61 protein-coding genes, 1 tRNA gene and 2 pseudogenes (1 of these 64 cut by a window edge) are annotated in these 52,938 nt (G+C 61.1%); 33 read left to right on the forward strand and 31 right to left on the reverse strand.

What is annotated here, in order from left to right; all coding sequences use genetic code 11:
* The 13 genes and pseudogenes from QZ571_RS05560 to QZ571_RS05620 all read left to right on the forward strand — a co-directional run.
* Positions 1–205, forward strand: partial view of an ABC transporter substrate-binding protein gene (locus QZ571_RS05560; protein WP_295532720.1) — the final stretch only. Its footprint begins 767 nt before the window's first position; the window shows 205 of its 972 coding nt (coding positions 768–972); its start codon lies beyond the left edge, outside the window; its stop codon occupies positions 203–205.
* Entirely contained in the window at positions 202–1,908 is a 1,707-nt protein-coding gene (locus tag QZ571_RS05565; RefSeq protein ID WP_295532721.1) for an iron ABC transporter permease, read from the forward strand. Before QZ571_RS05560 ends, QZ571_RS05565 begins: the two co-directional genes overlap by 4 nt.
* Positions 1,896–2,972 (forward strand): ABC transporter ATP-binding protein, encoded by a 1,077-nt coding sequence (locus tag QZ571_RS05570; RefSeq protein WP_295532722.1) that lies wholly within the window; start codon positions 1,896–1,898, stop codon positions 2,970–2,972. Before QZ571_RS05565 ends, QZ571_RS05570 begins: the two co-directional genes overlap by 13 nt.
* The gene (locus QZ571_RS05575; protein ID WP_295532723.1) at positions 2,965–4,050 is read left to right on the forward strand and encodes an MBL fold metallo-hydrolase; all 1,086 of its coding nucleotides are present in this window, start codon (positions 2,965–2,967) and stop codon (positions 4,048–4,050) included. Before QZ571_RS05570 ends, QZ571_RS05575 begins: the two co-directional genes overlap by 8 nt.
* Positions 4,047–4,631: a histidine phosphatase family protein gene (locus QZ571_RS05580; protein ID WP_295532724.1), complete on the forward strand. Its 585-nt coding sequence runs from the start codon at positions 4,047–4,049 to the stop codon at positions 4,629–4,631. The genes QZ571_RS05575 and QZ571_RS05580 overlap by 4 nt, the downstream gene beginning before the upstream one ends.
* A 260-nt stretch (positions 4,632–4,891) precedes the next feature.
* The gene (locus QZ571_RS05585; protein ID WP_295532725.1) at positions 4,892–6,514 is read left to right on the forward strand and encodes an alkaline phosphatase family protein; all 1,623 of its coding nucleotides are present in this window, start codon (positions 4,892–4,894) and stop codon (positions 6,512–6,514) included.
* A gap of 16 nt (positions 6,515–6,530) precedes the next feature.
* Positions 6,531–7,925, forward strand: a complete 1,395-nt coding sequence (locus QZ571_RS05590; protein ID WP_295532726.1) for a cytochrome c peroxidase — start codon at positions 6,531–6,533, stop codon at positions 7,923–7,925.
* A 157-nt stretch (positions 7,926–8,082) separates the two neighbouring features.
* A complete protein-coding gene (phnC, locus tag QZ571_RS05595; protein WP_295532727.1) occupies positions 8,083–8,904 on the forward strand; it encodes a phosphonate ABC transporter ATP-binding protein in 822 nt (273 codons plus the stop codon).
* Positions 8,905–8,952: 48 nt separating this feature from the next.
* Positions 8,953–9,864, forward strand: a complete 912-nt coding sequence (gene phnD, locus QZ571_RS05600; RefSeq protein ID WP_295532728.1) for a phosphonate ABC transporter substrate-binding protein — start codon at positions 8,953–8,955, stop codon at positions 9,862–9,864.
* Between the two features lie 59 nt (positions 9,865–9,923).
* Positions 9,924–10,796, forward strand: coding sequence for a phosphonate ABC transporter, permease protein PhnE (phnE, locus tag QZ571_RS05605; protein WP_295532729.1), 873 nt, complete (start codon positions 9,924–9,926; stop codon positions 10,794–10,796).
* Positions 10,793–12,130 carry a phosphonate ABC transporter, permease protein PhnE gene (gene phnE / locus QZ571_RS05610; protein WP_295532730.1) on the forward strand — a complete coding sequence of 446 codons (1,338 nt, stop codon included), beginning with the start codon at positions 10,793–10,795 and terminating at the stop codon, positions 12,128–12,130. The genes phnE (QZ571_RS05605) and phnE (QZ571_RS05610) overlap by 4 nt, the downstream gene beginning before the upstream one ends.
* Before the next feature lie 133 nt (positions 12,131–12,263).
* Entirely contained in the window at positions 12,264–12,881 is a 618-nt protein-coding gene (locus QZ571_RS05615) for a chloramphenicol acetyltransferase (RefSeq protein ID WP_295532731.1), read from the forward strand.
* A gap of 79 nt (positions 12,882–12,960) precedes the next feature.
* A pseudogene (locus QZ571_RS05620) lies at positions 12,961–13,277 on the forward strand (integrase core domain-containing protein); the annotation flags it as partial.
* A gap of 203 nt (positions 13,278–13,480) precedes the next feature.
* Here QZ571_RS05620 and QZ571_RS05625 read toward each other — a convergent pair.
* From QZ571_RS05625 to QZ571_RS05650, 6 genes are all read right to left on the reverse strand, one after another.
* Complete coding sequence (locus tag QZ571_RS05625; RefSeq protein WP_295532732.1) at positions 13,481–14,149, reverse strand: cytochrome b/b6 domain-containing protein; 669 nt, start codon at positions 14,147–14,149, stop codon at positions 13,481–13,483.
* Positions 14,150–14,165: 16 nt separating this feature from the next.
* Entirely contained in the window at positions 14,166–14,726 is a 561-nt protein-coding gene (locus tag QZ571_RS05630; protein WP_295532733.1) for a carbonic anhydrase, read from the reverse strand.
* A gap of 120 nt (positions 14,727–14,846) precedes the next feature.
* Positions 14,847–15,359: a hypothetical protein gene (locus QZ571_RS05635; RefSeq protein ID WP_295532734.1), complete on the reverse strand. Its 513-nt coding sequence runs from the start codon at positions 15,357–15,359 to the stop codon at positions 14,847–14,849.
* Positions 15,360–15,427: 68 nt separating this feature from the next.
* Positions 15,428–15,754 (reverse strand): hypothetical protein, encoded by a 327-nt coding sequence (locus tag QZ571_RS05640; protein WP_295532735.1) that lies wholly within the window; start codon positions 15,752–15,754, stop codon positions 15,428–15,430.
* Between the two features lie 227 nt (positions 15,755–15,981).
* Positions 15,982–16,287 carry a hypothetical protein gene (locus tag QZ571_RS05645; RefSeq protein ID WP_295532736.1) on the reverse strand — a complete coding sequence of 102 codons (306 nt, stop codon included), beginning with the start codon at positions 16,285–16,287 and terminating at the stop codon, positions 15,982–15,984.
* A 264-nt stretch (positions 16,288–16,551) separates the two neighbouring features.
* Positions 16,552–16,641, reverse strand: a tRNA-Ser gene (locus tag QZ571_RS05650).
* 213 nt (positions 16,642–16,854) lie between these two features.
* Here QZ571_RS05650 and QZ571_RS05655 point away from each other — a divergent pair.
* From QZ571_RS05655 to QZ571_RS05685, 7 genes are read left to right on the forward strand one after another with little or no spacing between them, the layout of a single operon-like run.
* Positions 16,855–17,823: an SPOR domain-containing protein gene (locus QZ571_RS05655; RefSeq protein ID WP_295532737.1), complete on the forward strand. Its 969-nt coding sequence runs from the start codon at positions 16,855–16,857 to the stop codon at positions 17,821–17,823.
* A gap of 7 nt (positions 17,824–17,830) precedes the next feature.
* Positions 17,831–19,006 carry a D-alanyl-D-alanine carboxypeptidase family protein gene (locus QZ571_RS05660; RefSeq protein ID WP_295532738.1) on the forward strand — a complete coding sequence of 392 codons (1,176 nt, stop codon included), beginning with the start codon at positions 17,831–17,833 and terminating at the stop codon, positions 19,004–19,006.
* A gap of 3 nt (positions 19,007–19,009) precedes the next feature.
* Positions 19,010–19,618 carry a dTMP kinase gene (gene tmk, locus QZ571_RS05665; protein ID WP_295532739.1) on the forward strand — a complete coding sequence of 203 codons (609 nt, stop codon included), beginning with the start codon at positions 19,010–19,012 and terminating at the stop codon, positions 19,616–19,618.
* A 10-nt stretch (positions 19,619–19,628) separates the two neighbouring features.
* On the forward strand, positions 19,629–20,753 hold the full coding sequence (locus tag QZ571_RS05670) for a DNA polymerase III subunit delta' (protein ID WP_295532740.1): 1,125 nt from the start codon (positions 19,629–19,631) through the stop codon (positions 20,751–20,753).
* Positions 20,754–20,793: 40 nt separating this feature from the next.
* Complete coding sequence (locus tag QZ571_RS05675; RefSeq protein WP_295532778.1) at positions 20,794–21,612, forward strand: TatD family hydrolase; 819 nt, start codon at positions 20,794–20,796, stop codon at positions 21,610–21,612.
* Positions 21,609–22,427 (forward strand): MBL fold metallo-hydrolase, encoded by an 819-nt coding sequence (locus QZ571_RS05680; protein WP_295532741.1) that lies wholly within the window; start codon positions 21,609–21,611, stop codon positions 22,425–22,427. The genes QZ571_RS05675 and QZ571_RS05680 overlap by 4 nt, the downstream gene beginning before the upstream one ends.
* The gene (locus tag QZ571_RS05685) at positions 22,424–23,371 is read left to right on the forward strand and encodes an AEC family transporter (protein WP_295532742.1); all 948 of its coding nucleotides are present in this window, start codon (positions 22,424–22,426) and stop codon (positions 23,369–23,371) included. Before QZ571_RS05680 ends, QZ571_RS05685 begins: the two co-directional genes overlap by 4 nt.
* Here the strand turns inward: QZ571_RS05685 and irrA are convergent.
* Positions 23,368–23,808 carry an iron response transcriptional regulator IrrA gene (irrA, locus tag QZ571_RS05690; protein WP_295532743.1) on the reverse strand — a complete coding sequence of 147 codons (441 nt, stop codon included), beginning with the start codon at positions 23,806–23,808 and terminating at the stop codon, positions 23,368–23,370. The two genes, QZ571_RS05685 and irrA, sit on opposite strands and share 4 nt — an antisense overlap.
* Before the next feature lie 139 nt (positions 23,809–23,947).
* Here irrA and fabA point away from each other — a divergent pair, with 139 nt between their 5' ends.
* Genes fabA through QZ571_RS05710 form a run of 4 tightly spaced genes read left to right on the forward strand, consistent with a single transcriptional unit; the run spans position 23,948 to position 27,248 of the window.
* Entirely contained in the window at positions 23,948–24,457 is a 510-nt protein-coding gene (gene fabA / locus QZ571_RS05695) for a bifunctional 3-hydroxydecanoyl-ACP dehydratase/trans-2-decenoyl-ACP isomerase (RefSeq protein WP_295532744.1), read from the forward strand.
* Between the two features lie 28 nt (positions 24,458–24,485).
* Entirely contained in the window at positions 24,486–25,712 is a 1,227-nt protein-coding gene (fabB, locus tag QZ571_RS05700; RefSeq protein ID WP_295532745.1) for a beta-ketoacyl-ACP synthase I, read from the forward strand.
* 26 nt (positions 25,713–25,738) lie between these two features.
* Positions 25,739–26,527, forward strand: a complete 789-nt coding sequence (locus tag QZ571_RS05705; RefSeq protein ID WP_295532746.1) for an SDR family oxidoreductase — start codon at positions 25,739–25,741, stop codon at positions 26,525–26,527.
* A gap of 49 nt (positions 26,528–26,576) precedes the next feature.
* The gene (locus QZ571_RS05710; protein ID WP_295532747.1) at positions 26,577–27,248 is read left to right on the forward strand and encodes a haloacid dehalogenase type II; all 672 of its coding nucleotides are present in this window, start codon (positions 26,577–26,579) and stop codon (positions 27,246–27,248) included.
* Positions 27,249–27,251: 3 nt separating this feature from the next.
* Here QZ571_RS05710 and QZ571_RS05715 read toward each other — a convergent pair whose 3' ends face one another.
* Entirely contained in the window at positions 27,252–27,848 is a 597-nt protein-coding gene (locus QZ571_RS05715) for a hypothetical protein (protein ID WP_295532748.1), read from the reverse strand.
* A 60-nt stretch (positions 27,849–27,908) separates the two neighbouring features.
* On the opposite strand from QZ571_RS05715, the gene QZ571_RS05720 reads away from it, so the two are divergent.
* Both QZ571_RS05720 and QZ571_RS05725 read left to right on the forward strand, forming a co-directional pair.
* Positions 27,909–28,730 carry an alpha/beta hydrolase gene (locus QZ571_RS05720; protein WP_295532749.1) on the forward strand — a complete coding sequence of 274 codons (822 nt, stop codon included), beginning with the start codon at positions 27,909–27,911 and terminating at the stop codon, positions 28,728–28,730.
* A gap of 10 nt (positions 28,731–28,740) precedes the next feature.
* On the forward strand, positions 28,741–29,637 hold the full coding sequence (locus tag QZ571_RS05725) for a DMT family transporter (protein WP_295532750.1): 897 nt from the start codon (positions 28,741–28,743) through the stop codon (positions 29,635–29,637).
* A 56-nt stretch (positions 29,638–29,693) separates the two neighbouring features.
* Here QZ571_RS05725 and efp read toward each other — a convergent pair whose 3' ends face one another.
* Positions 29,694–30,263 carry an elongation factor P gene (gene efp / locus QZ571_RS05730; protein WP_295532751.1) on the reverse strand — a complete coding sequence of 190 codons (570 nt, stop codon included), beginning with the start codon at positions 30,261–30,263 and terminating at the stop codon, positions 29,694–29,696.
* A gap of 99 nt (positions 30,264–30,362) precedes the next feature.
* Here efp and epmA point away from each other — a divergent pair, with 99 nt between their 5' ends.
* Positions 30,363–31,394, forward strand: coding sequence for an EF-P lysine aminoacylase EpmA (gene epmA / locus QZ571_RS05735; protein ID WP_295532752.1), 1,032 nt, complete (start codon positions 30,363–30,365; stop codon positions 31,392–31,394).
* Between the two features lie 4 nt (positions 31,395–31,398).
* Here epmA and QZ571_RS05740 read toward each other — a convergent pair whose 3' ends face one another.
* From QZ571_RS05740 to QZ571_RS05760, 5 genes are all read right to left on the reverse strand, one after another.
* On the reverse strand, positions 31,399–31,776 hold the full coding sequence (locus tag QZ571_RS05740) for a DUF2237 domain-containing protein (protein ID WP_295532753.1): 378 nt from the start codon (positions 31,774–31,776) through the stop codon (positions 31,399–31,401).
* Positions 31,777–31,792: 16 nt separating this feature from the next.
* A complete protein-coding gene (locus QZ571_RS05745; RefSeq protein ID WP_295532754.1) occupies positions 31,793–32,953 on the reverse strand; it encodes a serine hydrolase in 1,161 nt (386 codons plus the stop codon).
* A 178-nt stretch (positions 32,954–33,131) separates the two neighbouring features.
* On the reverse strand, positions 33,132–33,614 hold the full coding sequence (locus tag QZ571_RS05750) for a winged helix DNA-binding protein (protein WP_295532779.1): 483 nt from the start codon (positions 33,612–33,614) through the stop codon (positions 33,132–33,134).
* Between the two features lie 143 nt (positions 33,615–33,757).
* Positions 33,758–34,033, reverse strand: coding sequence for a succinate dehydrogenase assembly factor 2 (locus QZ571_RS05755; RefSeq protein ID WP_295532755.1), 276 nt, complete (start codon positions 34,031–34,033; stop codon positions 33,758–33,760).
* On the reverse strand, positions 34,030–34,410 hold the full coding sequence (locus QZ571_RS05760; protein WP_295532756.1) for a helix-turn-helix domain-containing protein: 381 nt from the start codon (positions 34,408–34,410) through the stop codon (positions 34,030–34,032). Before QZ571_RS05760 ends, QZ571_RS05755 begins: the two co-directional genes overlap by 4 nt.
* Before the next feature lie 82 nt (positions 34,411–34,492).
* Here QZ571_RS05760 and QZ571_RS05765 point away from each other — a divergent pair, with 82 nt between their 5' ends.
* Together QZ571_RS05765 and QZ571_RS05770 are read left to right on the forward strand one after the other, a co-directional pair.
* Positions 34,493–35,695, forward strand: coding sequence for a pyridoxal phosphate-dependent aminotransferase (locus QZ571_RS05765; RefSeq protein WP_295532757.1), 1,203 nt, complete (start codon positions 34,493–34,495; stop codon positions 35,693–35,695).
* Between the two features lie 31 nt (positions 35,696–35,726).
* Positions 35,727–36,128: a hypothetical protein gene (locus QZ571_RS05770; RefSeq protein ID WP_295532758.1), complete on the forward strand. Its 402-nt coding sequence runs from the start codon at positions 35,727–35,729 to the stop codon at positions 36,126–36,128.
* A 20-nt stretch (positions 36,129–36,148) separates the two neighbouring features.
* Here QZ571_RS05770 and QZ571_RS05775 read toward each other — a convergent pair whose 3' ends face one another.
* A complete protein-coding gene (locus QZ571_RS05775; protein WP_295532759.1) occupies positions 36,149–36,724 on the reverse strand; it encodes a CHAP domain-containing protein in 576 nt (191 codons plus the stop codon).
* Positions 36,725–36,949: 225 nt separating this feature from the next.
* On the opposite strand from QZ571_RS05775, the gene QZ571_RS05780 reads away from it, so the two are divergent.
* Complete coding sequence (locus tag QZ571_RS05780) at positions 36,950–37,699, forward strand: hypothetical protein (RefSeq protein WP_295532760.1); 750 nt, start codon at positions 36,950–36,952, stop codon at positions 37,697–37,699.
* Positions 37,700–37,729: 30 nt separating this feature from the next.
* Here the strand turns inward: QZ571_RS05780 and urtE are convergent, their stop codons facing one another.
* From urtE to ureE, 8 genes are all read right to left on the reverse strand, one after another.
* Positions 37,730–38,425, reverse strand: coding sequence for an urea ABC transporter ATP-binding subunit UrtE (gene urtE / locus QZ571_RS05785; protein ID WP_295532761.1), 696 nt, complete (start codon positions 38,423–38,425; stop codon positions 37,730–37,732).
* Positions 38,426–38,438: 13 nt separating this feature from the next.
* Positions 38,439–39,197, reverse strand: a complete 759-nt coding sequence (gene urtD / locus QZ571_RS05790) for an urea ABC transporter ATP-binding protein UrtD (RefSeq protein WP_295532762.1) — start codon at positions 39,195–39,197, stop codon at positions 38,439–38,441.
* Positions 39,194–40,417, reverse strand: a complete 1,224-nt coding sequence (urtC, locus tag QZ571_RS05795) for an urea ABC transporter permease subunit UrtC (protein WP_295532763.1) — start codon at positions 40,415–40,417, stop codon at positions 39,194–39,196. The genes urtD and urtC overlap by 4 nt, the downstream gene beginning before the upstream one ends.
* Before the next feature lie 94 nt (positions 40,418–40,511).
* Entirely contained in the window at positions 40,512–42,425 is a 1,914-nt protein-coding gene (gene urtB / locus QZ571_RS05800; RefSeq protein WP_295532780.1) for an urea ABC transporter permease subunit UrtB, read from the reverse strand.
* 126 nt (positions 42,426–42,551) lie between these two features.
* Positions 42,552–43,853, reverse strand: a complete 1,302-nt coding sequence (gene urtA, locus QZ571_RS05805; RefSeq protein WP_295532764.1) for an urea ABC transporter substrate-binding protein — start codon at positions 43,851–43,853, stop codon at positions 42,552–42,554.
* A gap of 269 nt (positions 43,854–44,122) precedes the next feature.
* Positions 44,123–44,749, reverse strand: a complete 627-nt coding sequence (ureG, locus tag QZ571_RS05810) for an urease accessory protein UreG (protein WP_295532765.1) — start codon at positions 44,747–44,749, stop codon at positions 44,123–44,125.
* Positions 44,750–44,758: 9 nt separating this feature from the next.
* On the reverse strand, positions 44,759–45,397 hold the full coding sequence (locus QZ571_RS05815) for an urease accessory UreF family protein (protein WP_295532781.1): 639 nt from the start codon (positions 45,395–45,397) through the stop codon (positions 44,759–44,761).
* Entirely contained in the window at positions 45,390–45,911 is a 522-nt protein-coding gene (gene ureE, locus QZ571_RS05820) for an urease accessory protein UreE (protein ID WP_295532766.1), read from the reverse strand. Before ureE ends, QZ571_RS05815 begins: the two co-directional genes overlap by 8 nt.
* 71 nt (positions 45,912–45,982) lie before the next feature.
* Here ureE and QZ571_RS05825 point away from each other — a divergent pair, with 71 nt between their 5' ends.
* Positions 45,983–46,330: a hypothetical protein gene (locus QZ571_RS05825; RefSeq protein ID WP_295532767.1), complete on the forward strand. Its 348-nt coding sequence runs from the start codon at positions 45,983–45,985 to the stop codon at positions 46,328–46,330.
* Between the two features lie 4 nt (positions 46,331–46,334).
* Here the strand turns inward: QZ571_RS05825 and ureC are convergent, their stop codons facing one another.
* From ureC to QZ571_RS05860, 7 genes are all read right to left on the reverse strand, one after another.
* Positions 46,335–48,041, reverse strand: a complete 1,707-nt coding sequence (gene ureC / locus QZ571_RS05830; protein ID WP_295532768.1) for an urease subunit alpha — start codon at positions 48,039–48,041, stop codon at positions 46,335–46,337.
* Complete coding sequence (locus QZ571_RS05835; RefSeq protein ID WP_295532769.1) at positions 48,041–48,346, reverse strand: urease subunit beta; 306 nt, start codon at positions 48,344–48,346, stop codon at positions 48,041–48,043. Before QZ571_RS05835 ends, ureC begins: the two co-directional genes overlap by 1 nt.
* Before the next feature lie 4 nt (positions 48,347–48,350).
* Positions 48,351–48,530: a hypothetical protein gene (locus QZ571_RS05840; RefSeq protein ID WP_295532770.1), complete on the reverse strand. Its 180-nt coding sequence runs from the start codon at positions 48,528–48,530 to the stop codon at positions 48,351–48,353.
* A gap of 60 nt (positions 48,531–48,590) precedes the next feature.
* A complete protein-coding gene (locus tag QZ571_RS05845; protein WP_295532771.1) occupies positions 48,591–48,893 on the reverse strand; it encodes an urease subunit gamma in 303 nt (100 codons plus the stop codon).
* A gap of 9 nt (positions 48,894–48,902) precedes the next feature.
* Positions 48,903–49,688, reverse strand: coding sequence for an urease accessory protein UreD (locus QZ571_RS05850; RefSeq protein WP_295532782.1), 786 nt, complete (start codon positions 49,686–49,688; stop codon positions 48,903–48,905).
* Positions 49,689–49,865: 177 nt separating this feature from the next.
* Positions 49,866–50,327 (reverse strand): Lrp/AsnC family transcriptional regulator, encoded by a 462-nt coding sequence (locus QZ571_RS05855; RefSeq protein WP_295532772.1) that lies wholly within the window; start codon positions 50,325–50,327, stop codon positions 49,866–49,868.
* The gene (locus QZ571_RS05860) at positions 50,324–50,782 is read right to left on the reverse strand and encodes an Lrp/AsnC family transcriptional regulator (protein WP_295532783.1); all 459 of its coding nucleotides are present in this window, start codon (positions 50,780–50,782) and stop codon (positions 50,324–50,326) included. The genes QZ571_RS05855 and QZ571_RS05860 overlap by 4 nt, the downstream gene beginning before the upstream one ends.
* Positions 50,783–50,909: 127 nt before the next feature.
* Between QZ571_RS05860 and ilvC the strand changes: the two genes are divergently transcribed.
* Positions 50,910–51,932 (forward strand): ketol-acid reductoisomerase, encoded by a 1,023-nt coding sequence (gene ilvC / locus QZ571_RS05865; RefSeq protein WP_295532773.1) that lies wholly within the window; start codon positions 50,910–50,912, stop codon positions 51,930–51,932.
* Positions 51,933–52,015: 83 nt separating this feature from the next.
* Positions 52,016–52,405, forward strand: a complete 390-nt coding sequence (locus tag QZ571_RS05870) for a hypothetical protein (protein ID WP_295532774.1) — start codon at positions 52,016–52,018, stop codon at positions 52,403–52,405.
* Between the two features lie 33 nt (positions 52,406–52,438).
* On the opposite strand, the pseudogene QZ571_RS05875 reads toward QZ571_RS05870, so the two are convergent.
* Positions 52,439–52,938, reverse strand: a pseudogene (locus QZ571_RS05875) (phosphoglucosamine mutase); the annotation flags it as partial.

Consider the following 52,938-nt stretch of genomic DNA (forward strand, 5'->3'; position numbering starts at 1 on the left):
GAAATTCGTCGACTTCCTGCTAAGTAAAGACGGCCAGAAACTGGTGGCCAATATGGGCTACATCCCCGCGCGCAACGGTGTGGCAAGCCCCGAAGGCTTCCCCGCGCGCAAGGATATCAAGCTGATGGATTTCGACCCCGCCAAGGCGCTGGCCGATAGCGATGCCAACAAGGCGCGGTTCGCAAAGATCTTCGGCGTCCAATGAGCAAAGCCACGACTGCAAGCGGTGGCAGCCGGTCCCTGGACCGGCTGTTGCCTTTGTTGCTGCTGCCCGTCGCACTGATCGCGCTCGGGCCGGTTCTGCGACTGCTGCTGGAGGGGATCGGCTTTGGCGACGGGCTGACCACGGACCACCTCACAAGCGTGCTTGCGCGCCCCTCCACCGCCACCGCGCTGCGCCATTCGCTGATCACAGCGGGCGGCGGCACGCTTCTTTCGGTGCTGATCGGGGCGGGCTTTGCGTTTCTGGTGGCGCTGACCGATATACGCGGCAAGGGGGCGCTGGTGTTCTGCCTGATGATCCCGATGATGATCCCGCCCCAGATTACCGCGCTGGCATGGATGCAGATGGCCGGGCCGTCCTCGACGATCCTGAAGATGCTGGGCCTTGCGCCACCCTTGGGCAGCCCGCAGCCGCTGCATTCTGCAGGCGGCATCATCTTGCTGCTGGGGATTCAGCATGCCTCGCTGGTGTTCCTGACCTTGCGCGCGGGGCTGCGCATGATCCCCGCCGAGCTGGTTGAGGCGGCGCGCATGTCGGGCGCGGGGCCGGTGCGGGTCTGGGCGCAGACGGTGTTGCCGCTGTCGATGCCATCGCTGATCGCGGGTGGCGCGATGGCCTTTGTCACCGCCTTGGGCAATTTCGGCATTCCCGCGATGCTGGGCATTCCGGCGGGCTACGCAACGCTGCCGACCCTGATCTATCAACGCCTTGTCGGCATGGGGCCCTCGGTTCTGTCCGAAGTCGCTGTGCTGTCGCTGCTGATCGGCGCGGTGGCGATCCTTGGTGTTTTGCTAAGCCGTCTCGTGCTGAAGCGTCAGGGCTTCGGGCTGGTCGGCCTGTCTGGCGCGCCGCTTGCGCTGTCGCTTGGGCGGGCGCGATTGCCGGTCGAGATCGCGATGTGGGTCTTTATCTTTGCGATCCTCGCGCTGCCGCTGCTTGCGCTTTTGGCGACCTCGCTGATCCCGGCCTATGGCGTGCCCCTGACCTTCCACACTGCCACGCTCAAAGCGTGGATCGAGGTCCTGTTCGTGCAGCCCGTCACCCGGCGCGCCTATGCCAACTCCCTGTTTCTCGCGATCACGGCGGCGGCGATCCTGCTGGCGATCTGCCTGCCCCTCGCCTGGCTGATGGAGCGCCGCGCCAATCGGTTCAGCCAGATTCTCGATGCGCTGATCGACCTGCCCTACGCGCTTCCCGGCGTCGTACTGTCGATTGCCTGCATTCTGACCTTCATCAACCTGCCCTTCACCGATCTGACGCTTTACGGCACGATCTGGATCATCTTGATGGCCTATCTCGCGCGGTTCTTCGTCGTCATGTTGCGCCCGATCCAAGCCAGCATCGCCCAGCTTGATCCCGCGATGGAAGAGGCCGCGGCTAGCGTTGGTGCGCATCTGGGGCGGCGGTTGCGCGACATCGTCCTGCCACTTGCCGCGCCCTCGGCAGCGGCTGGCGCGATCCTTGTGTTCTTGACGGCGGTGAACGAACTGACCGTTTCGGCACTGCTGTGGTCATCAGGGACCGAAACGCTGGGCGTGGTCATCTACAATCTCGAAGACAGCGGCGAGACGGTCATGGCCTCGGCTCTGGCGATGTCGATCGTCTGTCTGATCATTGCGCTCATGGGGCTGGTGCAAGCCGGGGCGCGCCGTTTTCCGAAAGGGGTCATCCCATGGCAGAGCTGACATTTTCCAACCTATCCAAGACGTTTGGCGGCGCGCCTGCGCTGGATGCGATCAATGCGCAGATCGCCTCGGGCGAGTTCGTGGCGCTGCTTGGCCCTTCGGGATGCGGCAAGACCACCCTGCTGCGCCTGACCGCCGGGTTTGAACATCCCAGCGCCGGCGAGATCCGGGTCGGGGGCGAAACGGTCGCCGGTGCCGGGCGCTTCGTGTCGCCCGAGGATCGCGAGATCGGGATCGTGTTTCAATCCTACGCGCTGTGGCCGCATAAATCGGTGTTCGACAATGTCGCCTACCCGCTTGAGGTGCGCCGCATTTCCCGCGCAGCACGTCGGGCCCGCGTGGCCGATGCGCTGGCCCTCACCGGGCTTGGGGCGTTTGCCGACCGGATGCCGTCGCAATTGTCGGGCGGGCAGCGGCAACGGGTCGCACTGGCGCGCTGCCTTGTGTTCGAACCGCGCGCGGTCCTGCTGGATGAGCCGCTCGCCAATCTCGATCTGGCGCTGCGGGCCTCGATGCAGGACGTGTTCAGACTGTTTCACCGCCGCACGGGCGCGACCATGCTTTATGTCACCCATGATCAGGGCGAGGCGCTGGCGCTGGCCGATCGGGTGGCGGTGATGAATGCCGGAAAAATCCGCCAATTCGCGGCGCCCGAGACTCTGTATCGCGAGCCCGCCGATTGCTTTGTGGCGGGGTTTGTCGGCGCTGGCGCGGTGGTCTCGGCCCGCATAACCGGACGGGCCGAGCGCGCGGGCCTTGTGTTGAATGTGCTGGGTCAGGATGTCGTGTCGCGCAGCGCCGCCCCCGAGCCGAGCCATGTCAGCATCCGCCCCGAGTCGATCACATTGGCCGATGACGCCCCGCTGCGCGCCCGCGTGACCAGCTGCACCTATCTGGGGGGCCGTTTTCGGCTGGAGATGGATGCGGCAGGCGAGACGCTGGTGGCCTTCTGCGCCCAGCGCGCCGCGATTGGCGAAACGGTCGGCGTCAGCCTGCACGATCTCTGGGCGTTTCGTGATCCCGACGGCGACGTCGTTTTGCAAAAGGCGCTGGCCGATGCGTGATCAGGTCTCAACAACCACCGCTTGGGTCGAGGTCCTCTCGGGGCTTGGCGAAAAAGGCCCCGCCTGCATCCGGCTCTGGACCGGGCGCGAGATTTGGGTTCTCGATGTCGGTGTCGGACCCGAGGCGACCTCACCATTCCATCCCGAATGGCTGGACGGGGCCGACCGTGTCTTCATCTCTCACGACCACATCGATCACATCGGCGGGGCCGCGCATGCGATTGCTGCGGGTCTGCCGATCCATTGCACTGCGCAAACCGCGCGCGCCCTGCCGCCGGGGGCCGATCTGGTGCTCGTGCCCGAGACGGGGCAGACGCGGGTTGCTGGCGTAACGGTCACGACCGGGCGCAATGGTCACGCTTTGGGCGGGGTCTGGTTTCATTTCGATCTGGGCGACGGGCTGTTCTTTTCCGGCGATTGGTCGCAGGAAAGCACTTGGTTTGCCTTTGACCCGCCGCCCCCTGCCGCAACCGCGCTGATTGACGCCTCTTATCAACTCGATGATGTTCCCCAGACCGCCCGTCGCACCGCGCTGGACGAGATGCTGGCGCAAACTGACGCGCAGCAATTCCTGTTCCCTGTGCCGCCATCGGGGCGCGCAGGCGAATTGGCGCTGCACTTGATGCGCCACGGCGACGTCTCTTTCGATGACACCTGCCGCGAAGCGATTGAGGATGGGATTCAAAGCGGCAGCCTGTCCCCGCAATCCGCCGCGCTCGCGCCGCTTTTGACCCGTGGCTTTGACAAATCGGCGCAGTTTCTGCTTTGCGACACGCCCAATGCCGATGGTGGCATGGCGCAGAAAATCGTACGCGACTGGCATGAGGCAGGTCGGCTTGGTCAGGATGCGATCGTCGTTTTCACCGGGCATATGACGGCGCATGCACGCGCGATTGCAGCACAGGGCGGGCGGTTCTTGCGATGGAATGTGCACCCTCCGCTTTCGGACCAGATCGACATGATCCGCCACCTTGGCGCGCGCCGCGCAGCCCCGTTATTCTGCGCCCAGCCCGAGCAATACCTGCTTGAGCCACGCTTCCCGGCCGAAATCCTGCTCAATGAAAGATGCCTGCTATGACCCTGCCAGACCTGCCCTTCGTCGTGATCCGTCACGGTGAGACCAATGCAAACCGCGAGGGATGGATCGCAGGTCGGATCGAGGCGCAGCTGACACAGGCGGGGCAGCGCGCCGCGCATTCCTTGTCAGACCGGGAGTGGCCCGAGGAAATCGTCCTGTTCGTCAGCCCGCAGCAACGCGCCCAACTGACCGCGCAACTGGCGTTTCCACAACGTCCGTTGATCACGCTGGACGGGCTGCGCGAACGCGATTGGGGCGTCTTCGAGGGGCGCCCCCTTGCCGAGGCACCACCGCGAGAGGCCACTCCCGACAAGGGTGAGCCCTGGGCTGACATGATCGCACGTGTCGCGGCCGCGATCACGCAGGCGCAAGCTGAGGCGGCAGGCGCCCTGCCCGTTCTGGTCGCGCATTCCGGCGTCATTCGTGCCGCGCGTCATCTGACCTGCGGCTCCGCGCACGGCCCTACCCCCGCCAATACCACACCATATCTGTTCACCCCGCTCACGGGCGACTGGCGCGAAACCGAATTGACGACACAGGACGCAATATTTCAAACGCAAACCTGCAAAGTCGGCGGGTGAGGCCACCAAAGATGCGGCTGCGAAACCCGGGAGGCGAAGGGAAATGTCCCGCGGGTAACGGCATCTCTACAGAGCCTGCGCCATTTCAATCACCAAATACTCACTTGATGAACGCATCTTTGTGAGCAGGCAGCCGCCTCACCCAGCCGTGAGGCCTTGTGATGAAAGGCGTCACGGAACTGTCAAATCCCTCCCCTAGCGAACGGTCATGCCCGAAGTCGCCATTCAAGCGGCAGGCTGCCAAATATGAGGGAAAGTCCATGACCACCAAATTCCGTTCAACGGTGTGCCTCGGTGCGCTCGCATTGGCCTGCGCCGCTGCGTCTGCACAAGCGGGCGACGCCACCAACACCGCTACACCGATTAAGCACCTCGTGGTGATCTTTCAGGAAAACGTCTCGTTTGACCACTATTTCGGAACCTATCCCAAGGCCGCAAATCCCGACGGAGAGCCAGCATTCACGGCCAAAGCGGATACGCCACAGGTCAATACGCTGACCTCGGCAGGTTTGCTGCAGGCCAATCCCAACAGGTCAAACGCAAAGAATGGCGCAGATGCCGCTGCCCCGTTCCGTCTGGATCGCACCCAAGCCGCCTCGGCGGACCAGAACCATGGCTACACCGCCGAACAGGCCGCCTTTGACGATGGTCGGATGGATCTTTTCCCCGCCAATACCGGACGCGGCTCAAAGGGAGGTGCAGGATCGTTTGGCACCAAGGGTCAGGTGATGGGGTATTACGATGGCAACACTGTCACCGCACTTTGGAACTATGCCCAAAACTTCGCGATGAATGACAATGCTTTCTCGACGACCTTTGGCCCGTCGACCCCGGGCGCGATCAACCTTGTTTCCGGCCAGACCAATGGAGCGATCCTGCCGCCGGGGCGCGAACTTGAAGCGGACGGAACTTATGACAAAGGCCGTGTGGTTCCTGACGGCAATGGCGGCTGGACGATGATTTCCGACCTCGATCCGACAGGAGATGTCTGCTCCAAAGGCAAGACCACTTTGATGAGCGGGCCCAATATCGGAGACATGCTGAACGCGCGCAACCTTACTTGGGGCTGGTTCGAGGGTGGCTTCGATCTGAGCCAAACCAATGCGAACGGCACCACCGGATGCGACCGCAAGACGACCTCGGACGTCACCCATGTCAGCATCGTGGACTATATCCCACATCACCAGCCCTTCCAGTATTACCCCTCAACGGCAAACCCAACGCATAAACGCCCGTCTTCGCTCGCGGCGGTTGGCACCTCGCAGGATGGCGGCGCGAACCACCAATATGATATCACTGACTGGTATGGCGCGCTCAAGGCGGGCAATTTGCCTGCGGTCAGCTTCCTCAAGGCATCGGGCTTTGAGGATGGTCATGCGGGCTATTCGGACCCGCTTGATGGTCAGAATTTCATCGTGCGGGCAGTGAACGCTGTCGGGAAGTCGAAATTCTGGAACGATACCGCGATCATCGTTCTCTATGATGACTCTGATGGCTGGTATGATCACGCGGCGGCCGTCATCAACCCTTCGAACATCCCTGTCAAAGGCTATGACGTGCTCAATGGCGATCGTTGCGGCACCACGGGCGTGGCGCTTCCGGGCGTCAACGGCAAACCGGCGCAGGGTCGTTGCGGGTATGGCACGCGCCAACCGTTCCTCGTGATCTCGCCTTATGCCAAAGCAAACCATGTCGATCATACGCTGACCGATCAAACCTCGGTCCTGCGCTTTATCGAGGATAACTGGATGGGTGGGTCGCGCCTTGGCGCAGGATCGTTCGATGCGGCCTCAGGCTCGATCGACGCGATGTTTGACTGGGCCAAGGGCGCGGCCAAGCCGTTGATCCTTGATCCCAAAACGGGCGAACCGGTTCACTCGTAAGGAAATAGGGATGCGCATGTCGATCACTCCCAGGATCTTCCCCCAAAGGCGCATCCTTACTGTAGCGCTGGCTGGCCTCGTGCTAGCCAGCGTCTTTTTGCCCCTCTCAGGGGGGCGCAATCTCGCCTATGGCGCAAACCTGCCCACCATTGCGGCCCCCAAGCCCGCCCCGCTGACGCACCCCCTCAGCGCCGTGGCGATGATCGGGCGCGACATGTTCAGCGATACCGCGCTATCCGCAAGTGGCCGTTTGTCCTGTGCGTCCTGTCACAATCCGCGCAATCATTATGGCCCCGATGGAACTGCCCCGGTCGTTCCGGGGGGCGCACATCTTGACCGGGTTGGGCGGCGCGCGGTGCCCACGCTCAGCTACAAATTTCTCACCCCTGCCTTCACCATCGGGCCACAAGATCCCTCATTGGAACAAAATGAGGCCTCGCCCCAACTGGTCGCCGCGCAGGGCCAGAACGCAGATGCCAGCGCACCCGCATCATTGGGGCATTTGCCCTCAGCGCCCAAGAAATTAGCGGGGCAGACGACGCTGGGCGCCCCCGTTCCCCGCGGTGGGCTGTTCTGGGACGGACGGGCCGACACGCTTGAGGATCAAGCCGAAGGCCCGTTTTTTACGTCTTTCGAGATGGCCAATACCCGCCCTGCGCTCGCTCAGGTCTTGCGGACGCGCTATGGCGCGCGCCTCGCCGCCCTGTTTGGTGCAAATGTGCTGAGCGACGAGCCGATGCTGATTTCAGAGGCCGCCTTTGCGCTTGCCCGTTATCAGATCGAGGACCCTTCGTTTCACGCCTTTTCAAGCAAATTCGACGCCTATCTTTCCGGCCACGCTCGTCTTAGCCCAGCAGAGGCGCGCGGGCTGGCATTGTTTAACGATCCCACAAAGGGCAATTGCGCGGCCTGCCATCTCGACACGACAGCAAAAGACGGCACACCGCCCCTTTTTACCGATTTCGAATATGAAGCGCTGGGGGTGCCGCGCAATTCCAAGATCCCCGCCAATGCGGATCCGAATTGGCATGACCTTGGTCTGTGCGGGCCGATGCGCCATGATGCAACATCCAGACAAACATCTTATTGCGGCTTGTTCAAAACGCCGACGCTGCGCAATGTCGCGACCCGGCATGTTTTCTTTCACAACGGGGTTTATACCAGCCTACAAGATGTGTTGGACTTCTACGCAAGGCGCGATAGCGACCCACAAGCAATCTATCCGGTGAAGTCCGGCAAGGTTCAGATTTTCAATGACCTGCCCCGCCGCTATCATGGCAATATTGATGTCACTGATGCGCCTTTCGGGCGGAAACGCGGTGATGCGCCCGCTTTGAGCAAGACCGAGCAAGCCGACATCATCGCTTTTTTAAACACCCTCACCGACGGCTATCATCCGCATAAAAACTAGCCAAAGAGCCAACAGGTCGCACCACCCTCGCCCAAGCGCCATGCAACGCTGAACCGCCGCCCCACCTTGCTCTCGGATTATCACAAACGCGTCGTCATTCGGTAACAGATCCGTCACATGCGCGGTCTACTTCCCCCCTCATTGCATGGGTGGAAACATGAAACTTGAACTCCGCAACGTCAGTAAGTTTTTTGGCCAGAAGGCAGCGGTTGAGACTGTTTCTCTGACGCTGGAAGGCCCCGGTTTTGTCGGTGTCATCGGACGCTCGGGGGCTGGCAAATCGACGCTGTTGCGCATGATCAACCGTCTTGGCGATGCCACTACGGGCAATGTCATGTTTGACGGAACCGATGTTCTTACGCTCAAGGGGCGCGAAAAGCGCGAGTGGCAAACCAATTGCGCGATGGTGTTTCAGCAGTTCAACCTCGTGGCGCGGATGGATGTCGTCTCAAACGTGTTGCACGGGCTTTTGGGGCAGCGTTCGACGCTATCGAGCCTGCTCAATCTCTGGAGCGCGGCCGATATTCGTCGCGCCCTCGAAATCCTCGAACGGCTTGGCATTGCCGAACAGGCCACAAAGCGCGCCGAGGCGCTGTCGGGTGGCCAACAGCAGCGCGTCGCGATTGCGCGCGCCTTGATGCAAGACCCCCAGATCATTCTCGCCGACGAGCCTATTGCCTCGCTTGATCCGATGAACGCCCAGGTGGTGATGGATGCGCTCAAGCGGATCCAGGTCGAAGACGGTCGAATGGTCGTAGCCAACCTGCACACGCTCGACACTGCGCGTCGCTATTGCGACCGCGTCATCGGCATGCGCGACGGGCGCGTGGTTTTTGACGGTCGCCCCGACCAACTCACCACCGGAGTCGCGCGCGATATCTACGGCGCTGACGCCAGTTTTTCTGAATCCGCCACCTCAACGGCTATCGAGGCGCTGGGGGATGACCGCGAATACGCAGCCGCCATGTTGGACGGTTGAGTAACCATCGGCCCGGCTGCCGGGCCATTCAAACCAAAGGGAACGACCATGAAACAGCTGCTTGCCATTCTGGCCGCGACCACCGCCCTTGCGGGCGCGGTGCAGGCTCAAGAGATCAAACAATTCAACATCGGCATCCTGGGCGGCGAGAACGCGCAAGACCGTATCGCCAACAACCAATGTCTGGTGGACTACATGTCCGACGCGCTGGGCGTGCCGGTCAAATTGTTCACCCCGGCCGATTATGACGGCGTGTTGCAGGGCCTGATCGGCGGCACGATCGACTTCGCGATTCTGGGCGCTTCGGGCTATGCCAAGATCGCACTGGATGATCCGGGTGCGGTGACACCTTTTGCGACGACAGCCAACCCTGACGGCTCGTTTGTCTATTATTCGGTAGGCTTTACGCGCAAAGACACGGGCATCAAGTCGCTTGACGACATGAAGGGCCACAGCTTTGGCTTTGGCGATCCGAATTCGACCTCGGGCTATTTGATCCCTTCGGTCGAAATCCCCAAGCAGACGGGCCATTCGATGAAATCGGGTGACTATTTCGGCGAGGTGAAATTCACTGGCGGTCACGAGCAGACCATCGTAGCGGTCAACAATGGCGATATCGACGCTGGCGTGACCTGGGCCGATGGACAGGGCAACTGGGAAGACGGCTACAATAACGGAGCTCTGCGCAAGGCCGTCGATTCCGGCCTGATCGACATGAACAATATCGTCGAAATCTGGCGCTCCAAGCCGATCCCGAATGGCCCGTTGGTCATCCGCAATGGCCTGCCCGAGGACATCAAGCAAAAGGCCGAACAGGTCATGCTGACGCTCAAGGACAAGGATAGCGAGTGCCTCTATAACGCGGCCGGCGGCGAGTCGGCAGGCTTCGTCAAGATTGACCCGTCATATTACGACTCCATCATCGACGTGCGCAAAGCCAAGATCGAACAGGGCTCGTAAGCCCTGCCCCCTGTGGGCCGGCGGGACACCTCGCCGGCCCCATTGTTTTTGGAAAGCCCATGACCGAAACCAACGCCACGACCCTATCGCGCCAAGACTATCTTGCACTGGTGCGTCGCAAACGTCTTTACAGCGCAATTATCTTAACGATCTTCGTGGCGCTTATGGTGTCGGGCTTTCGCACGGCGGATGCACGCAACGCGGGTGGCTTCTTCGCGGGGCTGCATCGTTTTTTCGATTTCCCAAGCGAGATATTTTCCGAAGCCCTCACCAAATGGCGCCGCTTTCCCGAATTGCTTTGGCGGTATTTGCCGTCGCTGTTTGAGACGCTCAATATTGCGGCGCTGGCGATCGTTCTGGGCGGGTTGGGCGCGGTGGTGCTGGCACTTGTCTCAACGCATGGGCTTGCACCTTGGCCGCGCGCCATTCCCCTCTTTCGCCGCGCCATGGATGTGATGCGCGCTTTGCCGGAAATCGTCGTCGCACTGGTGCTGATTTATCTGCTGGGCGGTGGGCCGGTGCCTGCGATGGCAGCGATCGCGCTGCATACCACCGGCGCGCTGGGCAAGCTGTTTTCCGAGGTTGCCGAGAATGCCGATCTCAAACCGGTTGAAGGGTTGGCCTCGACCGGGGCTGGCTGGGTGCAGCGTATGTGGTTCGGGGTTTTGCCGCAGGTGGCGCCGAACTGGTCGTCCTACGCGCTGCTGCGCTTTGAGATCAATATCCGCGCCTCGGCAATCCTAGGTTTCGTGGGCGCGGGCGGGATCGGTTATGATCTCAAGACCGCGCTGCAATGGGGACAAGGTCGCTATGACGCTGTGGTTGCGATCTTTGCGTTGCTCTTCGCAACCATCGTGATTGTTGATCACATCTCGGACCGGGCGCGCGGGCGACTGGTACGGGGCGCAAAGGCCACGGAGGGCCGGATATGAGCCTGTTGAGCACCGACCAACCCAGCGGCCTTGCTCTGGCAGGGCTTGATCAGGTTTTCCGGGCGCGTCGGCTCCGGTCCTTTGCAGGGATCGCCGCAGTTCTGGCCTATCTGGTCTATGTCTTTTTCGCCTTTGACATTCCCGGTCTGGCCGCCAAGGCGCGCCCCGAAAACGCCGCCGTGCTGCTTGGCGATTTCTGGTCCTACAAGACGCATGTCACGCGCGACAACCGCACTGACAAGGTAACCGTCGCGATCGAGGGAGAGCGTCGTGGCACCTATCGTGCGGATGCGCCGCCCGATTGGGTGGCGCGCGACGGCTCTCTCACGCAGATCACATTGCCCCATGGCGCGCATGTCACCTACACGTCCAAGGCAGCACAGGTCGACGTGCCCGATTTTGGCATGATCCAGCTCGCATTACAGGGACGGCATGTCCTGCTTACGCTGCCCGAGGGCCGCGCCATGCCCGACTGGATCTCGGCGGCGCGCAACCGGGTGTCGATGGATCGCGGCGACTGGCGGTTCTCGATGACACCAAGCAGAACCGAGACCTTTCGCTATTTCCCCGGCTGGGAGATGTTCTTTTTCACGCTCGACAGCCCGTTCTCGGGTAAGTCAGTCGTCGAGCTTGCGAAACTGGCCATTTCGGGCAAGCGGGTGAACCCCGAGATGTCGAACCTGTCTGCGATGTTTGGCGATTTTTGGAACAATAAGGTCTGGCATCATGGCGACGTCTTCTGGGCGCTCTGCGAGACCGTGCTGATGGCATTTCTGGGCACGATGGGGGCGGGCATGATCGCGCTGCCGCTGGCCTTTCTGGCGGCCACCAACTTTACCCCGCTCGTCGCACTTCGGCTAAGCCTGCGACGCGTTTTCGACTTTTTGCGCGGGGTGGATGGGTTGATCTGGACGGTGATCTTGTCGCGCGCATTTGGCCCCGGCCCCCTGACCGGATCGCTTGCGATTTTGATGACCGATACCGGCACTTTCGGAAAAATGTTCTCCGAAGCGCTCGAAAATATCGATGACAAGCAGGTTGAGGGCGTCGGGTCGACCGGGGCCAACGCGCTGCAACGTGCGCGCTTTGGGGTGCTCCCGCAGCTTGCGCCGGTGATCCTCTCACAGCTTCTGTATTACCTTGAATCCAACACCCGCTCGGCCACCGTGATCGGCGCTTTGGTGGGGGGCGGGATCGGGTTGTTGCTGACACAAGCGATCCTGACCCAAAAGGACTGGGAAGAGGTTTGCTATTATGTGATCCTGATCGTTCTGACGGTCATGGCCATGGATAGCGTGTCCGGCTGGATCCGGCGGCGTTTCATCAAAGGATGAAACGATGCCAAGCGTGAGTTTTACGCCCCCCTTGGACTGGCAAGGGCCAGTTTCGACGCTGCCCGCACCGGCAGATTTCTATATTCCAACGGTCCTTTCCACGTTTTTTAACCCCACCCGACCCGAGGTTCCCATGCCCAAGCTATCCCCCGACACGCCCCAAATATCCGCCGATTGCGAGGTGGAGAATTCGACCTTCGGCCGCTATTGCGAATTGGGTCGCGGGTGCCGTGTTCTCAATTCGAGTTTCGGTGACTACGCCTATGCCGACCGCTTTGCCGACATTGCCAATACCAGCGTCGGGAAATTTGCCAATATCGCGGCGTTCACCCGGATCGGCCCGACCGATCACCCGTGGCGCAACGCGGCGCAGCACCATTTCCTCTATCGCTCGCGGTCCTATTTCGATGATGAGCCGGATTGGAAGGACTTTTTCGATCAGCGCGCCACGCGTCGAACCACGCTGGGCGCTGATTGCTGGATCGGGCATGGTGCGATCATCAAGCCCGAGGTGAGTATCGGCGTCGGGGCCATCGTGGCCGCTGGCGCGGTGGTAACCAAAGACGTAGCCCCCTTCACGATCGTGGCAGGCGTGCCAGCAACACGACTGCGGCTGCGCTTTCCCGAAGACGTCGCGCAAGATCTGCTCGCCCTCGCGTGGTGGGACTGGGACCATGCGCGCTTGCGCGACGCGCTCGCCGATTTCCGCACGCTCTCGGCGGCGGAGTTTGTCGCCAAACACCGAGAGTGAAGGGCGCGGCACGTTCCGAAGCGCCCCTCTCGTGGCTTGCGAACAAACCACTGTCGAGCAATGGCCGAATGACGCGTTCACGAAGGAGGCGCTGGTTATCCGTGTCAAACGCAAGCTTAATTCCGTCAGCATGGTCGATGCCTTGATCGATCTGTCATGCCTCACGCGGCCCGCCTGAGGTCACAAGATCAAACTTGGCGCCAAAACGGTCTTCATCGCATCAGGGTCACTTGGGAAAACGGCTCCTGCGAGAGCTTCAATGCTCGGTTCCGGGACGCGTTGCTGATCGGTGAGGTCTTCTCGACGCCGCGCGCGGCACAGATCCTGATCGAACGATACCGGCCGCCCGCGCCCGAAAGTATCGTCACGATGGAGCGCAGGCCAATCCTGCCCTAACAATCAATCTGGACCACTCAGGTGGGGCTGATCAACATAACAGTGGGCAGAAACGCTTTTCTGAGGGAGTTTCGTGTGCGGCGCTGCCCCCTTACCGAATGGAAAGACAGGGCTGACCCTGCCGAGAACCAAATGGACCGGCAGGTCTGCGGAATGATCTCAACTGGCAGGCGATCTTATTAACGCCTGACCGGGCCAAACGCCTACTCCGGTCTCTTTCGACCCGTCACCATGGAACGAACCAGATTTTCTCTGTGGACAAAGCTCGCAAGGAAAACGCCGCCGATGTGCAACAAAGCAAGGATCAGAGTGAGATTGGCGACCACTTCGTGCAGGTCCTTGAACGTCTCACCTTGGCCCCCTTTGCCCCGCATACCTTCATCGTCGTCATCCTCCTCACCGACATCCGCACGGGCCGGAGTCACGATGGAAAACCCGCTCGGCATATCGCCCGAAGAGGCGAATATAGGTGCCAGCGGCCCTTTCTTCTCGTCCTGAGCATAAACTGCCATCCCGCTCAGAACTGTGATCAACAGCGCTGTGAGTAGCCCAAAGACCATCCACGCCCCTGCGGGACTGTGGCCAAGGTAGCGTTTTGAACGACCGCCCAACAAACTCAGCAGATACCGGAATGCAGTAAAAGGACCGAACAGAAAATCGCTAAATCGCGCGTGCGGAGCCCCCACAAACCCCCAGATAATGCGAAGAACAATCAGTCCGCCGACAACATATCCGGCCCAGACATGAACCGCCAAGGTGCTGTCTTCTGGTTCGATGAAGTAGGCGACCAGAAAGGCCATGACGAGAGACCAATGGAAGACGCGCACGAACGGATCCCAGACTTTGATCGCGGGTGTTGTTGGACGTTTCATCGCGGAGGCTCCCCAATCAGATCGCGATAGGCTCGACGCTGCCATCGAGGTTCATCAGCAATGTTTCCATCTGCAGTTCGGGATGAAGTGTCTTGATCTCTGCTGCCAGCAGCGTGAGATAGTCTGTGTGGACCTGCGTTTCCTTTGCAGGATCCTTGCCAAAATCCTCACCAAGGATGGTCTTGTAAGCGCCGCAATCGCGGTGATCCATGATGATGACCCGTTTGATCTGGTGCAGGTCAATCGCAACCTGAAGATGATCCCGGAACGTCTTGCCCCATTCCGAGAACTGATCGGTCATCGCCCCAAGCGACGCGCCCGCGAGGACAACATGGTCATATTTGTCAGTCATGCCCCGCCCGTCCATGTAGCGCACGATGTCATCCATCAGACGGTAATCCATGCAACTCAGCAGCAAGGCATCGGTTGTTGCGGCCCGCGCCGCAGATGGGGTGATCACGTTATATAGACTGACCGCGCCGCCAAGCGCGGCGAGTTTGACGAACTTGCGTCTGCTAATGGCCGCTGGCTTTGGGTTATGTTGGCACTGCGGTTCCGGAATATGGTTATCACACATGGGATTATTCCTTTTTCAATCTGGGCTACGTCGTGTTTTGCATGAAATTCCGCCGCTACGCGGGCAGATCAAGAGATCGCCACGCAGCAGGGGAAAGGCTGGTGCAGACAGGGTGCCGGGTCAGAACGGGTTTTGTTGCGCACGGAATTCCCAGACGGTGACCTTGCCATCCTTGTTGGCGTCCGCAGCTTCGTAACTGGCCTGCGCCTTTGCCATGAACTCGGCCAGCGTCACATTTCCATCGCTATCGGCGTCCATATCTTTGAATCGCGCGGCGCGGTTGACATAAAGCCGCTCAACATTCCTGCGCCCCATCGGCATGGACGACGGTGCGCTGTCCATATACTCATCTTCGTTGATCTGGCCGCTTCCGTCAGCGTCAAATTGGGCAAATCCAACACTGGCATGTGTCGATGCCTCAGCCGCACTGACAAACCCGTCGCCGTCTGTATCAACCGGGCGCGCCATCATGCCCATTCCGCCGCTACCATAGGGTCCATACCCCAACGGCATGACCTGCATCATGTCGTCATTTTCAGAGTCACCATCCGCCAGAACGACCGTCCCGGTTGCCAATGCGGCCATGGCTGTGGTTGCGGCCACCAAGCCGCGAATTGAAATGTATTTGGGCATCTTGGTCTCTACCTTTGTGTTAGGGAAAGAAGTGCCGATCACAGCGATCTGACCGGCACCGCTGAAAATCAATTATTACCGGAGCCGCCCGAACCTGCAGAATCCGGGGCGCAGTCTCTGGCCTGCTCCTTGGTCTGGTCCTTGTCCTGAACTTGGTCGGCACATGCCTGCAAACGATCATGTTCGCGCAAAAGCGTGGTGCAGGCGTCTGATGACACACCATCGCAATCTTTAAGCTGATCTCGAATCCTTAACAGATCGGCGCAATCGCTTGCCCCCAAGGAACCGCAATCTTGAAGTTGGTCGCGGTCCTGAGTTTGGTCCTGCGCCACAACCATGTTGGGAACAGTGATGCTCATCGCAAGCGCAAACGTTGAAATCATAGCGAGTTTCATAACCTTTGTCCTTTCCTGATATCTGTTTCCGAAGATCAAGTTTCACATGGCCGCGCCGCCACTCCATTGATCCTGATCAACCCACCAAGATCGCCTGCCAAGAATAGGCGAAGAACCGCCGAACGACGGCGTAGGTCGCCGTTCGGCCGAGGATGCACAACGCCCCAGATTATCGCCCCGGAACAGCAGTTGCGCTGTTCCGGGGCATCTCAGTGTCGGCGCTGTGATCAGTCGTCGCTGCTCTCGCCGCTGTCGCCATCACTTCCGTCTTCGCCGTGGCTTTCGCTGTCCCGGTCATTTTCCCGCTCTTGGTACTCGTCGCGTTCGCGGTATTCTTTCCGCTGCGTGTATTCATTGCGTTCGCGGTACGTGTTGCTCTCGTCCGACATTTTGGTTGAGACGAACTCGTAAGCGTTCCGAAACGCGTTTCCGTATTCGTTATTGTCGGACTTGCCCGATGCTTGGGCGGCGCCTAGTGCGGCAAAACCAACGGTGGTTGCCAGTGCGGTCGTGAAAAGGATTGTACGTTTCATGCTATCTTGCTCCATATCGACGTTGCGAGAGGCGTGTTTGCCGTCTCTGATGCAGCATTGATGACACGAGTCGCCTGACACGCCGCTGACGGGGATTGTCAGCAGATTGTCAGCTGGCAATTGATCGAAAACAGGCGTGAAAAGCCTGTAGGGCATCCTTTTCATTGGCTTTGCGCTACCAGCTTTGCCGCAGAACCGGGGGGGGGGGCGGTCACATCATCAGAGCCGATATTTATCGGGAAAAATCTGGCATATGGAGGATAGTGGCGGAAGCGGTGGGATTCGAACCCACGGTACGGTTCCCCGCACGCTAGTTTTCAAGACTAGAGCCTTAAACCACTCGGCCACACTTCCATCCGCGCTCGCATTAGCCCGGTTCACGCGATTCTGAAAGCCTTTCGCGCCGATTTCCGCCCGCCTTGTGCAGCGCAGCTTTTCATGAGCCGGGCAACGCGCTAGGATCACGCGCGAAGGCGCTGGCTGCACAGGCCGTTTCAGGCTGTACAGGACAGGATCGCTGACGGGGCAGATAGAAGCGGGACAACCGCGCGAAGCAAGGGGCGAAGGATGAAACGGCAGCAGATGCAGGAAAACGGTTTGCGCATGCGCGCATCGGCAGTGGCGCTGATTTTTGGGGCGGGTTTGGCGCTTTCGGGCTGTCAGGATGGCGCAAAACCCTTTGATTTCCTAAAGAAAAAGCCTGCAGATGACAGCAGTGCCGACGCGGCTGCGACCCCTTCCAAAGCGACCAAACTGGTCGAGCGCGATGTCGAAGCGCCGCAGGTGTTTTCCGTTGATGAGCAAGGGTTGTGGGACGGGCGTCCGTCATTGGGCGGTGTCTGGGTTGCGCATCCCAAAGTCAAAGACCCCGAGCGCGTGATCATTCGCAACCCGAGCAATGGCAAATTCGTGATCGGCGCGCTGTTCCGGCGTGAAATCGACAATCCGGGACCGAAGCTGCAGGTCAGTTCGGATGCGGCCGACGCGCTTGGCATGCTTGCGGGCGCACCGACGGAATTGTCTGTCGTGGCGCTGCGCCGCGAGACGGCTCCGGTTGCGGATGAAACCACGCCATTGGTCGACAAGCCCGTGATCGCCGCGCCCGAAAAAGTTGAACAAAAATCGCTCGATGCGGTGACCAGTACGGCGGCAGGCGCAATCGCCAAGGCTGAGGCAACGGGCAAAGCCGCCGCAAAAGCTCCGGCCAAACCCGCGATCGGCGAAGCCCCGACCCCTGCACCCGCCCCCGCACCGCCCGTTGCGGAACCGCAGACGCCTGCTAAATCCATGGTCAAAGCGCCCGCAGGCAAGATGTATATCCAGATCGGTATCTTCTCGGTCGAGGCCAATGCCAAGCGCGCCCAAACCCAAATGGGCAAGGCCGGTGTGATCGCGACAATCAAGAAAGAGCAAAGCCAAAACAAAACCTTCTGGCGTGTGATCGCAGGGCCTGCGCCCTCCAAATCCGATCTCAACGCGCTGAAGACAACCATTCACGGGCTCGGCTATCCCGATGCCTACCCCGTCTCGAACTAGGATCGATATGAAACTTACCCGACTGATATTTGCCACGCTGCTGGGGGCGCTGATCGCCCTGCCCGCCTTTGCCTTTGACACCAAGGCGCGCGCGGCCTGGGTCTATGATGTGACGACGAAAACGGTGCTGCTGGACAAAAACGCCGATATCCCGCTGCCCCCGGCGTCGATGTCGAAACTGATGACGCTCGATCTGCTGTTTGAGGCGCTCGAAGATGGCCGCATCACGATGGACACGACCTTTCCGGTCTCGGCCCATGCGCAGTCGATGGGCGGCTCGACGATGTTTCTCAACACCACCGACCGGCCCGCCGTGAAAGACCTCATTCAGGGGATCATCATCAATTCGGGCAATGATGCCTGCGTGACCATCGCCGAGGGGCTGGCCGGATCAGAGCCAGCCTTTGCCAAGCTGATGACCGAACGTGCCCATGAACTGGGCATGAAGAACTCGATGTTTGCCAATGCAAGCGGGTGGCCCGACCCCGGTCAGCGCATGTCGATGCATGATCTGGGTATCGTTGCCGATCGCATCATCACCCATTTCCCGCAATATTATCACTTCTTCAGCGAGACCCATTTCAACTACAAGGATCGCGCCCCCGCCAATGCGCAAAACCGCAATCCTCTGTTGGAAATCAAGGCCGCTGACTGGAAGGCCGATGGCATGAAAACCGGCCATACGCAGGAATCGGGCTATGGTTTGGTGGGCTCTGCGGTGATGGGAAATCGTCGGATTCTGTTCATCCTGTCGGGCCTTGATTCAGAAGCTGCGCGCGCTCAAGAGGGTGAAGCGGTCGCGAATTGGGCCTTTCGCCAATTCGTGATGAAAGACGTCGCCAAGGCGGGCACGCAGCTGGCGCAGGCCTCGGTCTGGCTGGGCGCGCAAAGCAGCGTCGGGCTGGCCCCGGAAAGCGACCTCTCGCTGCTGATCCCGGCCAATGCGCAAGATAAGGTCAAGGCCGAGGCGGTGTTTGACGGCCCTGTGTCCGCGCCCATCAAGAAGGGGCAAAAGCTGGGCAAGCTGGTCATCACGGTGCCCGGTCTGGATGCCCCGCGCGAAGTGGCGCTGGTGGCGGAAAACGACGTCAAACGCGGCGGCTTCATGGTGCGTGTCAAGGCCGCTATTGCGCGTCTTGGCGGCAAGGCCTTCACCGCCGCGATGCAAAAGGTCAACAGCTAGGGTATGTTCATCAGTTTCGAGGGGATCGACGGGTCGGGCAAGTCGACGCAAGCGCGGATGCTGGCCGAGTCCCTGCGCACGCGCGGGTATGACGTGGTGCTGACGCGTGAACCGGGCGGCTCTCCCGGTGCCGAGGAAATCCGCCGTCTCGTGCTGGAGGGCGACCCTGATCGTTGGTCGGCGCATACTGAAATCCTGCTGTTCACCGCCGCGCGCCGGGATCATCTGGAACGCGTGATCGAACCTGCGCTTGCGACGGGCAAGGTGGTGATTTGTGATCGCTTCGCCGATAGCACGCGGATGTATCAGGGCCTCTCGCGCGGCGATCTGCGTGCACTGGTAGATCAGTTGCACGCGCTGATGATCGCCCGCGAACCTGACCTGACGATCCTGATCGACATCGACCCCGCCACTGGCCTCGCGCGCGCCAAAGGGCGGCAGGGCAGCGAAGAGCGGTTCGAAGATTTCGGCCTTGGCTTGCAGCAAAAAATGCGCGCCGGATTTCTGGATCTCGCGCGCGAATTCGCGCCCCGTTTCGCCGTGATCGACGGCGCGCGCGCATCTGAAATAATCGCGCAAGACGTGCTGGAAACCGCCCTCGCCAAGCTCTAGAGTGGCGGGCATGAGCGCAGCCGACCTCCCCGACCCAACCCTCGCGCCCGGAGCGCGCCACCCGCGCGAAACCCGCGTGTTGGTGGGTCAAACCCGTGCCGAAGAAGATTTCCTCGACGCCTTCAATATGGGGCGGCTGCATCACGGCTGGCTGCTGACCGGTCCGCGCGGCGTTGGCAAGGCCACGCTCGCTTGGCGCATCGCGCGATTCCTGCTGACGCGCCCCGATGACAGCGGGCCGGGCCTGTTTGGCGAACCCGACCTGCCCCACAGCCTTGATGCCGATCCCGATCACCCGGCGCTTGCGCGCATCACGGCTGGCTCGGAGCCCGGTATTTTCACGCTCAAACGCGGCCCCAATGAAAAGGAAACCGCGCTGTCGCAAGACATTCGCGTCGATCAGGTGCGCAAGCTGAAATCGTTCTTGCACCTGTCCGCGACCGAGGGCGGGCGGCGCGTGGTGATCGTGGATGCCGCCGATGAGCTCAACATTCAGGCCGCCAATGCGTTGCTCAAACTGCTTGAGGAACCGCCCCCGCGCGTGACCTTCCTGCTGATCGCGCATCAACCCGCGCGGCTGTTGCCCACGATCCGCTCGCGCTGTCGCGAATTGCGCCTCGGCACGCTGTCGCCCGAGCAGATGGAAGCCGCCCTCGCCGCCGCCGAAGACGAGGGCGAGCCGCCCGAGTTGGATCACCATGCGCTGGCGGCGCTGTCGGGGGGCTCGGTCGGGGCAGCGATCCGGCTGATCAATCTTGAGGGCATGACGCGCTATGCCAATCTGATTAAGCTGATGGCCACCCTGCCCCAGCTGGATCGTCTTGGTGCGATTGCGCTGGCCGAGGGTTGCGCAGGAAAAACCAACGAGGCGCGTTTTGATCTGACGCTGGGCCTTGTCGAGTTATTTCTGGCCCGCGTAGCGCGCACCGGGGTTGCGGGCGCGCCTATGCCACAGGCCGCACCGGGCGAGGCGGAGTTGCTGACCCGGCTGTCTCCCGATGAACAGGCGGCGATGAAATGGGCCCGGCTGCATCAGACGCTGGGGGCGCGCGCGCGTCATGGCCGGGCGGTCAACCTTGACCCTGCCGCCTTGGTGATGGATATCGTGCTAGAGATCACCGCCGCTGCCGCGTGAGCCGCGCGAAAGGAGCCTTGTTTTGACCCTCCCCCCCGAGATCACCGCCCCCACTGAAATCACGGACAGCCATTGCCACCTTGATTTCCCCGATTTCGCGGGCGAATTGGATCAGGTCGTCACGCGCGCCAATGCCGCCGGGGTGACGCGGATGGTCACGATCTGCACCAAGCTGAAAAACGAGCCTTCGGTGCGCGCGATTGCTGAAACCCATAAAGGTGTGTTCTACGCTGCGGGCACCCATCCGATGAGCGTGGCCGAGGAACCGATGACATCGGTCGAAGAACTGGTTGCGCTGGCCCAGCATCCGAAATTCGTCGGAATTGGCGAAACCGGGCTGGATTACCATTACACCGCCGAGAGTGCCGAGGCGCAAAAGGTCTCGCTACGCGTCCATATCGCGGCCGCGCAGGAAACCGGCTTGCCGCTGATTATCCATGCGCGCGATGCTGATGAAGATATGGAAGCGATCCTGACCGAGGGGATGCGCGCCAAGCCCTATCCCTGTGTCATGCATTGCTTTTCCTCGGGTCCGCGTCTGGCGCAGGCGGCGATTGATCTGGGGTTCTACCTGTCGATGTCGGGCATCGCGACCTTCCCGCGCAGCCAAGAGGTGCGCGATATTTTCGCCGCCGCGCCGCTTGATCGCATCCTCGTGGAAACCGACAGCCCCTATCTTGCCCCGCCGCCCCATCGCGGGCGGCGCAACGAGCCCGCCTATTCCGCACTGACCGCCAAGGTCGGGGCCGATGTGTTCGGAATTTCTCTCGAAGACTTCGCCGCCGCCACGCAGGCCAATTTCGATCGGCTGTTTGCGAAAGCCGCCCAACATGGCGAGCGTGGGAGTCTCACGCCATGAGCCGCCTGCGTTTCACCATTCTGGGCTGCGGCTCGTCGGGCGGCGTGCCCCGGATCGGCAACCACTGGGGCGAATGCGACCCGAACAACCCAAAGAACTACCGCCGCCGTTGCTCAATGCTGGTGGAGCGCATCACGCCGCAGGGCCGCACGCAGGTGCTGATCGACACCACGCCCGACATGCGCGCGCAACTGCTCGATGCCGGTGTCGGCACGCTCGACGCGGTGGTCTACACCCATAACCACGCCGATCATGTCCATGGCCTCGACGATCTGCGCCAGATCGTGTTCAACATGCGCAAACGCCTGCCCGTCTGGGCCGATAGCGACACGCAAGAGGCACTGCTGAACCGCTTTGCCTATGCGTTCGTGCAGCCCGCTGACAGCAATTACCAACCGATTTGCGATCTGCATGCGATCCGCCATGACAAGGCCTTCGAGGTCACTGGCGCGGGCGGCGCGATCCGCTTTGAGCCCCTGCGGGTCGAACATGGCAATATCGACGCGCTTGGCTTTCGCATTGGCCCGCTCGCTTATCTGCCCGATGTCTCGGCGATTCCTGATCCGGTTTGGGCGCATCTTGAGGACCTCGATTGCTGGGTACTCGATGCGCTGCGCCGCACGCCCCATCCGACCCATGCCCATCTGGCGCGCGCGCTGGAATGGATCGAACGCGCTCAGCCCGCAAGTGCGGTGCTGACCAATATGCATATCGAACTGGATCATGACACGGTGGCGAACGAAACGCCCGATCATGTGCGCCCGGCTTATGACGGGATGGTGTTGGAGTTTGCCGCCCCTGCGAGCGCCGCATGAGCGTTCTCATCGACGTTATCCTGCCGGTCTTTCTGGTGCTTGGTTTTGGCTATGTGGTCGCGTGGCGGGGGCTGTTTTCCGAAGCGGCCGTCGATGGGCTGATGCGCTTTGCGCAGAATTTCGCGGTGCCGGTCTTGCTGGCGCGCTCGATTGCCAATCTTGATCTTGGGCAAAGCTATAACTGGGGCATGATGAGCGCGTTTTATGCCGGGGCGCTTGTGGCCTTCGCCATCGGGATCGCAGGGGCGCGGGCGATGGGGCGCACCGGGCCGGAAAGCGTCGCCATTGGCTTTGCCTGCCTGTTTTCCAACTCGCTGCTGCTGGGTGTGCCGATCACCGAGCGCGCCTATGGCGCCGATGCGCTGTCAGGCAATTTCGCGATCATCTCGATCCATGCGCCGCTGCTGTATACTATCGGCATCCTCACGATGGAGGGCGTGCGCAATCACGGCACGGGCGCGGGCCTTGGCCGGGTTGGTATGAACGCGCTGGTGGGGGTGATGCGTACGCCGCTGGTGATTGGCATCCTGACCGGCTTTGCAATCAAGATCGCGACCACGCTGACGGGCTATCCCCTGCCCCATCCGCTGCGCGAGGCGATGAATATGATGGCGCAAGCGGCGCTTCCGGCAGCGCTGTTCGGGCTGGGCGGCGTTTTGTATCGCTACCGCCCTGAAGGTGACACCCGTGCCATCGCAATGGTCACCGGGCTGTCCCTGCTGGTGCATCCCGCGATCACGTATTCGCTGGCGCATTTCGCCTTTCATGTGGATACAAACGCGCTGCGCTCGGCCACGCTGACGGGCGCGATGGCACCGGGCGTGAATGCCTATCTGTTTGCCAATATCTATGGGGTTGGGCGACGCGTTGCTGCCTCGGCGGTGCTGATCGCCACGGCGCTGTCGATCCTGACGATTTGGGGCTGGCTGGCGATCCTGCCCTAGGTGGGGCTGCCTTGAGTGCGCCGCACCCGGATCACCACATCCACACGCGTCACCTGTGCCCCTGCGGGGGCTTTGGGCACGCGGATCAGTTCCAACTCTTCTGCGGGGGCGTCCGAAATCCGGTTCTCGTCTTCCCAGAAGAAATGCGGGTGATCATCCATACGCGTGTCGAAATAGCTGCGCGAGCCATCAACCGTGATCTCATGCATCAGCCCAGCCTCGCAAAAGGCGCGCAAGGTGTTGTAAATCGTGGCCAATGAGACCCGTTCGCCCGCGTCACGAGCTGCAGCAAACAGGCTTTCGGCGGTGACATGACGGTTTTCACCATCGCCCACCAAAAGGGCAGCCAATGCCAGACGTTGGCGCGTCGGGCGCAAGCCTCCTTCGGCCAGCCACGCCCGTCCACGCTCTTGCATTACTGTTATTCTTGCGGGCATTAGACCTCTCCTCAGCCCCAATATGCCCCTTCGCTAGTAATATTTCAATGGATCCCCCGTGGTGGCCTTGCCCTTGCGCCGATCAGGGCGGCAATGATAGAGGATTGAAAACGCACGGCAGAACCGGGAAGGAGCACCGATGGCAGGGTTTCCGACAAGCTTCGGGAAAGAAGATCTACTCAAATGCGCCCGCGGCGAGCTATTTGGCCCCGGCAATGCGCAGCTTCCTGCACCGCCAATGCTGATGATGGATCGCATCACCGAAATCTCGGGTGATGGCGGTTTGCACGGTAAAGGCCATGTGGTCGCCGAGTTCGATATCACCCCCGATTTGTGGTTCTTTGACTGCCACTTCCCCGGCAATCCGATCATGCCGGGCTGTCTGGGCCTTGATGGTCTATGGCAGCTGACCGGGTTCAACCTTGGCTGGCGCGGCTGGCAGGGTCGCGGTTATGCGCTGGGTGTGGGCGAGGTCAAACTGACCGGCATGGTGCGCCCCGATCGCAAGATGCTGACCTATAAAGTTGATTTTACCAAAGCGATCCAGACGCGCCGCCTGACAATGGGCGTGGCCGATGGCATTGTTGAGGCCGATGGAGACGTGATCTATCAGGTCAAGGATATGAAAGTCGCGCTCTCGGAAACCTGAGCGCTAGAGAGAGAAAATGGAGGGCCGCATGCGCCGTGTCGTCATTACCGGGCTGGGCATCGTCTCGCCCATCGGCAACTCAGCCGAAGAAGTCACCGCCAGCCTCAAGGCCGGAAAATCGGGCATCACCTTCCAGCCCGAATATGCCGAGCTGGGCTTTCGCAGTCAGGTCGCGGGCGTGCCCGATATCGATCTGGCCGCCAATATCGACAAGCGCCAGTTGCGCTTTATGGGGCCGACAGCCGCCTATGCCTATATCGCGATGGCGCAGGCGATTGCCGATGCTGGTCTTGAGCAATCGGATATCTCCAACGAGCGCACCGGCCTGATCGCAGGCTCGGGCGGTCCGTCCACCTCGAGTTTCTTTGCCGCACACCAGATCGTTCAGGAAAAGGGCAGCCCCAAGCGGATCGGCCCGTTCGCGGTCACCAAATGCATGTCCTCGACCGTCTCGGCCTGCCTCGCCACGCCGTTCCAGATCAAGGGCGTGAACTACTCGATCACCTCGGCCTGCTCGACCTCGGCGCATTGCATCGGCAACGCCTGCGAGCTGATCCAGATGGGCAAGCAGGACATGATCTTTGCCGGTGGCGGCGAAGAGGTCGACTGGACGCTGTCCTGCCTGTTCGACGCGATGGGCGCGATGTCATCCAAGTATAACGACGCGCCCACCACCGCTGCGCGCGCCTTCGATGCGACCCGCGACGGGTTCGTGATTGGCGGCGGCGGCGGGATGCTGGTGCTTGAAGAGCTTGAGCACGCCAAAGCACGCGGCGCGAAAATCTATGCCGAGATCACCGGTTACGGCGCGACCTCGGATGGCTATGACATGGTTGCCCCGTCCGGCGTGGGCGGTGAGCGGGCGATGAAACTCGCGGCCTCCACCCTGCCCGAGGGACGCAAGATCACCTATATCAACGCCCATGGCACCTCGACCATGGTCGGCGATGTCGTCGAGGTTGAGGCCGTGCGCCGCGCGCTTGGCGACGATCACGCGCCGATCAGCTCGACCAAGTCGATGACCGGGCATGCGCTTGGCGCGGCGGGCGCGAATGAGGCGATCTATTCGCTGCTGATGATGCAGAACGATTTCATTGCGCCCTCGATCAACGTCACCCAGCTGGACCCCGGCATTCGCGAAGGCGAAATCGCCACCAAGCTGGTCGAGAATGTGAGCCATGATTCGGTGCTGTCCAACAGCTTTGGCTTTGGTGGCACGAATGCCTCGCTTTTGATGAGCAAATACAAAGACTAAATCTAAAAATCTCGGCGAGGACGGACATGGCAGATCTGATGAAGGGCAAGCGCGGCCTCGTGATGGGCGTCGCCAATGAGCGCTCGATTGCGTGGGGCATCGCCAAGGCTTTGGCCGATGAGGGCGCGGAACTGGCGTTTTCCTATCAGGGCGAGGCGTTTGGCAAGCGGGTCGAACCGCTTGCCGCCAGCGTCGGGGCCAGTCTGCTCGTCGATGTCGATGTGAATGACGACGCCTCGATGGATGCGGCTTTTGCGCGGCTCAAGGACGAATGGGGCAGCCTTGATTTCGTGATCCACGCCATCGCATTCTCCGACAAGACCGAGCTGGCGGGCCGCATCATCGACACCTCGCGCGACAACTTTAAGAACTCGCTCACGATTTCCTGTTATAGCTTCATCGACGTGGCCAAGCGGGCCAGCGAATTGATGAATGACGGCGGCTCGATGATCACGCTGACCTATATGGGCTCGCAGCGCGTGACGCCGTTCTACAACGTGATGGGCGTGGCCAAGGCAGCGCTGGAATCAGCCGTGCGCTATCTCGCCGCCGATCTGGGGCCTGACGGCATTCGCGTGAACGCGATCTCGCCCGGTCCGATGAAAACACTGGCCGGCGCCGCGATTGGCGGGGCGCGCAAGACCTTCCGCCATACCGAAGCCAACGCACCCTTGCGCCACAACGCCACGCTTGAGGCCATCGGGGGCACCGCCGTCTATCTGTGCTCAGATTACGGCGCGTGCACCAGTGGCGAGATCATCTCGGTCGATAGCGGCTATCACGTCATGGGCATGCCCGCCGCCGATAACCTCTAGGCGCGCCTCGGTTCGGCGCGCTAGACTGCTGCGCAAGGGAGGACCATCCATGTCCATTCAGCTATGTGTTTTCGATGCTTACGGCACGCTTTTTGACGTCGACGCCGCCGCGCGCGATCTGGCGATAGAAGAGCCGCGCCTGCACGCGATCTGGCCGAGACTGGCCGCTGATTGGCGGCGCAAGCAGTTGGAATATAGCTGGCTGCGCGAGATCATGGGCGAGTATGTCGATTTCTGGCAACTCACCCGCGACGGGCTGGATTGGGCGATGGAGGCACAGGGGCTGAATGACCCCGATCTGGCAGACCGGTTGATGGCGCTCTATCGCGCATTGCCCGCCTTCCCCGAAGTCCCCGAGATGCTGGACGCGCTGCACCATCGCGGTGTCGGGCGCGCGATCTTGTCCAATGGCGCGCCAGATATGCTGGAATCTGCGGTGCAGGCGGCCGGGATTGGGCATCTGCTTGATGAGGTGATCTCGATCCACGATCTTGGCCAATACAAACCCGCAGGCGCGGTCTACGCGCTGGTGGCCAAACAGATGGGCGTCGCCCCTGAACAGACCGTGTTTGTGTCCTCCAACGGCTGGGATGCGGCGGGCGCGGCCAAGGCGGGATTTCGCGTACTGTGGGTCAATCGTGCGGGCGCGCCGGTTGAACGGCTGCCCTATAAACCCGCCGCCATCCTAAGCGATCTGCGCGCCGTGCCCGACAAGCTTTGACGCCTAGCGGTCGTCTTTCATCTGGCGCAGCGCATTGCGCAGCCGCACAGTCTGCGCATTGAACGCCTCCGGGTCGCCGTAATCGACGAAATCGAGATAGCGCGCATGTTGGCCGTGCAACCGACGCGCATGTTTGATCGGGCACCAGAATTGCTCGGTGCGCGCGGCCACCTCACTCACATAGCTCAGCAGCCCGTTGCCATAGCCGCAATAAACACAGTTCAGCTTTTGTAACGCATTCAGATAGGCCAGATGCTGGCGGTCGATCGCAATGTGATCGGCGCGTTTGACCTTGGCGATGCGATAGATCGGGAAACAGATCGCCTGATAGATCGTGATGAAAATATCCAGTACAATGAAGGGGATGATCAGCGAATAGATCACCGGAGATGTCAGCACCACCATCGGGCGCGTGCGCTTAAGGAAGATCCACAGATTCACCCGAGCGCGCCGCTGCGCCTCACGCGCGCTTTGCTCGAACACCACGCGGTTATGTTCCAGCCGATAGGCCATCGCAGCGCGGCGCGTCGCCCATTCCGCCTCGATTTCCTCTTCGATCGCGTTCAGTTTTTCGTGCAATTTTTCGAGTGTTTCGGGCATGACGCTCTCCTTTGAACGCAGTATGATCCGAGCAGCCGCAGCAATCCAGAGGAGACCGCCATGAAGTTCTTCACCGCCGATGACGGGGCGAAACTAGCCTATCTCGATGAGGGCGCGGGCGTGCCGGTTCTGGCCTTGTCGGGTCTGACGCGCACGGTGCAGGATTTCGACTATGTGGCGCCTCATCTCGACGGCATCCGTTTGATTCGCATGGATTATCGCGGGCGCGGGCACAGCGCGTGGACCGGACAGGAAAGCTATAACGTGCCACGCGAAGGGACGGATGCGCTGCAACTTCTTGACCATCTTGGGCTGGACAAGGCCGCGATCTTGGGCACCTCGCGTGGCGGGCTGATCGGGATGTATCTGGCGGCTACGGCGAAAGATCGGCTGATCGGGCTCGCGCTCAACGATGTGGGCCCGGCGCTGAACACGGACGGGCTGAACAAGATTTTCGACTATATCGGACGCAATCCGGCAGCCAAAACCCATGCCGAAATGGCTGCAAAACTGCCCGCCGCGATGACGGGCTTTGCCAATGTACCCGAGGGCCGCTGGCTAAGCGAAAGCCAGCACCACTACACCGAGACCGAGGCGGGGCTGAAAATCAACTACGATCCCGCCCTGCGCGAGGCATTTCTGGCGGCCTTCAAAGGTGGCGTGGCCGAGGTTTGGCCGCTGTTTGACGCAACCGAAGGCCTGCCGCTGGCGCTGATCCACGGTGCGAATTCCGATCTGCTGAGCGAGGCCACGGCGCAGGAAATGCGCGCACGTCGCCCCGACATGATCTACACATCGGTGCCCGACCGCGCCCATATCCCGTTCCTCGACGAGCCCCAATCGCTGGCGTCCCTGCGGGCGTGGATCACCAAACTGCCCTGATGTCTTACGCATGAACGAAGCCCGCATCACCCTGATCGCCAGCGCGATCACCCTTGCGACCGGCGTAATCTGGGGCCTCTATTGGCTGCCCGTGCGCGCTTTGGCCGATCACGGTTTCGCAGGTGCCTGGGGCAGTTTGGTGATCACGCTGGGCGCGCTGATCGTGCTGGCGCCTATCGCCTATGCGCGCCGCCACACCATCGTGCGTAGTTCCAAATTTGGCCTGTTTTCCATTGCCTTGGGCGGCGCGGCCTTCGCGCTATATTCAATCGGGTTTCTTTATGGCCGGGTCGCACTGATCATCCTTTTATGGTGCCTCACCCCGGTCTGGAGCACGCTGATCGCGCGCTTCATCATGGGCTGGCCAACCCCGCGGCTGCGCATCGTGGCGATGATCGTGGGGATTGGCGGGCTTGCGCTAATGCTGGGTGCGGGGGGCGGATTGCCGTTGCCGCGAAACTTGGGCGAATGGATGTCGCTGCTCGGGGGCTTTTTGTGGTCGATCTCAACCACCGGCATGCGCGCGAAATCCACTCTGCAACCGGGGCCTGCCGCCTTTGTTTTTGCGCTTGGCGCGGTCCTCGCCTGCGCGCTGCTCGCGCCGATCTTGCAGCCCATACCCAGCACGTTTGAGCCACGCGCGCTGCTTGCGCCTCTCGCCCTTGCGCTTTTCACCGGAGCGCTGTGGTGGGGGCTGTCGCTCGCGGCCTTGATGTGGGCCACGGTGCGCATTGATCCCGCGCGCGTGGGCATCTTGATGATGACCGAGGTGGTGGTGGGGGCCGCCTCGGCTGCGGCCCTTGCCCATGAAACGCTTTCACCCCTTGAACTCGCGGGCGGCACGCTGGTTCTGGCGGCCGGTGTGCTGGAACTCTGGCCCGTCAAACCCGCCCGCGCCCCGGCGTGAGCGCATAGAAAAGGCGCCCCGAGAGGCGCCTTTTGCGTGCAACCGTGGCGACAGAATCAATCCTTGGCGCGCTCTACATAGGTGCTGTCGTCGGTGTTGATCACGATGCGCGTGCCCGCGCCGATATGGGGGGGCACCATGACGCGGATACCACCGGTGCAGGTCGAAGGCTTATAGCTTGATGACGCGGTCTGCCCCTTGACGACCGGCTCGGTTTCCTCAACCTCAACGGTCACTTTCTGGGGCAGTTCGATTGCAATCGCAGCCCCTTGGAACGTCTTGAGATAAACCCGGAGACCATCGCGCAAGAACACCTTGGAATCGCCAATCACGTCCTCTTGGACCGCAATCTGCTCATAGGTGTTGGGGTCCATGAAGTGATAGCCCTCGCCATCCTCATAGAGGAAATCATACTCGTCATCCTCGACATGAGCGCGCTCGACCTGCTCGGTGGTGCGCCAGCGTTCAGACACTTTGGTGCCGTCGGAAATGCGGCGCATATCGACCTGCGTCACTGGCGTTCCCTTGCCGGGATGGATGTTTTGGGCCGTGATCACGACATACAGCTTGTCGTCGATTTCAAGCACATTGCCCTTGCGGACCGAAGACGCGATGACTTTGACCATGGGATATCCCTTGTGAATTCGCAAAAAACAGGCTCTGGCGCCCGGATTGCTGAGCGCCTAAACCATTTGAACCCGGATTTCCAGCCTGAAAGCCACGCTATGCCCCGCCCCTTCTGGCATCCTGACCGCCATGCCGACCGCCGCCCCGCGCTGCTTGCGCGCAATCGCATTCAATCAGCGATCCGCGGCTGGCTCGCCGATGAGGGCTTTCTTGAGGTCGACCCGTGCGCGCTGCAAATCAGCCCCGGCAATGAGGCGCATCTGCACGCCTTCTCCACCCAAGCCATCGGCAATGACGGGCATCCGCAGACTATGTATCTGCACACCTCGCCCGAGTTTGCGATGAAAAAGCTGCTCGCGGCGGGCGAAACCCGGATCGCGACCTTCTCCCATGTCTGGCGCAACCGCGAGCGCGGGCCGCGCCACAGCCCCGAATTCACCATGCTGGAATGGTACCGCGCGGGCGAGGATTACACCGTCCTGATGCGCGATTGCGCCACGATCCTGCAACTGGCGGCGCAGGCGGCGGGGGCCACCCTGCTTCGCCATAACGGCGTTGACTGCGACCCGTTCGCTTTGCCCGAGCGACTCTCGGTGGCCGAGGCATTTGCGCGTTTTGCCGGAATCGATCTGCTGGCAACCTGCGACGGGGCGGCAACCGATGCCGAGGCCCTGCGCGCGCAATGTGCGGACGCAGGCTTTGGCGTGGCGGATGACGACAGCTGGTCGGATATGGTCTCAAAGCTGCTGGTCGCCAAGGTCGAGCCGCATCTGGGCCATGGTCGTGCGACAATCCTCGATCGCTACCCGCTGGCCGAAGCCGCACTCGCCCGCCCCACCCCCGACGATCCGCGTCTTGCCGAGCGGTTTGAGCTATACGCTTGCGGGGTCGAGCTGGCGAACGGCTTTGGCGAGCTGACCGACGCGTCCGAGCAACGCCGCCGTTTCAGCGCCGATATGGACCTCAAAGAACAGCTTTACGGCGAGCGTTATCCGTTGGACGAAGACTTCCTCGCCGCACTTGACCTGATGCCCCCGGCTTCGGGGATTGCGCTGGGGTTTGACCGGCTGGTGATGCTGGCCACCGGCGCGCCCAAGATCGACGACGTGATCTGGGTGCCGGTGGGCTGAGGCGCTACTTGCTTTGCGCGGCATGTTCCTTAAGGACGGCCAGCGACACTTCGCGCAGCGCATCACGATGGGTCGAGGCAAGCATGACCTTGGGCGCGCAGCCCTCAAGCGCCGCATCGGCAAACCGCGCCGCGCACAAACACCAGCAATCGCCCGGTTTGAGTCCGCCAAACCCGTATTCAGGGCGCGGCGTGCTCAGGTCATTGCCGACATATTTCGACCAAGCCAGAAATTCGGCCGTCATCAGCGCGCAGACCGTGTGAGAGCCCGCATCCTCCCAGCAGGTGTTACAACTGCCATCGCGGAAAAAACCGGTCATCGGGCGCTTGGAGCAAGGCTGCAACGCCTCGCCCAGCACATTCACCGCTTCATACATCTGCATCGCGCATCGCTCCCTTTCACAAAGCTTCCGCGATGCGCCGCAGCATGGCAAGGTTTTCCGCGTCCACACCAGCCTCTTTGAAGCCGCGATCCGCGGAATTGACCGCAATTACGGCATTATGGGCGGGGTTGATGTAGATATATTGGCCGTAAATCCCGTGGGCGAAATAATCGCCGCCATGTTGGGCCGTATCTGTGGGCACCCACCATTGATAACCATAGCCCGCCCCGCCCGGCGCTTGCAGTGAGGTTGAGGCCTTAACCCAATCGGCGGGCACGATCTGGCGGCCCTGCCATTGCCCATTTTGCAGGAATAGCTGCCCAAAGCGCGCATAATCACGGGTGCGCAGGTTCAGCCCGCCAAGCACAAAGGATGTGCCCTCACCATCCGTTAACATCACTGGTGAGGCCTCCAGCCCCAGCGGCTTGATGATCAGATCGTCCATCGCCACCGCCGGATCAGCCCCCGTCGCCCCCGCGATCACCATGCCCAGCACATGGGTGTCAATCGAGACGTAATGCATCCGCGCGCCGGGATCAGCCGCGCGCATCTTCAGCCCAGCGGCGAAATCATCCATCGACCCGCCCAGCGCCAGCACCCGGCCCATGCGATTGATGTCGGAATTGTAGTCAAGGTAGTCCTCGTTGAAAGCTACCCCCGAGGACATCGTCAGCACATCGCGAATGCTCGCCCCGTCATAGGCCGAGCCTTTGAGCGCGGGCGCATATTGCGTCACCTGCGCGTTTAGATCGGGGATCGTGCCGTTGTCATGCAAAATACCGAAGGTGGCGGAGAGAAAGGATTTCGCCACCGACCAGCTAATGCGTTCATCATCGGGCTTGGTGTCGCGGTAATAGTGCTCAAACACTTGCTGGCCGTTATGCAAGACCACCAGCCCTGTCACCCAGCGCCGGTCAATCCAATCCTGCGCGCCTGTAGGCAGCGTGATCTGCGCCCCCTTGGGCAAAGGCACCACCGGCCCCGCGCCGCGATCAAGAACGCGCGAGCGAAACAGCGACGGCATATTCGAAAAATTAGCCGTGATCCGGTCGGCATTGAACAGGTGATTGACCGCCCAAAGCCGCGCGATTTCCTGACGCTTCCAAATCGCCAGCCCCGCCACGACGATCACCAAAACAGCCAGTATCCGCAACGTCCAACGCAGAAATTTCCGCATAGTCCCCTCCCCAGGATTATTTGGAACAAAGCAAACACGCGCCGCCCCGCTCTCACAAGCAGGACGGCGCGTCACCACGGAAATTTGCGGGTCGCTTTGGCGCGGCATCGCCCAGCGCACGGACCCCCAGCGCACGGCACATTACCGCGTGCAACGCAGGCTTCGCTGCCGCGTGCGATCAGTAAATATAGCGGATCTGATCAGACCAATAGCGTTCCATCCGGCGCAGCGTGTGATTCATCTCCTCCATCGCCTCGAACGAGATCACACCGCGCACATCCATACCGTTGGCATGACGTTCAAACAGTGCCTCAACCTTCTGGCGCAAATCATTGCCCTTGGGCGTCAGGCGTACCCGCACGGAGCGGCGATCAATCTCACAGCGCTGGTGGTGCATATAGCCTGCTTCAACCAGCTTTTTGAGGTTATAAGACACGTTGGAGCCTTGGTAATAGCCGCGTGTTTTCAACTCACCCGCCGTGACCTCATTCTCTCCAACATTGAATAGCAAAAGCGCCTGAACCGGATTGATCTCAAGGATATTGAGTCTTTCAAACTCATCCTTAATCACATCCAGAAGCAGGCGATGAAGCCGCTCTAACAGCGCGAGGCTGTCCAGATAGCCCGCCATCAGCCCCGGCATTCCCGGCGCGGGCGTCATATCACTTACCGATTTCTGCACGGTCATTCGATTCTCCGCGAGTTCGCATCCACAGATGTAAAACTGGCGGAAAATGGCAAAGATACCGTTAAGCAGCCCAAACGCTTGTTATTTGGGCGATTTTCGCACGAAATCGCGCGTCCTTACTCCTGCGGAGTGTGGCGCGCGCGGGCAAATTCGCCGATCTCGGCCAGCAAATCCCGATACTGCGCCGGGCCGGGCTGCGCCCCCGACACCCATGGGTAGAGGTCTTGATCGTTCTCCTCAAGCAAGAGGTCATACAGATCAAGGCTGGGCGCATCGAGCCCAGCAAGCCGCGCGTCCGAGAACGGCCCGAGGATCATGTCCATCTCTTTGGTGCCCCGCCGCCAACTGCGCATCCGCATCCGCTTGATCCGTGACTCTGCCGTTTCGCTCATTCGTTCTCTCCTGCCATAAGCCGCTTTTCCAACCGGCCCAGCCGCGCATCCAGCTCTTCAAGGCCAGAGCGCACTTCGCGGATCTCGCGCACAAGGGCACGATCCGCCCCCGGCTCTGCCACCAGATCGGGCGGACCGTCAAGCCCCGCGCCCTCGCCCGTGAGCAACCACATCAGCGTCACGTTCAGCATCCCCGCCAGCATCTGCAGCCGATTGGCGCGTGGCTCGGCCACGTCATCTTCCCACGCCGCAAGCGTTTCAAACCGCACGCCCAGCTTTTTGGCAAGATCTTCTTGGCTGAGCCCCGCAGTTTCGCGCGCACCGGCCAAACGGTCGCCAAAGGTCGCACTCGCCTCGCCATACCAATGATCGGTCATGATCGACTCCTGCTCTGTCTTGATTGCACTCGCGCGCAAGCCTAAGACCGTTGGCGCAAAGTTACAAACCGGAGACGACCCGATGGCCTTTCTTTCCGACACGCTCGCACGGGTGAAACCCTCTCCCACGGTCGCCATGACGGGCAAGGTCGCCGAGTTGCGCGCCGCGGGGCGCGATGTGATCGGCTTGTCGGCGGGTGAGCCCGATTTCGACACGCCCGACACTATCAAAGCCGCCGCCAAGGCCGCAATCGACGCGGGGCGCACGAAATACACCGCCGTTGACGGGATTGCCGAACTCAAGGCTGCAATCTGCGCCAAATTCGCGCGCGAAAACGATCTGACTTACACGCCGTCGCAGGTCTCGGTTAGCTCTGGCGGCAAGCAGGTGCTGTTCAATGCGCTGATGGCCACGCTCAACCCCGGTGATGAGGTCATCATCCCGACGCCCTATTGGGTGAGCTATCCCGACATGGTGTTGATCGGTGGCGGCACGCCGGTTTTCGTTCAAGGCGAGGCGGCGCGGGACTACAAGATCAGCCCCGAGGCACTGGAAGCCGCGATCACACCCAAAACCAAATGGTTCCTGTTCAACTCGCCCTCCAACCCCTCGGGCGCGGCCTATTCGCGTGATGAATTGCGCGCGCTAACCGATGTGCTGATGCGTCACCCGCAAGTCTGGGTGATGACGGATGACATGTATGAACATCTCGTCTTTGACGGGTTCGAATTCACCACGCCCGCGCAGGTCGAACCGGGGCTGTATGAGCGCACGCTGACCGTCAATGGCGTCTCCAAAGCCTATGCGATGACGGGCTGGCGGATTGGCTATGCGGCGGGGCCGGAACCGCTGATCGCGGCGATGCGCAAGGTGCAGTCGCAGTCCACCTCCAACCCCTGTTCGATCAGCCAATGGGCGGCGGTTGAGGCGCTCAACGGCCCGCAAGATTACATCGCCACCTCGTGCGCGGCGTTCAAGCGCCGCCGTGATCTGGTGGTGGCGGGCCTCAACGCCTGCCCCGGCATCTCCTGCCCCACGCCCGAGGGCGCATTTTACGTCTATCCCTCGATCAAAGACTGCATCGGCAAGACCACCGCTGGGGGCGCCAAGATCAGTGATGACGAGAGCTTCGCCAACGCCTTGCTGGAAGAGGGCGACGTGGCTGTGGTGTTCGGCGCGGCCTTCGGGCTTTCGCCAAACTTCCGCATCAGCTACGCTACCTCAGATGAGGCGCTGCTTGAGGCTTGCGCGCGCATCAAACGGTTTTGCGAAGGGCTGCGATAAGGCGGAAAACGGCCAGCGGGGACACAGGTAAATGGGCGATCTGCCAGAGTATTACTTCCGGGTGAAAGACAACGGCGCGGCGGTGTTTCGTGTCGATACCGAGAACCGTCAGCGCCGCATCGAGATGGATCAGATCGCGGTCGTCAATATCCGCAATGGCGAGATCAAACCCCAAGGCGAGCGCGCGCTCACGCCCGAGGACCGCACCGAGATCGAAACTTGGATCGCCCATCGCCGCGAGGTTCTGGCCACGCGCGAGGTCGATGACATCCTGCGCGCCGTCGATCACCTCAACCTTGTGACGCAATGGGCGCAATCGAAGGCTACCGACACCCAGCTTGAGGAAATCACCGACACGCTTTTGCTGACGATGCATGACCTGCGCACAGTTCTGGTGCGCAAAAAGGCGGATCGGCTATTGGCAAAAGGCTAAGCGCGTCAGATCCGCGACTTCTAGCCTTTGAAGATGAACCCTGAAACCGGATAGACGCTGCCCAGCGCATTGGGCTGGCTCATCACGCGGACCTTGCTCCAGTCATTCTTGGGCGACACATCCATCACGACCATGCCCAGCGACACCTGATTGCGCTTCCAATTGGCGTGATCGATGCGAATTTGGCGCGACGAGTCGATGGCCGAGACAACCGCGACATGGCCGAGCGGAATCTTGCGGTTTGCCGAAAACGCCATCACCGCCCCGACTTTGGGGGCGTGGCTGCGCTGATAGCTGCCCTGCGCCTGCGCCCACCACGTCCGCGCATTGCCGCGAATATCGACGCCCGAGGCATTGCGCGCAAACGGCACGCACCAGACCCGCTGACGCTGGGCGCGCATCTTCTTGGCCACGGCAATCGCATAGGCGCGGCGTTCGGGGGAAATCTCGCCCGTCTGATCCTGCGCGCTGGCAAAATTCATCGCCCCTGTCGCGCCAAGATTGCTGCCATCGGAACAGGCGGCAACACTCAGCAGCGCAACAATAAGAAGCGGCAGCCGGAAGGTTAGTTTCGGAGCGGTCACGCTATGGGGCATTGGGTCACTGTCTCGTTGGCGGCATTGCCGACTTTTTTTCAAGCTTTAGCGAGAAAACCGTGATGCGGGAAAGATAAACTGACCCCGCCAACAGGGCGGCGGCGGAAACTCGCCAGTCAGAGGACCCAGCCCTTCATTGATGCGCGGCATTTGACACCACGCGACCTTGGGCTAAGACCAAGCGAGACGCCGATAAATGCGATGGGCTTGGCCCAGGGGGCAGGCATGACGAATTCCGGGACCGTTCTGGTGATGGGCAGCGCGCCAAACGTCACCACGTGCCGTGACTGGCCCAAATCGTATTTCTCCGCGATCATCGCGATCAATAACGCATGGCGCGTGCGCGACGATTGGGATTTCCAAGTCGCTCCCGACGATTTCCCCAAGGATCGCTTGCCACAGGCTCTGCGCGACAGGCAAAGGCTGATCGGTTCGGCCAGCTATGTGCCGGCAAATAATGACTTTGGCGGCATCATCTATGCGGGGGCGACGATGGTCTTTTCGGCAGGCTATTGGGCGCTTGCAGAACTGCGCCCGAAAACGATGGTGTTTGTGGGCTGCGACATGGTCTATCCCACGCGCGGCATGACCCATTTCTACGGCTCTGGCACACCCGATCCGTTGCGCGAGGATGTGACCTTGCGCAACCTCGAGGCCAAGTCAGCCCGGCTGATGGCCCATGCCGCGCGTCAGGGCTGCGCCTGTGTGCGCCCAGATGGGGGCGAAAGCCGTCTGCTATTTCCCACCGTCACGCTTGAAGAGATCGCGCAGGGCGCGGTGGGTACGTTTCTGCCCGATCCGGACGCGTTTTTGCAGGTGAAGGCGCGCGAACAGGCGCTGGGGTATTTCGTCAAATCGGGGCGCTATTGGGAAAGCCCGGATGCGTTAAACGTCACAGATGTCGACGCCATCGACCAGATGTGGGCGCAGCTTTGTACGCGCAGCGCCCCGCAGCACCGCCCGCTTTCCGCCTAGCGCAACGCGTGCATCACGCCCCGGGCCAGATCACACACTCACCACCTCGCGTAGCGCCTCGCGGGTGAGCGTCGCCTTGGTGCCCTCCATCGCGACCGCACCGCGTTTGAGAACATAGAACCGATCGCCCAGATCATGGGCAAAGTCGAAATACTGCTCGACCAGCACAATCGCCATATCGCCCTTTTCGCGCAGATACGAAATCACCCGGCCAATCTGCTGGATGATATTGGGCTGGATGCCTTCGGTCGGCTCATCGAGCAGCAGCAACTTGGGCTTCATCAGCATCGCGCGCGCAATCGCCAATTGCTGTTGCTGTCCGCCCGACAGATCGCCGCCCCGACGGTTCAGGAACTCTTTGAGGATCGGGAACAGCTCGTAAATCTCATCGGGAATGAAATGTTCCGATTTCGGCAAGCAGGCGAAAGCGGTCTCCATATTCTCGCGCACGCTGAGCAACGGAAAGATCATCCGCCCCTGTGGCACATAGCCAAGCCCCGCGCGCGCCATCGCCTGCGGCGGCACACGCCCCATCTCGGCGCCATCCAGCACCACATCCCCGCCCGAGCGGATATGCGTCCCCGAAATCGCCTTGAGCAGTGAGGTCTTGCCCACCCCGTTCGTGCCCATGATGCAAGTCACCTCGCCCGCGCGCGCCTGCATGTCGATCCCATACAGGATCTGCGAGCCACCATAATGCAGCGTCAGCCCGCTGGTCCTCAGCATCGCGGTTTTCACTTCAGCGTCCAAGATACACCTCGATCACCCGTTTATCCGCCGTCACATGATCCAACGATCCTTCGGCCAGAACCGAGCCCTCATGCAGCACCGTCACCCGGCAATTCAGACGGCGCACGAATTCCATGTCGTGCTCGACCACCACCACCGCGCGGGTGCGGGCGAGATCGACCAGCAACGCGGTTGTCGCCTCGCGCTCGGCCAAGGTCATGCCTGCGGCTGGCTCATCGACCAGCAGCAGCTTGGGCTCCTGCGCCAGCAGCATCCCGATCTCTAGCCATTGCTTTTGCCCGTGGCTCAACTCACCCGCCTTGCGCGGCAGTTGATCGGCCAAACCGACCTGCGCTGCGATCTCGGCCACGCGGGCGTCGTCCTTGCCCCCCGCCCGCCAGAACAGCACCTTCCACGGGCTGCGCGCGGCTTTGAGCGCCATCATCAGATTGTCGGTGACCGATTGATCCTCAAACACCGTGGGGCGCTGAAACTTGCGCCCGATGCCCGCGCGCGCGATCTGCGCCTCGTTGCGCTTGAGAAGGTTGGTGTAATTTTCGCCCCAGCGCACCGTGCCCTCATCGGGGCGGGTCTTGCCGGTCACGATATCCATGAAGGTCGTCTTGCCCGCGCCATTGGGGCCGATCACCGCGCGCAGCTCGGCCGGGCCGATGTTGAAACTGAGGTTGTTGATCGCCTTGAACCCGTCAAAGCTGACCGAAATGCCCGACACTTCCAATAGCGTGCCCGTGCCTGCACCGATGGTCATTCGCGCGCCTCCTCTTGCTGCAAGCTGCCCGCATCGGGGCCAAGCGGCGCACCACCGCGCCTCGGCGAGCGCAGCCCCGCGATCAGATCGACCAACCCCGACAGCCCTTTGGGCGCGAGCAACGTGACCAGCACAAAGGCCAGCCCGAGCAGCACCTGCCACCAATCGACCCATTTGATCGTGTAAAACCCAAGCGGCACATCAGGCACCCGGCCCCCGGTGAACCAGCTTGACACGATGGAGACGAAAAACGCCCCCATTACCGCGCCATATAGCCGCCCGCGCCCACCAATCGCGACCCAGACCGCCAGATAGATCGAGGCTATCGGCGCCATCTCTCCGGGGTTGATGATGCCTGCCTGCGGATAATACAGCGCCCCCGCAATCGCCGCGATCACCGCCGTGAGGGCAAAGACAAACAGCTTGAACCCCTCGACCGGGTAGCCCAGAAACCGCACCCGTGCCTCATCATCGCGAATACCGCGCATCACCGAGCCGAACTTGCCCGCCACAATCGCTGCTGCAAGGAGATACCCCAAAGCCAACGCCAGCGCCGAGGCCCACAAGAACCAGACCGAGGAATGATCTTGATCCGCGCTCAGCCCGGGAATGTTTTGCAAGCCCGACAGCCCGTTATTGCCCCGCAGCCCGCTTTCGTTCTGAAACAGATAGAGCGACAGCGCCAACGTCATCGCCTGCGTCAGGATCGACAGATACACCCCCGCCACCCGCGAGCGAAACGCCAACCAGCCAAAGACCAGCGCCAGCAGCCCCGGCACCAACACCACCAATAGCAACTGCATCGGCAAGCTGCCCGCAAAGCTCCAGATCGCGGGCAGGTTCGAGCTGCCTACGACACCGAAAATCTGACTGCCAATCGCGTCTTGCAGCTCTTGCGGGGTCATCGGGAAATCGCTGGCCGAGGCCAGTACGATATCGCGCGTGCGCTCATACATCAACCACATGCCGATCATATAGCCGCCAAGGCCGAAAAACGCGAAATGGCCAAGGCTGAGAATGCCCGTATAGCCCCAGACCAGATCCATCGCGATGGCGATCAGGCACAGGCACAGCGTCTTGCCCAGCGTCTTGACCATCGAGGTTGAGATCACTCCCGGTCCATAGGCGTGACTGAGCAAGGTGATCGTGAGCGTGAAGATCGCAAGGATCAGCAGGAACCAGATCACCGAGGGGTTCTTGGCCAGAAATCCAGGTCTCATGCGGCTGCCTCCGATGTCGCAGCGGGGGTTTCGCACCCCCGCGCCCCCGCGGGATATTTGGACCAAGGGGAAGGGAAAACCGGGTTTGCCATGCTTAATCCCCCGCCGCCCGGCCCTTGAGCGCGACGATGCCGCGCGGGCGGAATTGGATGAAAATGATGATGAACAAGATCATGTAAGTTTGGGCGGCCAAGGTGTTGGAGGGGTTGAGGAACTCGATCCCTTTTTGCAGCCCGCCGATCAGCGTGGCCCCCGCCAGCGTGCCAAAGATCGAGCCAACCCCGCCCACGACCACCGTCATGAAGCTTTGCACGATGTAATCCTGTCCCATTTCGGACGTGACCTTGGCGAACAGCCCGATCGCGACGCCCGCGATCCCCGCGATCCCAGAGCCAAAGCCAAAGGCCAGCATATTGATGCGATCCGGGTTGATCCCCATCGAGGCCGCCATCGAGGGGTTTTGCGTCACCGCGCGCACCTCCAGCCCCAGCCGTGTGCGTTTCATCACCCAGAGGTAAAGCCCGAGGAAAACAAGGGCGAGCACGAAAATCGCGATGCGGATGTAGCTGATCGAAACGATGTCGTTGATCTGCAGCGCTCCATCCAGCCAAGGCGGCGAGGTCAGCGGGCGCGCCTGCGTGCCGAATATATTCTTGAACAGTTGTTGCAGCGCAATCGAGATGCCGAATGTCGCCAGCAATGTCTCAAGCGGGCGCTTATAGAGATAGCGGATCACCAGCCTTTCCATCGCCACCCCCGCGCCAAAGGTAATCGCGAAGGCCAGCGGCAGCGCGATCAGGATCGAAGCGGTGTAATCGGGCACGAATTGCTGCACCACATAGCCGGTATAGGCGCCCATCGTGATGAACTCGCCATGCGCCATGTTGATCACGCCCATGATGCCAAAGGTGATCGCGAGTCCAATGGCCGCGAGGAAATAAATTGAGGCCAGCGACAGCCCATCGAGCCCCAGATCGACGCTTTGCATCAGCCCCACCTTGCGACTGACGCGAGCCAGCCCGGCCTCGGCGGCCTTGGTCACGGCAGCGTCGGGCTCGGCGTAGATATCGGCGTAACTGTGAGCGTCGATCAGGGCCTGCGCCTCGGCCTCGCTGAGGCGCGGCGCGACCGTGCCCGCCTTGGCCAGCGCGCTATAGGCCAGTTCGCGTTTGGCCGGATCGGACATGTCCGCCAAGGGCAGCCCGCCGACGGAACCATTTACCACATTGGCCGCTAGCGCCTGTTTCATCGCCCCATCGCTGATGCGTTCGGGCGCCATCTTGGCCGCGACGAGCAGCGCGTAGGCCTCACCCTCGCTCAGATCGCGACCGAGGCGCAGTGTTTTGGCGACATTGCCTTGCGGCGCGCCGTCGAACGCCTTGCGTTGCGTCGCAACCAGCGGGTTCAGCGTCGCACGCAGATCGAGCCCGGTATCAGCCCCAAAGCTGTCTATGGCTGCAACACGTTCGCCCGCATCCTTGCCAAAGCGGATCGTCAGCAACCGCTCAAGCCGTTGCTTTTCCAACCTGATCTGAGCGTCAGGCTCCTGCGCAATCGAGGCCCGCAACGGCGCGAGATGGCTGGCCTCGCCGTCGCGTTCAATCGCCGTCAGCGCCTCGCGCCGCTTGGTCGGGTCGGGATCGGACAGCAGAAAGCGCACAAGCGCAGCACCGATAACCGCGCGCACGCCGGAATTGGGTTTGACCTCGGAAATCTCGTTGCGCGGTGCGGTGCCAGCCGACGCGCCCGTCACCGGATCGCTCAGCGCATAGTCTTGGCCCTTCTTTTCGATCAGGAACAGCGTGTCATCAGACGTGCGCAGCCCCACGCGACGATCCGCCCAAGCCTGCAAAAATCGCGATGCACCGGGGCCGGAGGCTGCGATCTCATCGATCACCGGGCCGATGGTCATGCGCGAGGGTTTGGCGATTTTCGTGACGTTCCTGGCCAACACCGCCGCCAGCCCGGTTTGCGGGTCAGCACCCTGCCCAGCCGTGGCGGGGGCCATCTGAGCGGCGCTCTCTTGCGCCACGCCCGGAAGCGCCAGCATCAAGAAAATTCCCAGCGTCATTAATACCTTGCGCATCCCGCCCCCTTGGAATTCGGCGGGGGATTGCCCCCCGCCATCGGTCGATCAGTAATTCGACTTCTTTTGCACGCAGGTCTTGGTCTCGGTGTTATACATGCCGCAATCGAGACCCGGCCAATCCGATTTCAGCACCGCAGATTCCGGCAGGAAATCGGTCCAGGCATCGCCCGGCACCGGATCGGTCTGGGAGATGATGTCGAACTGGCCGTCCTCCATGATCTCGCCGATCAGCACGGGCTTGGTCAGATGGTGGTTGGGCAGCATCTTGGCGGTGGTCCCGGTCAGGTTGGGGAATTCCTGCCCCGGCATCGCGGCAATCACCTTGTCGGTATCAGTCGAGCCGACCTGCGTCACCGCCTGCACCCACATGTTAAAGCCGATATAAGTGGCCTCCATCGGGTCATTGGTCACGCGGGTGTCGTCGCCCGTATAGGCATGCCACTGCTTGATAAACGCGGCGTTTTCGGGCGTATCGGCAGATTCGAAATAGTTCCACGCAGCGAGCTGGCCGACGAGGTTCTTCAGATCGGCCGAGCCCAGACCCGACAGCTCTTCTTCACCCACCGAGAAGGCGACGACCGGAATATCATCGGCGGTGATGCCACTGGCCGCGAGCTCTTTGTAAAACCCGATATTGGCATCGCCATTGATCGTCGAGATCACGCCGACCTTCTTGCCATCGGCACCCAACGCCTTGACGTCAGACACAATTTTTGACCAATCCGACTGTCCGAAGGGCGTGTAGTTCACGAAAATATCGCTCTCGGCGATGCCCTTGGATTTCAGATAGGCATCCAGAATGTTGTTCGTGGTGCGCGGATAGACGTAATCGGTGCCCAGCAGTGCGAATTTCTCGACGCCGAGTTCTTCAAGGAAATAATCCACTGCCGGGATCGCCTGCTGGTTCGGGGCAGCGCCGGTGTAAAACACGTTGCGCGAGCTTTCCTCGCCCTCATATTGCACCGGGTAGAACAGCAAGCCGTTCAGCTCTTCCAGCACCGGCAGCACCGATTTGCGGCTCACCGAGGTCCAGCAGCCAAAGATCACATCGACCTTGTCCACCGAGATCAGCTCGCGTGCTTTTTCCGCAAATAGCGGCCAATCCGAGGCCGGATCGACGACGACCGCCTCCAGCATCTTGCCGTTGATGCCGCCCTTTTTGTTTTGCTCTTCGATCAGCATCAGGACAGTGTCCTTCAGCGTCGTCTCTGAAATCGCCATCGTGCCCGACAGCGAGTGCAGAACGCCGACCTTGATCTTGTCACCTTCCGCAAAAGCGATGCTTCCCGTCAAAGAAGCCGCCCCCGCGAAGGCCGCCGAGATCATAAGATTGCGCCGAGTAATCATGTGTTTTCCCTCGTTTTGTCAGCGCGCGTGGCCTGTTTGGACAGGCTCTCGTCGTGGCGGCTGATCCTCCAATGTTGGCTGTGGTGCGCAGCCCCATACTGCGACCGAAGGCGCGATCTGAGCGCCTCGCTTATGGAAGCCGTCACGCTGCGTCGCAGCAAAACAAACCGTGCACCCGCCGCATGAAACCTGCCGAGAAGATGCGTTTGCTGAAATTTTCTACGAAAATCTTTGCAAACTGCGCAATTTATACGCGCATTCTGACACGTTCATGCGAGAATCGGCTGAAGCACCAATCCCCCTTCGCGGATCAAAAACGCCACGATGTCTTCGACGCCAGTGCCCTGACGCAGCCGCGCCAGCACATAGGGACGCGCGCCGCGCGCGGCCTTTGTGTCGCTCTCTAACAGCGCCAGATCGACGCCGACATAGGGCGCAAGATCGGTCTTGTTGACCACCAGAAGGTCGGATTTCGTCACCCCCGGCCCGCGTTTGCGCGGAATGTCCTGCCCCGCCGCGGTGTCGATCACATAGATCGTCAAATCGGCCAGTTCGGGGCTGAACGTGGCGGCCAGATTATCACCGCCCGATTCAATCAGCACCAAATCCAGATCAGGAAAGGCCCGGTTGAGATCGGCAATCGCGGCAAGGTTGATCGAGGCATCCTCGCGGATCGCCGTGTGCGGGCACCCCCCTGTCTCGACCCCCCTGATCCGCTCGGCGGGCAGCACTTGGGCGCGCATCAACGCCTCGGCATCCTCGCGCGTGTAGATGTCATTGGTCACCACCGCCATCGACAGACGCGGCGCCAATGCGCGGGCCAGTTGCTCAGTCAGCGTCGTCTTGCCCACGCCCACCGGCCCGCCAATTCCCACCCGCAAAGGTCCGTTGCCCATAGCTTCACCTCATGTCTTGAACAGACGCACATCCAGCGTCTCATGTTGCATCGCCGCGATCTCGGCGCGAAAGGCGCTGGTCGCGATATCGCCTAGCTCTGACTTGGCCGCACGCGCAGCAATCGCGGTGATCCGGTCATGCTGGCTCGTCAAAACCCGTTGACCCGCAATTTGTCCTAAAGGGACAAGCCTGACCGCAGCAGACACCAGGTTCGCGGCGAAGGAATGTAGAAAAAGTGCAATGATCTGATCGGGTGGCAGCGGCAAATGACGCGCCGCTTCGGCCACAGAAACCGGCAATGCACGGCGCGGAACCGCCACTTCGCGCAGCCCCTCCTGCGCGCGCGCAAAGGCCGCGCCCTGCTCCACCGTCTCATGCAACCGCTCTGCCGACCCCGCCAAGGCGCGCGCCATATCCTCAAGCCCATCCAGATCCGCGCCGCGCAACCCGCAGGCTAGCAGCACCGCATCGCTCCAGCCCGCGCCATGCGCCAACACATCCCCAAGCCATTGCGCGAAACTGCCCGCATCCGTCACATCGCCTGCCGCGATCGCCTGCTCCAACCCGTGGCTATAGGCGAACGCCCCCGTCGGAAATCCCGGCGAAAGCCATTGCATCAGCGACAGATGGGCAGCGGTCTCAGACATGGTCGTGGTCGTGGTGATGCGACCCGTGGCTGTGGGAATGTTCATCGCCGTTGTGATGGCTGTGGCCGTGCTCATGCCCCATCGTGCGCCCCATCCCATAAGCGCCCCCCTCGGGTTGGAAGGGCTCAACGCCGGGGCTGACCTGCGCGCCCAGCCCCTTGAGCATGCCTTCCAGCACATGATCGGCGCGGATCACCAACCGATCCGCCTCAATCTGACACGGCGTGTGGCGATTGCCGATATGCCAGGCAAGCCGCGCCAGATCGCCTCGGATCACCAGCACCGGCTCCAGCGCGGGACGCACCTCGATAAAGCGCCCATCCGCCAGCACAAACGCCTCCCCCCCGGTCAGGTTCGTGACCTCGGCCAGATCGACCAGAAACCCAGTGCCCGAGGCCGAAACCAGCCGCTTGCGCCGCAGAAACCGCCCCTCGTAATCCAGCGCGACATGGTCCAATGCCCCAAACCACGCGCCTTTCTTGGCGATCTTTTCGGCGGTTGGATAATCGCTCATTCCCGTGACTCCGTTAATGAATTTTCAAACATGCAGGTGCACTTTCGGGCCAAGGTAGAAGGAGAAACAGAATGTTTGACCACCGCGCCCCTGCTGATGAACTGGCCCGAATCCGCGCTGAAATCGCGCGCCTCAAACACCGTGAGGCTGTGCTGCGTGAGGCCTATCTGACCCGCACCGACATGCCCAAGATCGGCCGTTGGACCAAGGTTGAGATCCACACCGAACGCCGCGCCGTCTTTGACCCGCGCCTGTTGCCCGCCACGATCCGCAATGATCCGACCTATCAGCGCGAAAAAGTCATGCGGCTGTTGCGCATCGCGCCCAACGACCCGGCGGCGCAGCGGCTGCCCGAACTTATTGCGCCGGTTGCGCCCCGGCGCTCGGGGCATCTTCGGGAGGTCTCGTGCACCCATTAGACCCTCAAAACAGGAAATAGCGCTGAGCAAGCGGCAGCACCGTGGCGGGTTCGCAGGTCAACAATTCGCCATCCGCGCGCACTTCATAGGTCTCGGGATGCACGTCGATCTTGGGCGTCGCCGCATTGTGGATCATGTCCGCCTTGCCGATATCGCGGGTCTTTTCAACGGCCAAGGTGGTTTTCTGCAACCCAAGGCTGGCGGCCAGCCCGTTGGCCTGCGCCGCTTGGCTGATAAACGTCACGCTTGAGGCATGGCGCGCACCGCCAAAGGCGCCAAACATATTGCGCGTGTAAAACGGTTGCGCCGGGATTGAACCATTCGGATCGCCCATCTGCGCCGATACGATCATCCCGCCTATCAGAACCATCTCGGGCTTGGCTGCGAAAAACGCCGGATTCCAGAGCACCAGATCCGCGCGCTTGCCCACCTCGATCGAGCCGATATGGCGGCTCATCCCGTGGCAGATCGCCGGGTTGATCGTGTATTTCGCGATATAGCGTTTGACGCGGGCATTGTCGTTCTCGCCCTGCTCTTCGGCCAACCGCCCGCGCTGTTTGCGCATCTTGTCCGCGGTTTGCCAGCAGCGAATGATGACCTCGCCCACGCGCCCCATTGCCTGACTGTCCGAAGAAATGATCGACATCGCGCCCATGTCATGCAGGATATCCTCGGCCGCGATCGTTTCCTTGCGGATCCGACTTTCGGCAAAGGCCACATCCTCGGGCACCTTGTTGTCCAGATGGTGACAGACCATCAGCATATCGAGATGTTCTTCGACCGTATTGGCCGTGTAGGGCCGCGTCGGGTTGGTCGAGGACGGGATCACGTTGGGCGCGCTCACCACTTTCAGAATATCTGGCGCATGACCGCCCCCTGCCCCTTCGGTGTGAAACGCGTGGATCGTGCGCCCTTTGATCGCGGCCAATGTATTCTCGACAAACCCGGATTCATTGAGCGTGTCGGTGTGGATCATCACCTGCACGTCCATGTCATCGGCCACGCTCAGACAGCAATCAATCGCGCCCGGCGTCGTTCCCCAATCCTCATGCAGCTTCAACGCCGCCGCGCCGCCATTCACCATCTCGATCAACGCCTCCGGGCGCGAGGCATTGCCCTTGCCAGATAGCGCCAGATTGACCGGAAACGCGTCAAAACTTTGCAGCATCCGCCCGATATGCCACGGCCCCGGCGTACAGGTGGTCGCCAAAGTCCCATGCGCGGGGCCGGTGCCGCCGCCCAACATCGTCGTGATACCCGAGGCCAGCGCATCCTCGATCTGCTGCGGACAAATGAAATGGATATGCGCATCAAACCCGCCCGCTGTCAGGATTTTCCCTTCCCCCGCAATGACTTCGGTGCCCGGCCCGATGATGATATCGACGCCCGATTGCGTATCCGGATTGCCCGCCTTGCCAATCGCCGCGATCATCCCGTCGCGCAGCCCCACATCGGCCTTGTAGATGCCCGTGTGATCCACGATCAGCGCATTGGTAATCACCGTATCCACCGCCCCGCCCGCGCGAGACACCTGACTTTGCCCCATCCCGTCGCGGATCACCTTGCCGCCACCGAACTTGACCTCTTCGCCATAGGTGGTCAGATCGCGCTCGACCTCGATGATCAGATCGGTATCGGCCAGCCGCACCCGGTCTCCCGTCGTGGGGCCGAACATATCGGCATAAGTGGCGCGCGAGATTGTTGCAGCCATTACAGTGCCCCCATCACTTTCTGATTGAATCCATAGATTTGCCGAGCGCCGCCAAAGGGCACCAACCGCACTTCGCGCGATTGACCCGGCTCAAAGCGTACCGCTGTTCCCGCCGCAATATCCAGCCGATAGCCGCGCGCGGCGTCGCGGTCAAAATCAAGGCCGGGATTGGTCTCGGCGAAATGATAATGGCTGCCGACCTGCACCGGGCGGTCGCCGGTATTGGCCACCATCAGCGTCAGGACCTCGGCCCAGGCATTGAGCGTGATCTCGCCAGCGGCGGGTAGTATTTCCCCCGGGATCATTGTCCTACCCCCGATTGCGGCGCAAAACCCGCGCCAGTTCTGGGCCAAGATAGGCGGCAAGCGCCAGCATCAGCACAGCGATCAACGGGCCGTCATGGAAGAACCAGGTCGTGTCGGCGCCATGGCCGGGATGGGCCAGCGCTGCGGTCGGCGCGAGGGCGGCAAGGACTGCGAATGTCTTCATCGGAGGGACCTTTCTTTAGCAAAACTTATTTTGGCTACTATCAGATAAGCCATTCTTATCTCAGCGGATCGGATGATGGACGGTGACGAGCTTTGTGCCATCCGGAAACGTGGCCTCGACTTGGATCGAATGGATCATCTCGGGGATGCCATCCATGCATTGCTCAGCCGTGATTACGCCTGCGCCCGCCTCCATCAAATCGGCGACCGTGCGGCCATCGCGCGCACCCTCAACGACAAAATCGCTAATGATCGCAATCGCTTCGGGATGGTTGAGCTTTACGCCCCGCTCAAGCCGCCCGCGCGCGACCATCGCGGCAAGGCTGATAAGAAGCTTGTCTTTTTCCCGTGGTGTCAGGTTCATTGGTCCCTCTCAGAGTTGCCAGACGCGCGGCGCTGCCTGACCGCGTCGCAAGCGTTCCATCAAGCGCAAAATCTGGCGGCGCAAAGGCCAGCCGTCCCGCGCCAGCAATCGTATGATGCATTTCCCGTCAAAGCCCGAGGCCGCGCCGATGACACCCGGCTCATCAAGCACCGCGCGCGCTGGCTCCAGCGCATCTTCGCCGCCCGGCGTGCACAGAACGAGCGTCGCCATTGCACGCGCATCGCCCAGAATTGCAGCGCGAGCGCCCTGCGCCAAAATGTCGGAATTCAGCAAGAATGGCTCGATAAAAACCGGCTTTCCAGCCCGTTCAATCCGCCGCATGTCGAAAAAGTCCAAGTCGCGCACGCGCTCTCCCATCGCGACACGACCCAGTAAAACAGCTTCGAGCATCAAACACCCGGCATCCGGGGCAAGCTCGATCACGGTTTCACGCAGCAACTTCGAGCGATCAAACAGGATCGTTTCCTGTGGCAGCCAATCGAGCCAGCACCCCGCCCCGACCTTATGGCGCACCTGCACTTCGGCGCGCCCCTGATCGGCGCGATACGCGCGCTCGGCGGCTTGCGTGGTCGCCACGAGATGCGCGCCATTGCGGGTTTCGGTGACATATTCCAGCCGATCCCCAGAGGTCAAGCCGCCAGAAGTATTGAGAAAAACCACTTCCGGCACACCCGCGACACGCGGCAAGATCGCCTTGGCCGAGCCGCTTTGACGCAGCCCGCGCAACCGCGTGCCGTCAAACGCAGCCATTGCCGCGCCTTTTGAGCGCTGCATTACCGGTACGGCAGAATTGGCGGCGTGATTGTCAAACATGGGACCCTCCTTCACGATCCAATCCCGCATGGGGAACGGGGTCCACCGCTGTCGGACCATACGTTTCGGCAAGGCGCGTACGAAGGGACAAGATGCCCAATAAAGTGGCATCTTGGTGATTTTCAGTGCAGAAAGAAATCAGCCCAAAGGACCGGGGCGCCGCTCTTCGCTGAGCAGCACATTCGCCTCGACCTGTCCGACGCCGGGAAGCGTCATGATCCGGCGTCGCAGCACGCGTTCAAAATCTGGGAGATCGCGCGCAGTCACCCGCAAGCGATAGTCAAACAGCCCCAAAACATGCTGCACGACCTGCACCTCGGGGATCGCGGTGACGGCGCGCTCAAAATCATCAAGACTTACGCGGCCCTTCGCGGCCAGCTTGATGCCGAGAAACACGGTCACGCCAAAGCCCAGCGCGGCCTGATCGAGATCCACGCGCCGCCCTGCCAGCACACCGGCCCCTTCAAGGCGCTTGATCCTACGCCACGTCGCGGGTTGCGACAGGCCCAACCGCCGCCCGAGCGCGCCCGCGCTTTGCGTCACATCCTGCGTCAACGCGCGCAAAATAGCACGATCGAGATCATCCAGATCAAGGCTCATAGCGCCAGCTCCGCGCTGGATTTGATCGTCGCCACCAACATCAATGCGTCCAGTTCCGCGATATGAGGCAAGGTCAAAATACGCTTGCGATAGATCTCTTGGTAATGTGCCATGTCACGGGCGATGACTTGCAGACGTATATCTGTTGAGCCAAGAAAACTTTGAATTTCAATGACCTCCGGGACGCCCCGCGCCGCGGCGATGAATTCATCAAAGGCGCGAGGATCGGTCTTGTCGAGGGTGAAACGCAAACTCACCTCGACCTCCCAGCCCAATGCCTGCCAGTTGATCACGGCCTGCTCTGCGCGCAGCACGCCGGCCTCGCGCAACCGCTCAATCCGGCGCCAGCACGTGGCCGGGGTCACCCCCGCGCGCTCGGCCAACTCGGCGGTCGCCAAACCCGGCTCTGCCATCATCTGGCGTAAGATTCGACGGTCCGCGTCGCTGATTTGCATGATTATTTCACTATCGACAAAATTGACGAATGTATTTTGCCAAATTGCTGCAATATTATCAAGTTTCGAAAGCAAATTCTGTCGATAGTGCCTATTGTCGCCTCCAGACATCAACGGAGGAAACGCCATGCGCGTCTATTACGATCGCGATTGCGATGTGAACCTGATCAAAGACAAAAAAGTTGCCATTCTGGGCTATGGCAGCCAGGGCCACGCCCATGCGCTGAACCTGCGCGACAGTGGCGCGAAAAACCTGGTCGTCGCGCTGCGCGATGGCAGCCCGTCGGCGAAAAAAGCCGAAGGCGAAGGCCTGAAGGTTATGGGCATCGCCGAAGCGGCCGCTTGGTGTGACGTGATCATGTTCACCATGCCCGACGAATTGCAGGCTGAAACCTACAAGAAATACGTCCATGACAACCTCAAAGAGGGTTCGGCGATTGCCTTTGCCCACGGTTTGAACGTCCATTTCGGCCTGATTGAAACCAAGCCGGGCATCGACGTGATCATGATGGCACCCAAAGGTCCGGGCCACACCGTGCGCGGCGAATATGTCAAAGGCGGCGGCGTGCCCTGCCTCGTGGCGGTGGAAAACGACGCGACCGGCAAGGCGATGGATATCGGCCTGAGCTATTGCTCAGCGATCGGTGGCGGCCGCTCGGGCATCATCGAAACCAACTTCCGTCAGGAATGCGAAACCGACCTGTTCGGCGAGCAGGCCGTGCTGTGTGGCGGCTTGGTTGAGCTGATCCGCATGGGTTTTGAGACGCTGGTCGAGGCCGGATATGAGCCCGAAATGGCTTATTTTGAGTGCCTCCATGAGGTGAAGCTGATCGTGGACCTTATCTACGAGGGCGGCATCGCGAACATGAACTACTCGATCTCGAACACCGCCGAATATGGCGAATATGTTTCGGGCCCGCGGATCCTGCCCTATGACGAGACCAAGGCCCGGATGAAAGCGGTTCTGAGCGACATCCAGACCGGTAAATTCGTGCGCGATTTCATGCAGGAAAACACGGTTGGTCAGCCCTTCTTCAAGGCGACGCGCCGGATCAACGACGAGCACCAGATCGAGCAAGTCGGCGCCAAGCTGCGCGCCATGATGCCTTGGATTTCCAAAGGCAAAATGGTTGATAAAGAGCGCAACTAAGGCGCGACGACATGCATCAGGGGGGCGCCTTGCGGGGCGCCCCTTTTGTTGTCAGACTCAGCGGTGAACCAAGCGGAGGCCTTATGGCAAACCTGTCCAAATCCGAGCTGGACGCGATCCATGCCGAACGCACGAAATTCTTTACGCGCCAGTGGTTTGGCGACCTTTTCTCAGGTCGTCTGTCACCCGGTGACACGTTTTGGGCTGGCAATTATGGGCCCGCGCTGATCGTCGTGCCGCTTTTGGTGATCGTGGCATTGTTCACGGCAATGGCTGTGCCGGGGCGTTTGGGGCCGCTATTCGGGTCGGTTGCGCTTGGCGCGGGGATCTACCGGTTTCTTGTTTTGACCGGTTTGGTGCGCAGCATAGCGCGCGTGTCGGGGCCAAAGGTTTGGCGCTGGATCGGGGTATTCTGGACGTTACTCGAGGCCGTCATTCTGATCTGGCTGGGCCTGCGTTTGTTTGGCGGCTGAGGCGTTTAGGAAGCGCGGCAGCCGCGCCTCCGTTCACGCGGTTTCCGCCTCGACAGCGGCGACGATGCTTTCGACCGCATCGTGCAAAACCGTCTCATCTTCGCATTCAGCCATGACGCGGATCAGCGGCTCTGTGCCGGATTTGCGGATCAGCAAACGGCCATGACCGGCCAGTTTCAGCTCTGCCGCTGCTATCACTTTTTCAACATTTGATGCACCTAGCGGTTCTTGCCCCGCGCGATACCGTACATTTTTCAACATTTGCGGCACGGTTTCGAATTGATGCACCAGATCAGAGGCGCGCATCTCGGTTTCCGCCATCGCCGCCAAAAACTGCAGCCCCGCCATCAGCCCGTCGCCGGTGGTCGCGTAATCGGTCATCACGATATGGCCCGACTGCTCGCCGCCCAAATTGAACCCGCCTGCGCGCATCCGCTCGACCACATAGCGGTCGCCGACCTTGGTGCGTTCCAGCCGCAATCCGCGCCCCGACAAGAACCGCCCCAGCCCAAGATTGGACATCACGGTCGACA

The sequence above is a fragment of the uncultured Thioclava sp. genome, assembly GCF_913064665.1.
Lineage (GTDB): Bacteria > Pseudomonadota > Alphaproteobacteria > Rhodobacterales > Rhodobacteraceae > Thioclava > Thioclava arctica.

Excerpts from the sequence above, each read along its gene's own strand:
- QZ571_RS05740 (WP_295532753.1), bottom strand. The coding sequence starts at position 31,776 with ATGCAGATGTATGAAGCGGTGAATGTGCTGGGCGAGGCGTTGCAGCCT.
- QZ571_RS05850 (WP_295532782.1), bottom strand. The coding sequence starts at position 49,688 with ATGCAGCGCTCAAAAGGCGCGGCAATGGCTGCGTTTGACGGCACGCGG.
- urtE (WP_295532761.1), bottom strand. The coding sequence starts at position 38,425 with ATGCTGAGGACCAGCGGGCTGACGCTGCATTATGGTGGCTCGCAGATC.
- QZ571_RS05585 (WP_295532725.1), top strand. The coding sequence starts at position 4,892 with ATGACCACCAAATTCCGTTCAACGGTGTGCCTCGGTGCGCTCGCATTG.
- QZ571_RS05855 (WP_295532772.1), bottom strand. The coding sequence starts at position 50,327 with ATGAGCCTTGATCTGGATGATCTCGATCGTGCTATTTTGCGCGCGTTG.
- QZ571_RS05840 (WP_295532770.1), bottom strand. The coding sequence starts at position 48,530 with ATGAAGACATTCGCAGTCCTTGCCGCCCTCGCGCCGACCGCAGCGCTG.
- QZ571_RS05660 (WP_295532738.1), top strand. The coding sequence starts at position 17,831 with ATGAAACTTACCCGACTGATATTTGCCACGCTGCTGGGGGCGCTGATC.
- urtA (WP_295532764.1), bottom strand. The coding sequence starts at position 43,853 with ATGATTACTCGGCGCAATCTTATGATCTCGGCGGCCTTCGCGGGGGCG.
- phnC (WP_295532727.1), top strand. The coding sequence starts at position 8,083 with ATGAAACTTGAACTCCGCAACGTCAGTAAGTTTTTTGGCCAGAAGGCA.
- ureC (WP_295532768.1), bottom strand. The coding sequence starts at position 48,041 with ATGGCTGCAACAATCTCGCGCGCCACTTATGCCGATATGTTCGGCCCC.
- phnE (WP_295532730.1), top strand. The coding sequence starts at position 10,793 with ATGAGCCTGTTGAGCACCGACCAACCCAGCGGCCTTGCTCTGGCAGGG.
- QZ571_RS05705 (WP_295532746.1), top strand. The coding sequence starts at position 25,739 with ATGGCAGATCTGATGAAGGGCAAGCGCGGCCTCGTGATGGGCGTCGCC.
- tmk (WP_295532739.1), top strand. The coding sequence starts at position 19,010 with ATGTTCATCAGTTTCGAGGGGATCGACGGGTCGGGCAAGTCGACGCAA.
- QZ571_RS05635 (WP_295532734.1), bottom strand. The coding sequence starts at position 15,359 with ATGCCCAAATACATTTCAATTCGCGGCTTGGTGGCCGCAACCACAGCC.
- efp (WP_295532751.1), bottom strand. The coding sequence starts at position 30,263 with ATGGTCAAAGTCATCGCGTCTTCGGTCCGCAAGGGCAATGTGCTTGAA.
- ilvC (WP_295532773.1), top strand. The coding sequence starts at position 50,910 with ATGCGCGTCTATTACGATCGCGATTGCGATGTGAACCTGATCAAAGAC.
- QZ571_RS05685 (WP_295532742.1), top strand. The coding sequence starts at position 22,424 with ATGAGCGTTCTCATCGACGTTATCCTGCCGGTCTTTCTGGTGCTTGGT.
- ureE (WP_295532766.1), bottom strand. The coding sequence starts at position 45,911 with ATGAGCGATTATCCAACCGCCGAAAAGATCGCCAAGAAAGGCGCGTGG.
- urtC (WP_295532763.1), bottom strand. The coding sequence starts at position 40,417 with ATGAGACCTGGATTTCTGGCCAAGAACCCCTCGGTGATCTGGTTCCTG.
- irrA (WP_295532743.1), bottom strand. The coding sequence starts at position 23,808 with ATGCCCGCAAGAATAACAGTAATGCAAGAGCGTGGACGGGCGTGGCTG.
- ureG (WP_295532765.1), bottom strand. The coding sequence starts at position 44,749 with ATGGGCAACGGACCTTTGCGGGTGGGAATTGGCGGGCCGGTGGGCGTG.
- QZ571_RS05780 (WP_295532760.1), top strand. The coding sequence starts at position 36,950 with ATGACGAATTCCGGGACCGTTCTGGTGATGGGCAGCGCGCCAAACGTC.
- QZ571_RS05770 (WP_295532758.1), top strand. The coding sequence starts at position 35,727 with ATGGGCGATCTGCCAGAGTATTACTTCCGGGTGAAAGACAACGGCGCG.
- QZ571_RS05845 (WP_295532771.1), bottom strand. The coding sequence starts at position 48,893 with ATGAACCTGACACCACGGGAAAAAGACAAGCTTCTTATCAGCCTTGCC.
- QZ571_RS05615 (WP_295532731.1), top strand. The coding sequence starts at position 12,264 with ATGCCCAAGCTATCCCCCGACACGCCCCAAATATCCGCCGATTGCGAG.
- QZ571_RS05765 (WP_295532757.1), top strand. The coding sequence starts at position 34,493 with ATGGCCTTTCTTTCCGACACGCTCGCACGGGTGAAACCCTCTCCCACG.
- QZ571_RS05745 (WP_295532754.1), bottom strand. The coding sequence starts at position 32,953 with ATGCGGAAATTTCTGCGTTGGACGTTGCGGATACTGGCTGTTTTGGTG.
- QZ571_RS05715 (WP_295532748.1), bottom strand. The coding sequence starts at position 27,848 with ATGCCCGAAACACTCGAAAAATTGCACGAAAAACTGAACGCGATCGAA.
- QZ571_RS05655 (WP_295532737.1), top strand. The coding sequence starts at position 16,855 with ATGAAACGGCAGCAGATGCAGGAAAACGGTTTGCGCATGCGCGCATCG.
- QZ571_RS05680 (WP_295532741.1), top strand. The coding sequence starts at position 21,609 with ATGAGCCGCCTGCGTTTCACCATTCTGGGCTGCGGCTCGTCGGGCGGC.
- QZ571_RS05570 (WP_295532722.1), top strand. The coding sequence starts at position 1,896 with ATGGCAGAGCTGACATTTTCCAACCTATCCAAGACGTTTGGCGGCGCG.
- QZ571_RS05710 (WP_295532747.1), top strand. The coding sequence starts at position 26,577 with ATGTCCATTCAGCTATGTGTTTTCGATGCTTACGGCACGCTTTTTGAC.
- phnE (WP_295532729.1), top strand. The coding sequence starts at position 9,924 with ATGACCGAAACCAACGCCACGACCCTATCGCGCCAAGACTATCTTGCA.
- QZ571_RS05755 (WP_295532755.1), bottom strand. The coding sequence starts at position 34,033 with ATGAGCGAAACGGCAGAGTCACGGATCAAGCGGATGCGGATGCGCAGT.
- QZ571_RS05860 (WP_295532783.1), bottom strand. The coding sequence starts at position 50,782 with ATGCAAATCAGCGACGCGGACCGTCGAATCTTACGCCAGATGATGGCA.
- QZ571_RS05670 (WP_295532740.1), top strand. The coding sequence starts at position 19,629 with ATGAGCGCAGCCGACCTCCCCGACCCAACCCTCGCGCCCGGAGCGCGC.
- QZ571_RS05645 (WP_295532736.1), bottom strand. The coding sequence starts at position 16,287 with ATGAAACGTACAATCCTTTTCACGACCGCACTGGCAACCACCGTTGGT.
- QZ571_RS05720 (WP_295532749.1), top strand. The coding sequence starts at position 27,909 with ATGAAGTTCTTCACCGCCGATGACGGGGCGAAACTAGCCTATCTCGAT.
- QZ571_RS05775 (WP_295532759.1), bottom strand. The coding sequence starts at position 36,724 with ATGCCCCATAGCGTGACCGCTCCGAAACTAACCTTCCGGCTGCCGCTT.
- QZ571_RS05575 (WP_295532723.1), top strand. The coding sequence starts at position 2,965 with ATGCGTGATCAGGTCTCAACAACCACCGCTTGGGTCGAGGTCCTCTCG.
- QZ571_RS05870 (WP_295532774.1), top strand. The coding sequence starts at position 52,016 with ATGGCAAACCTGTCCAAATCCGAGCTGGACGCGATCCATGCCGAACGC.
- QZ571_RS05760 (WP_295532756.1), bottom strand. The coding sequence starts at position 34,410 with ATGACCGATCATTGGTATGGCGAGGCGAGTGCGACCTTTGGCGACCGT.
- QZ571_RS05565 (WP_295532721.1), top strand. The coding sequence starts at position 202 with ATGAGCAAAGCCACGACTGCAAGCGGTGGCAGCCGGTCCCTGGACCGG.
- QZ571_RS05750 (WP_295532779.1), bottom strand. The coding sequence starts at position 33,614 with ATGACGCCCGCGCCGGGAATGCCGGGGCTGATGGCGGGCTATCTGGAC.
- QZ571_RS05590 (WP_295532726.1), top strand. The coding sequence starts at position 6,531 with ATGTCGATCACTCCCAGGATCTTCCCCCAAAGGCGCATCCTTACTGTA.
- QZ571_RS05725 (WP_295532750.1), top strand. The coding sequence starts at position 28,741 with ATGAACGAAGCCCGCATCACCCTGATCGCCAGCGCGATCACCCTTGCG.
- QZ571_RS05815 (WP_295532781.1), bottom strand. The coding sequence starts at position 45,397 with ATGTCTGAGACCGCTGCCCATCTGTCGCTGATGCAATGGCTTTCGCCG.
- QZ571_RS05640 (WP_295532735.1), bottom strand. The coding sequence starts at position 15,754 with ATGAAACTCGCTATGATTTCAACGTTTGCGCTTGCGATGAGCATCACT.
- urtB (WP_295532780.1), bottom strand. The coding sequence starts at position 42,425 with ATGGCCCCCGCCACGGCTGGGCAGGGTGCTGACCCGCAAACCGGGCTG.
- QZ571_RS05835 (WP_295532769.1), bottom strand. The coding sequence starts at position 48,346 with ATGATCCCGGGGGAAATACTACCCGCCGCTGGCGAGATCACGCTCAAT.
- epmA (WP_295532752.1), top strand. The coding sequence starts at position 30,363 with ATGCCCCGCCCCTTCTGGCATCCTGACCGCCATGCCGACCGCCGCCCC.
- QZ571_RS05625 (WP_295532732.1), bottom strand. The coding sequence starts at position 14,149 with ATGAAACGTCCAACAACACCCGCGATCAAAGTCTGGGATCCGTTCGTG.
- QZ571_RS05630 (WP_295532733.1), bottom strand. The coding sequence starts at position 14,726 with ATGTGTGATAACCATATTCCGGAACCGCAGTGCCAACATAACCCAAAG.
- urtD (WP_295532762.1), bottom strand. The coding sequence starts at position 39,197 with ATGACCATCGGTGCAGGCACGGGCACGCTATTGGAAGTGTCGGGCATT.
- phnD (WP_295532728.1), top strand. The coding sequence starts at position 8,953 with ATGAAACAGCTGCTTGCCATTCTGGCCGCGACCACCGCCCTTGCGGGC.
- fabA (WP_295532744.1), top strand. The coding sequence starts at position 23,948 with ATGGCAGGGTTTCCGACAAGCTTCGGGAAAGAAGATCTACTCAAATGC.
- QZ571_RS05825 (WP_295532767.1), top strand. The coding sequence starts at position 45,983 with ATGTTTGACCACCGCGCCCCTGCTGATGAACTGGCCCGAATCCGCGCT.
- fabB (WP_295532745.1), top strand. The coding sequence starts at position 24,486 with ATGCGCCGTGTCGTCATTACCGGGCTGGGCATCGTCTCGCCCATCGGC.
- QZ571_RS05580 (WP_295532724.1), top strand. The coding sequence starts at position 4,047 with ATGACCCTGCCAGACCTGCCCTTCGTCGTGATCCGTCACGGTGAGACC.